At 34.5% G+C, this 57,671-nt stretch carries 57 protein-coding genes and 1 other RNA gene (2 of these 58 only partly in view); 30 read left to right on the forward strand and 28 right to left on the reverse strand.

All coding sequences use genetic code 11. From position 1 onward, the window contains the following. Positions 1–811 carry the 3' portion of an aldo/keto reductase gene (locus ACTF54_RS03555; protein ID WP_347195784.1) on the forward strand. It extends 137 nt beyond the left edge of the window, so 811 of the gene's 948 nt are visible here — the last part of the coding sequence; its start codon lies beyond the left edge, outside the window; its stop codon occupies positions 809–811. A gap of 157 nt (positions 812–968) precedes the next feature. Here the strand turns inward: ACTF54_RS03555 and rny are convergent, their stop codons facing one another. The 4 genes from rny to ACTF54_RS03575 all read right to left on the reverse strand — a co-directional run bounded on the left by rny (position 969) and on the right by ACTF54_RS03575 (position 3,372). Beyond that, positions 969–2,582 carry a ribonuclease Y gene (gene rny, locus ACTF54_RS03560; protein WP_347195783.1) on the reverse strand — a complete coding sequence of 538 codons (1,614 nt, stop codon included), beginning with the start codon at positions 2,580–2,582 and terminating at the stop codon, positions 969–971. A gap of 45 nt (positions 2,583–2,627) precedes the next feature. After that, a non-coding RNA gene (gene ssrS, locus ACTF54_RS03565) (6S RNA) lies at positions 2,628–2,739 on the reverse strand. 52 nt (positions 2,740–2,791) lie between these two features. Continuing rightward, on the reverse strand, positions 2,792–3,082 hold the full coding sequence (locus ACTF54_RS03570) for a cell division protein ZapA (protein WP_347195782.1): 291 nt from the start codon (positions 3,080–3,082) through the stop codon (positions 2,792–2,794). 2 nt (positions 3,083–3,084) lie between these two features. Further along, a complete protein-coding gene (locus tag ACTF54_RS03575) occupies positions 3,085–3,372 on the reverse strand; it encodes a hypothetical protein (RefSeq protein ID WP_347195781.1) in 288 nt (95 codons plus the stop codon). 118 nt (positions 3,373–3,490) lie between these two features. Between ACTF54_RS03575 and ACTF54_RS03580 the strand changes: the two genes are divergently transcribed. The 3 genes from ACTF54_RS03580 to ACTF54_RS03590 are packed head-to-tail and all read left to right on the forward strand — an operon-like array spanning position 3,491 to position 8,266. Then, on the forward strand, positions 3,491–5,200 hold the full coding sequence (locus ACTF54_RS03580) for a M23 family metallopeptidase (protein WP_438968775.1): 1,710 nt from the start codon (positions 3,491–3,493) through the stop codon (positions 5,198–5,200). A gap of 9 nt (positions 5,201–5,209) precedes the next feature. Beyond that, positions 5,210–7,702, forward strand: a complete 2,493-nt coding sequence (locus ACTF54_RS03585) for a TonB-dependent receptor (RefSeq protein WP_438968776.1) — start codon at positions 5,210–5,212, stop codon at positions 7,700–7,702. Then, the gene (locus tag ACTF54_RS03590) at positions 7,703–8,266 is read left to right on the forward strand and encodes a TPM domain-containing protein (protein WP_438968777.1); all 564 of its coding nucleotides are present in this window, start codon (positions 7,703–7,705) and stop codon (positions 8,264–8,266) included. A 55-nt stretch (positions 8,267–8,321) separates the two neighbouring features. On the opposite strand, the gene ACTF54_RS03595 is transcribed toward ACTF54_RS03590, so the two are convergent. Then, complete coding sequence (locus tag ACTF54_RS03595) at positions 8,322–9,476, reverse strand: cysteine desulfurase family protein (RefSeq protein ID WP_347195777.1); 1,155 nt, start codon at positions 9,474–9,476, stop codon at positions 8,322–8,324. Between the two features lie 72 nt (positions 9,477–9,548). Here ACTF54_RS03595 and ACTF54_RS03600 point away from each other — a divergent pair, with 72 nt between their 5' ends. Continuing rightward, positions 9,549–10,538, forward strand: a complete 990-nt coding sequence (locus ACTF54_RS03600; RefSeq protein WP_347202040.1) for a hypothetical protein — start codon at positions 9,549–9,551, stop codon at positions 10,536–10,538. On the opposite strand, the gene ACTF54_RS03605 is transcribed toward ACTF54_RS03600, so the two are convergent. Together ACTF54_RS03605 and ACTF54_RS03610 are read right to left on the reverse strand one after the other, a co-directional pair. Continuing rightward, positions 10,507–11,037: a Smr/MutS family protein gene (locus ACTF54_RS03605; RefSeq protein ID WP_347195775.1), complete on the reverse strand. Its 531-nt coding sequence runs from the start codon at positions 11,035–11,037 to the stop codon at positions 10,507–10,509. The two genes, ACTF54_RS03600 and ACTF54_RS03605, sit on opposite strands and share 32 nt — an antisense overlap. Positions 11,038–11,040: 3 nt before the next feature. Then, a complete protein-coding gene (locus ACTF54_RS03610; protein ID WP_347195774.1) occupies positions 11,041–11,247 on the reverse strand; it encodes a hypothetical protein in 207 nt (68 codons plus the stop codon). A gap of 104 nt (positions 11,248–11,351) precedes the next feature. On the opposite strand from ACTF54_RS03610, the gene ACTF54_RS03615 reads away from it, so the two are divergent. The 4 genes from ACTF54_RS03615 (at position 11,352) to ACTF54_RS03630 (ending at position 14,542) form a co-directional block, all read left to right on the forward strand. Next, positions 11,352–13,370, forward strand: coding sequence for a T9SS type A sorting domain-containing protein (locus ACTF54_RS03615; protein WP_438968778.1), 2,019 nt, complete (start codon positions 11,352–11,354; stop codon positions 13,368–13,370). Position 13,371: 1 nt separating this feature from the next. After that, a complete protein-coding gene (locus ACTF54_RS03620; RefSeq protein ID WP_347195772.1) occupies positions 13,372–13,668 on the forward strand; it encodes a DUF2752 domain-containing protein in 297 nt (98 codons plus the stop codon). Positions 13,669–13,728: 60 nt separating this feature from the next. Continuing rightward, positions 13,729–14,088, forward strand: coding sequence for a CCC motif membrane protein (locus ACTF54_RS03625; protein ID WP_347195771.1), 360 nt, complete (start codon positions 13,729–13,731; stop codon positions 14,086–14,088). 70 nt (positions 14,089–14,158) lie between these two features. Beyond that, positions 14,159–14,542: a CCC motif membrane protein gene (locus tag ACTF54_RS03630; RefSeq protein WP_438968779.1), complete on the forward strand. Its 384-nt coding sequence runs from the start codon at positions 14,159–14,161 to the stop codon at positions 14,540–14,542. 101 nt (positions 14,543–14,643) lie between these two features. Here ACTF54_RS03630 and ACTF54_RS03635 read toward each other — a convergent pair whose 3' ends face one another. Genes ACTF54_RS03635 through rocD form a run of 3 tightly spaced genes read right to left on the reverse strand, consistent with a single transcriptional unit; the run spans position 14,644 to position 16,641 of the window. Next, complete coding sequence (locus ACTF54_RS03635) at positions 14,644–15,024, reverse strand: DUF2752 domain-containing protein (protein ID WP_347203138.1); 381 nt, start codon at positions 15,022–15,024, stop codon at positions 14,644–14,646. Continuing rightward, complete coding sequence (locus tag ACTF54_RS03640; RefSeq protein WP_347195768.1) at positions 15,024–15,344, reverse strand: CD225/dispanin family protein; 321 nt, start codon at positions 15,342–15,344, stop codon at positions 15,024–15,026. Before ACTF54_RS03640 ends, ACTF54_RS03635 begins: the two co-directional genes overlap by 1 nt. Position 15,345: 1 nt before the next feature. Continuing rightward, positions 15,346–16,641: an ornithine--oxo-acid transaminase gene (rocD, locus tag ACTF54_RS03645; RefSeq protein WP_347195767.1), complete on the reverse strand. Its 1,296-nt coding sequence runs from the start codon at positions 16,639–16,641 to the stop codon at positions 15,346–15,348. A gap of 137 nt (positions 16,642–16,778) precedes the next feature. Here rocD and rlmD point away from each other — a divergent pair, with 137 nt between their 5' ends. The 4 genes from rlmD to ACTF54_RS03665 are packed head-to-tail and all read left to right on the forward strand — an operon-like array spanning position 16,779 to position 20,888. Beyond that, on the forward strand, positions 16,779–18,197 hold the full coding sequence (gene rlmD, locus ACTF54_RS03650; protein ID WP_438968780.1) for a 23S rRNA (uracil(1939)-C(5))-methyltransferase RlmD: 1,419 nt from the start codon (positions 16,779–16,781) through the stop codon (positions 18,195–18,197). A gap of 4 nt (positions 18,198–18,201) precedes the next feature. After that, on the forward strand, positions 18,202–19,689 hold the full coding sequence (locus ACTF54_RS03655; RefSeq protein ID WP_347203139.1) for a TlpA family protein disulfide reductase: 1,488 nt from the start codon (positions 18,202–18,204) through the stop codon (positions 19,687–19,689). A 10-nt stretch (positions 19,690–19,699) separates the two neighbouring features. Then, complete coding sequence (locus ACTF54_RS03660) at positions 19,700–20,212, forward strand: DUF6452 family protein (protein ID WP_438968781.1); 513 nt, start codon at positions 19,700–19,702, stop codon at positions 20,210–20,212. Then, positions 20,193–20,888, forward strand: coding sequence for a DUF6048 family protein (locus ACTF54_RS03665; protein ID WP_347195763.1), 696 nt, complete (start codon positions 20,193–20,195; stop codon positions 20,886–20,888). Before ACTF54_RS03660 ends, ACTF54_RS03665 begins: the two co-directional genes overlap by 20 nt. Positions 20,889–20,963: 75 nt before the next feature. On the opposite strand, the gene ACTF54_RS03670 is transcribed toward ACTF54_RS03665, so the two are convergent. From ACTF54_RS03670 to ruvX, 3 genes are all read right to left on the reverse strand, one after another. Next, on the reverse strand, positions 20,964–21,362 hold the full coding sequence (locus ACTF54_RS03670; protein WP_347195762.1) for a DUF5606 family protein: 399 nt from the start codon (positions 21,360–21,362) through the stop codon (positions 20,964–20,966). Between the two features lie 94 nt (positions 21,363–21,456). After that, positions 21,457–22,050 (reverse strand): peptide deformylase, encoded by a 594-nt coding sequence (def, locus tag ACTF54_RS03675; RefSeq protein WP_347195761.1) that lies wholly within the window; start codon positions 22,048–22,050, stop codon positions 21,457–21,459. A gap of 98 nt (positions 22,051–22,148) precedes the next feature. Continuing rightward, positions 22,149–22,562, reverse strand: a complete 414-nt coding sequence (gene ruvX, locus ACTF54_RS03680; protein ID WP_347195760.1) for a Holliday junction resolvase RuvX — start codon at positions 22,560–22,562, stop codon at positions 22,149–22,151. A gap of 103 nt (positions 22,563–22,665) precedes the next feature. On the opposite strand from ruvX, the gene ACTF54_RS03685 reads away from it, so the two are divergent. Both ACTF54_RS03685 and ACTF54_RS03690 read left to right on the forward strand, forming a co-directional pair. After that, entirely contained in the window at positions 22,666–23,481 is an 816-nt protein-coding gene (locus ACTF54_RS03685; RefSeq protein WP_347202202.1) for a 2,3,4,5-tetrahydropyridine-2,6-dicarboxylate N-succinyltransferase, read from the forward strand. After that, positions 23,481–24,545: a glycosyltransferase family 9 protein gene (locus ACTF54_RS03690; RefSeq protein WP_438968782.1), complete on the forward strand. Its 1,065-nt coding sequence runs from the start codon at positions 23,481–23,483 to the stop codon at positions 24,543–24,545. The genes ACTF54_RS03685 and ACTF54_RS03690 overlap by 1 nt, the downstream gene beginning before the upstream one ends. A gap of 37 nt (positions 24,546–24,582) precedes the next feature. Here the strand turns inward: ACTF54_RS03690 and ACTF54_RS03695 are convergent, their stop codons facing one another. Beyond that, the gene (locus ACTF54_RS03695; protein ID WP_347195946.1) at positions 24,583–25,407 is read right to left on the reverse strand and encodes a glycosyltransferase family 2 protein; all 825 of its coding nucleotides are present in this window, start codon (positions 25,405–25,407) and stop codon (positions 24,583–24,585) included. 299 nt (positions 25,408–25,706) lie between these two features. On the opposite strand from ACTF54_RS03695, the gene ACTF54_RS03700 reads away from it, so the two are divergent. Continuing rightward, a complete protein-coding gene (locus ACTF54_RS03700) occupies positions 25,707–26,471 on the forward strand; it encodes a glycosyltransferase family 2 protein (protein ID WP_347195947.1) in 765 nt (254 codons plus the stop codon). On the opposite strand, the gene ACTF54_RS03705 is transcribed toward ACTF54_RS03700, so the two are convergent. Then, positions 26,468–27,307, reverse strand: a complete 840-nt coding sequence (locus tag ACTF54_RS03705; RefSeq protein ID WP_347202201.1) for a glycosyltransferase family A protein — start codon at positions 27,305–27,307, stop codon at positions 26,468–26,470. The two genes, ACTF54_RS03700 and ACTF54_RS03705, sit on opposite strands and share 4 nt — an antisense overlap. Further along, complete coding sequence (locus tag ACTF54_RS03710; RefSeq protein ID WP_347195949.1) at positions 27,304–28,062, reverse strand: lipopolysaccharide kinase InaA family protein; 759 nt, start codon at positions 28,060–28,062, stop codon at positions 27,304–27,306. Before ACTF54_RS03710 ends, ACTF54_RS03705 begins: the two co-directional genes overlap by 4 nt. Positions 28,063–28,152: 90 nt before the next feature. Between ACTF54_RS03710 and ACTF54_RS03715 the strand changes: the two genes are divergently transcribed. Continuing rightward, positions 28,153–28,944, forward strand: a complete 792-nt coding sequence (locus tag ACTF54_RS03715) for a glycosyltransferase family 2 protein (RefSeq protein WP_347195950.1) — start codon at positions 28,153–28,155, stop codon at positions 28,942–28,944. Here the strand turns inward: ACTF54_RS03715 and ACTF54_RS03720 are convergent. Next, the gene (locus ACTF54_RS03720; protein ID WP_347195951.1) at positions 28,939–30,060 is read right to left on the reverse strand and encodes a glycosyltransferase family 4 protein; all 1,122 of its coding nucleotides are present in this window, start codon (positions 30,058–30,060) and stop codon (positions 28,939–28,941) included. The genes ACTF54_RS03715 and ACTF54_RS03720 overlap by 6 nt on opposite strands. Before the next feature lie 187 nt (positions 30,061–30,247). On the opposite strand from ACTF54_RS03720, the gene ACTF54_RS03725 reads away from it, so the two are divergent. The 7 genes from ACTF54_RS03725 to ACTF54_RS03755 all read left to right on the forward strand — a co-directional run bounded on the left by ACTF54_RS03725 (position 30,248) and on the right by ACTF54_RS03755 (position 36,336). Continuing rightward, entirely contained in the window at positions 30,248–30,895 is a 648-nt protein-coding gene (locus ACTF54_RS03725; RefSeq protein WP_438968783.1) for an L-threonylcarbamoyladenylate synthase, read from the forward strand. 2 nt (positions 30,896–30,897) lie between these two features. Further along, on the forward strand, positions 30,898–32,325 hold the full coding sequence (locus tag ACTF54_RS03730) for a CCA tRNA nucleotidyltransferase (protein ID WP_347195953.1): 1,428 nt from the start codon (positions 30,898–30,900) through the stop codon (positions 32,323–32,325). A gap of 69 nt (positions 32,326–32,394) precedes the next feature. Beyond that, a complete protein-coding gene (locus tag ACTF54_RS03735; RefSeq protein WP_438968784.1) occupies positions 32,395–32,817 on the forward strand; it encodes a hypothetical protein in 423 nt (140 codons plus the stop codon). A gap of 201 nt (positions 32,818–33,018) precedes the next feature. Then, the gene (locus tag ACTF54_RS03740) at positions 33,019–33,462 is read left to right on the forward strand and encodes a hypothetical protein (RefSeq protein ID WP_438968785.1); all 444 of its coding nucleotides are present in this window, start codon (positions 33,019–33,021) and stop codon (positions 33,460–33,462) included. A gap of 110 nt (positions 33,463–33,572) precedes the next feature. After that, complete coding sequence (pepT, locus tag ACTF54_RS03745; RefSeq protein ID WP_347195956.1) at positions 33,573–34,805, forward strand: peptidase T; 1,233 nt, start codon at positions 33,573–33,575, stop codon at positions 34,803–34,805. A 2-nt stretch (positions 34,806–34,807) separates the two neighbouring features. Further along, positions 34,808–35,779 carry an energy transducer TonB gene (locus ACTF54_RS03750; RefSeq protein WP_347195957.1) on the forward strand — a complete coding sequence of 324 codons (972 nt, stop codon included), beginning with the start codon at positions 34,808–34,810 and terminating at the stop codon, positions 35,777–35,779. A 65-nt stretch (positions 35,780–35,844) separates the two neighbouring features. Continuing rightward, positions 35,845–36,336 (forward strand): SRPBCC family protein, encoded by a 492-nt coding sequence (locus tag ACTF54_RS03755; protein WP_438968786.1) that lies wholly within the window; start codon positions 35,845–35,847, stop codon positions 36,334–36,336. Positions 36,337–36,400: 64 nt separating this feature from the next. Here ACTF54_RS03755 and yajC read toward each other — a convergent pair whose 3' ends face one another. The 4 genes from yajC to ACTF54_RS03775 all read right to left on the reverse strand — a co-directional run bounded on the left by yajC (position 36,401) and on the right by ACTF54_RS03775 (position 39,439). Then, complete coding sequence (gene yajC / locus ACTF54_RS03760; RefSeq protein ID WP_438968787.1) at positions 36,401–36,703, reverse strand: preprotein translocase subunit YajC; 303 nt, start codon at positions 36,701–36,703, stop codon at positions 36,401–36,403. Between the two features lie 15 nt (positions 36,704–36,718). After that, a complete protein-coding gene (locus tag ACTF54_RS03765; RefSeq protein WP_347195960.1) occupies positions 36,719–37,192 on the reverse strand; it encodes a DUF1573 domain-containing protein in 474 nt (157 codons plus the stop codon). A 78-nt stretch (positions 37,193–37,270) separates the two neighbouring features. Further along, positions 37,271–38,206, reverse strand: a complete 936-nt coding sequence (nusB, locus tag ACTF54_RS03770; protein WP_438968788.1) for a transcription antitermination factor NusB — start codon at positions 38,204–38,206, stop codon at positions 37,271–37,273. Positions 38,207–38,335: 129 nt separating this feature from the next. Continuing rightward, complete coding sequence (locus tag ACTF54_RS03775) at positions 38,336–39,439, reverse strand: Glu/Leu/Phe/Val family dehydrogenase (protein WP_347195962.1); 1,104 nt, start codon at positions 39,437–39,439, stop codon at positions 38,336–38,338. Positions 39,440–39,577: 138 nt separating this feature from the next. On the opposite strand from ACTF54_RS03775, the gene ACTF54_RS03780 reads away from it, so the two are divergent. From ACTF54_RS03780 to ACTF54_RS03790, 3 genes are all read left to right on the forward strand, one after another. Then, a complete protein-coding gene (locus tag ACTF54_RS03780) occupies positions 39,578–41,335 on the forward strand; it encodes an ABC transporter ATP-binding protein (protein ID WP_438968789.1) in 1,758 nt (585 codons plus the stop codon). 211 nt (positions 41,336–41,546) lie between these two features. Then, entirely contained in the window at positions 41,547–41,930 is a 384-nt protein-coding gene (locus ACTF54_RS03785; protein WP_438968790.1) for a PUR family DNA/RNA-binding protein, read from the forward strand. A gap of 81 nt (positions 41,931–42,011) precedes the next feature. Beyond that, positions 42,012–44,540, forward strand: coding sequence for a M14 family metallopeptidase (locus tag ACTF54_RS03790; RefSeq protein WP_438968791.1), 2,529 nt, complete (start codon positions 42,012–42,014; stop codon positions 44,538–44,540). 79 nt (positions 44,541–44,619) lie between these two features. On the opposite strand, the gene ACTF54_RS03795 is transcribed toward ACTF54_RS03790, so the two are convergent. Both ACTF54_RS03795 and ACTF54_RS03800 read right to left on the reverse strand, forming a co-directional pair. After that, on the reverse strand, positions 44,620–44,952 hold the full coding sequence (locus tag ACTF54_RS03795) for a tRNA-binding protein (protein WP_347195966.1): 333 nt from the start codon (positions 44,950–44,952) through the stop codon (positions 44,620–44,622). Further along, positions 44,952–45,251 carry a phosphoribosylpyrophosphate synthetase gene (locus ACTF54_RS03800; RefSeq protein WP_347195967.1) on the reverse strand — a complete coding sequence of 100 codons (300 nt, stop codon included), beginning with the start codon at positions 45,249–45,251 and terminating at the stop codon, positions 44,952–44,954. Before ACTF54_RS03800 ends, ACTF54_RS03795 begins: the two co-directional genes overlap by 1 nt. 205 nt (positions 45,252–45,456) lie before the next feature. On the opposite strand from ACTF54_RS03800, the gene ACTF54_RS03805 reads away from it, so the two are divergent. From ACTF54_RS03805 to ACTF54_RS03815, 3 genes are all read left to right on the forward strand, one after another. Beyond that, complete coding sequence (locus ACTF54_RS03805; protein WP_347195968.1) at positions 45,457–46,011, forward strand: thioredoxin family protein; 555 nt, start codon at positions 45,457–45,459, stop codon at positions 46,009–46,011. A gap of 68 nt (positions 46,012–46,079) precedes the next feature. Next, complete coding sequence (lgt, locus tag ACTF54_RS03810; protein WP_438968792.1) at positions 46,080–47,021, forward strand: prolipoprotein diacylglyceryl transferase; 942 nt, start codon at positions 46,080–46,082, stop codon at positions 47,019–47,021. After that, complete coding sequence (locus ACTF54_RS03815; RefSeq protein WP_438968793.1) at positions 47,014–47,484, forward strand: DUF192 domain-containing protein; 471 nt, start codon at positions 47,014–47,016, stop codon at positions 47,482–47,484. Before lgt ends, ACTF54_RS03815 begins: the two co-directional genes overlap by 8 nt. Positions 47,485–48,038: 554 nt before the next feature. On the opposite strand, the gene ACTF54_RS03820 is transcribed toward ACTF54_RS03815, so the two are convergent. From ACTF54_RS03820 to gyrB, 5 genes are all read right to left on the reverse strand, one after another. Continuing rightward, the gene (locus tag ACTF54_RS03820; protein WP_347195971.1) at positions 48,039–50,702 is read right to left on the reverse strand and encodes a gliding motility-associated C-terminal domain-containing protein; all 2,664 of its coding nucleotides are present in this window, start codon (positions 50,700–50,702) and stop codon (positions 48,039–48,041) included. 205 nt (positions 50,703–50,907) lie between these two features. Beyond that, positions 50,908–53,973 carry a protein translocase subunit SecDF gene (gene secDF / locus ACTF54_RS03825; RefSeq protein ID WP_347195972.1) on the reverse strand — a complete coding sequence of 1,022 codons (3,066 nt, stop codon included), beginning with the start codon at positions 53,971–53,973 and terminating at the stop codon, positions 50,908–50,910. A gap of 145 nt (positions 53,974–54,118) precedes the next feature. Then, on the reverse strand, positions 54,119–54,748 hold the full coding sequence (locus tag ACTF54_RS03830) for a hypothetical protein (RefSeq protein WP_438968794.1): 630 nt from the start codon (positions 54,746–54,748) through the stop codon (positions 54,119–54,121). 216 nt (positions 54,749–54,964) lie between these two features. Next, a complete protein-coding gene (gene mdh / locus ACTF54_RS03835) occupies positions 54,965–55,885 on the reverse strand; it encodes a malate dehydrogenase (RefSeq protein ID WP_347195974.1) in 921 nt (306 codons plus the stop codon). A gap of 291 nt (positions 55,886–56,176) precedes the next feature. Beyond that, positions 56,177–57,671: the 3' portion of a DNA topoisomerase (ATP-hydrolyzing) subunit B gene (gene gyrB / locus ACTF54_RS03840; RefSeq protein ID WP_347202160.1), read on the reverse strand. It continues 443 nt past the right edge of the window; the window shows 1,495 of its 1,938 coding nt (coding positions 444–1,938); the start codon falls outside the window, past its right edge — the gene reads right to left on this strand; the stop codon is at positions 56,177–56,179.

Genomic DNA, 57,671 nt, shown 5'->3' on the forward strand with positions numbered 1-57,671 from the left:
TGTTTATGGGAATGAAAAAGAAATAGGAGAAGCATTTAATGAAGTATTTTCAAAAGGTAAAATAAAACGTGAAGATGTATGGATTACTTCAAAACTTTGGAATAATGCGCATTTAAAAAATGATGTTGCCCCTGCATTAGATAAAACTCTAAATGACTTACAATTAGATTACCTTGATCTATATTTAGTACACTGGCCAGTAGCGTTTCAACCAGATGTTCAACACCCAGAAAAGCCAGAAGACTATTTATCGCCTAAAGAAGCACCTATTGAAGATACCTGGAAGGCAATGGTAGATCTTAAAAAAGCAGGAAAAACAAAACACATAGGTGTATCTAACTTTTCTACTAAAAAATTAGACGATTTGCTTTCTAAAACGGACGAAGTTCCAGAAATGAATCAAGTAGAATTACATCCATTATTGCAACAAAATGAACTTTTTGAATATTGCTCTAACAAAGGTATTCATTTGACCGGCTATTCTCCACTAGGAAGCGGTGACCGCAGTGAAGGAATGAAACAAGAGAATGAGCCTAATATGCTGGAAAATGAGACTATAAAATCTATAGCATCAAAGCATGATGCAAGCCCAGGACAAGTATTAATCAACTGGAGTGCACATCGTGGAACAGCTGTAATTCCTAAGTCTACAAATGAAGGACGTATCAAGGAAAATCTTGCGGCCGCTGCTGTAAATTTTGATGAAGAAGATTTAAAGCAGCTAGCAGCTATGGATCAACATTATCGTTACGTAACTGGTAAATTTTTTGAGGTACCAGAAAAAGGTTATGATAACATTTATGATGAGTAATATACTAGCTAATGGGTATAAATAATTTAAAAAAAACTCCAATTCACTTTGTTTGAACTGGAGGTTTTTTGATTTACAAATTTTGTGTTGTAAAGAGAATAAAAAAACTCGATAACTATTTAGCTATCGAGTTTTCGCATCAATTTTTAATAATTAATTACTTAGCAATATTTACCGCTCTAGTTTCTCGTATTACCGTTACTTTAACTTGACCTGGATAAGTCATATCCGTCTGAATTTTTTGAGAAATTTCAAATGATAGTTGTGCAGCACGGTCGTCATTGATTTGCTCGCTTTCTACCATTACTCTTAATTCACGTCCCGCTTGAATCGCATAGGCTTTCTCCACTCCTTTGAATCCGAATGCTATATCTTCCAGGTCTTTTAATCTTTGAATATAAGAATCTAGTACTTGTCTCCTTGCTCCTGGACGTGCACCACTTATGGCATCACACACCTGTATAATAGGGGAAAGTAATGAGGTCATTTCTATTTCATCATGATGAGCTCCTATTGCGTTGCAAACCTCTGGTTTTTCACCGTGCTTTTCAGCAAGCTTCATACCTAGGATTGCGTGAGGCGTTTCATCATCTTCTTCAGGAACTTTTCCTATATCATGAAGAAGTCCTGCTCTTTTAGCTAATTTTGAATTGAGACCAAGTTCTGCAGCCATGGTACCACATAGTTTTGCTACTTCTCTACTGTGTTGTAATAAATTCTGACCATAAGAAGAACGGTATTTCATGCGACCTACCATCTTGATTAATTCTGGATGCAATCCGTGAATCCCTAAATCAATTACTGTACGTTTTCCAACCTCAGCAATTTCTTGATCGATTTGTTTTCTCGTTTTTGCAACTACTTCTTCAATACGTGCTGGATGGATACGACCATCAGTAACTAATTTATGTAATGATAAACGTGCTACTTCTCTACGAACACTATCAAAACAAGATAGAATAATAGCATCTGGAGTATCATCAACAATAATTTCTACACCAGTTGCTGCTTCTATCGCTCTAATATTACGTCCTTCACGTCCTATAATACGACCTTTAACATCATCACTTTCTAGGTTAAAAACAGACACACAGTTTTCCACTGCTTCTTCAGTTCCTATACGTTGTATCGTATTTATAATGACCTTTCTAGCCTCTTGAGTCGCTGTAAGCTTTGCTTCTTCAATGGTCGTCTGTATGATTCCCATTGCCTCTGTTTTTGCTTTATCCTTTAACGTCTCTACCAGTTGCTTTTTTGCATCTTCTCCAGACATGCCACTTATAACCTCTAGTTGTTTAACTTGAGATTCATGTAGCTTCTCTACTTCTTCCATGCGCTTGTAAACAGATTCTCGTTTACCTTCTACATCTTTAAGTTTGCTCTCTAGAGATTGAGTTAATTTTTTATTCTTTGCAAGTTCATTAGAAACGGTGGATTCTTTTTCCTTGGTTCGTTTCTCTGCATCTTTCATTTTTTGTTCTCTAGACATGATTTCCTTCTCATGTTTAGATTTCAATTCCATGAATTTCTCTTTTCCTCTGAAGAGTTTTTCACTTGAGATTTTTTCTCCTTTTATTTCAGCGTCCTTTATTATAGAGTCAGCTTCTTTACGTTTTGCTTCTAGCTCTTTATTGATAGCGTCTGCCTCTTTTTTTGCAGCAGCAATAAGAGCAGATGCTTTGCCTTTTTCTACTATTGATTTTGCTATGAAGAAGCCTATTGCAAGGCCTACTATCAGCGCCACGATGGCGTAAATTATTATATCGGTCATTGATTTTTGGGTATAAAAAAACCTGCACAAGTTTGGGTTTTGTATGAACTCCTTAAATATAAGTTTAAGGTTAACTGGCTGATCAAGGATCCGGTTCTTAAGTCCGGCTTGCTTTTACAACCACGACTCACCTTTTTTAAAGAAATACGTGTTGAGTTCACCAAAAAATGAAACAAGTGCAGGTAGTAATTGTTTGTATTAAAAGAACGTTATGATAGCTGTTTATCCAGTAACAGGTTAAGAACTTTTAATTGTTCTTTTGCTTGTTCCACATCTACACTATCATCTATAACTATTTGCTCAGACTTTGCTGCAAATTGCAAAGCACACATCGCGAGAAGATCTTGTTTATCTCTTACCGCATAACTTTGTTCCAGCTGCTTAATCATGGCTTCTATACTTTTTGCTGCTTTACGCAAACCTTCTTCACGAGAAGGATCGATAGTTAGAGGATAAACTCTATCAGCTACTGATATTTTAATTTTTAGTTTATCCACCACTTTTAAGCCAATTGTGCAATACACTGATCGATTTCCCTAATCAGTGAATTTATTTTGAGCTTTGTTTTTGTTTTATATTCATCACTACCTAACATCGCATTAGCGGTTTTAAGCGCCACATTTCTATCTTCACTCTCCTTAAACGAATTAATAAGCGCGTTATTTGCTTTTTCAAGTTCATAAATGCGTTGATCCTTATCACCCATCTGAGCCTTTAATCTATTATTCTCAGATATTAAAGTCTTGATCTTTAGTTCAATTTCAGAAATCTGAGAAGATAATGTAGGCATACTCACTAATTAAATGCTATACTTACAAATTTAAGATTACCTGCAGACAAATCAAATATTTATGGAACAAAGTTTGAAAAGCTTTTATTAATCAAACTTCTCACTTTATATTTATCTCATGATTAGACACTTCTTCTGTTTTCTAGCACTATTTTTATTGATGTCTCGCTTTGGCGTAAGCCAAACTATTAAAAACCTTCCTCAAGATTATTTTGTAAATCCTCTGGATATAGATCTTAAATTAAGCGGCACTTTTGGCGAATTAAGATCTAATCATTTTCATAGCGGTCTAGATATCAAAACCAATCAGCGTACAGGCGCTACAGTCCATGCGGCGGCTTCTGGTTATGTAAGCCGTATAAAAATTGAGCGCTACGGATATGGAAAAGCTCTTTACATTACACATCCTAACGGTTATACGACTGTTTATGCGCATTTGAAAAAATTCTCACCTCGCATAGAAAGTTATTTGAAGAAAAAACAATATGAAAAAGAAAGTTATGCCATACAACTGTTTCCTAGTGATCTAGATTTGAGAGTTGATCAAAGTGAAGTGGTTGCTTACAGCGGTAATTCTGGTGGTAGCGGTGGACCGCATTTACATTTTGAAATAAGAGACAGCGCTGCAAGACCTATCAACCCAATGATGATGGGGATTGAAATACCAGACACTAAAAGACCACTGGTTAAACAAATAAAAGCATATCCTTTAAATGAGACGTCCACCATTGATGGAAAGAATGAAGCAAAACTTTTAAGGTTGATTCCTCTAAAGGGTGGAAAGTTTAAAGTAGCACCGTTTAGCGCCTATGGAGATATAGGAATAGGTGTGAATACTAGCGATCAACAAAACGGTGGTCCTAACCAAAATGGAACTTTTCATATGGAAACTTTCTTTAACGGAACTAAAAACTTTGAAATGACCTTTGATCGATATGCATTTGATGAGTCCAGACATATCAATCAAATGATAGATTATGAACACTTTAAAAATACCAAAAGTCGTATTTCTAGATTATATATTCCGAATGACAGCCCTTTAAGCCTTTATGAAGATCATATAAATAAAGGTGTTTTACAATTATATGAAGCTGGGACAACACACGCCTATCGCATTGTTATCGAAGACTATAAGCAAAATGATGTAGAAATTAATTTGAGTATTACAAATGAAGAAGCACCAGATTCAATTCCGTTTCCAAAAGACAATCATTTAACATTTGTGGATCACAACATGACTTATAATAAGCAAAGCGGTCCATACTCATTAATGATTCCTAAAGGCGCATTATATCAAAGTGCGTTTCTCGATATCGAGCAAAGTGCAGACACCTTAAAGGTACATAAGGATATCATACCTCTACATAAAAATATGATCATCAGTTATGATGCTAGCGCAAAGAAAGATGACAACCTAAAACAATATTACATAGGACGAGTAACTTCCTGGGGCGCCGTTTATCATGTCAATACTAGAAGAAAGGGAAACATTTTAAGTGCCGCAACTCGAACTTTGGGAACTTATGCTATTAGCAAAGATGACTTACCTCCTACTATTAAGCCGCTTAATTTTAAGAACAAACAGTGGATTACTAAAAATAAAACTATAAAATTAAAAGTGGCCGATAAAGACACTGGTATAGATGGCTACCGCGCAACCGTGAATGGGAAATTCATTTTACTAGAATACGATTATAAAACTGGGATACTCACACACGATTTTGACGATGGAATCGTTACAGATACAGAAAATGAGCTGAAAGTGATCGTGACCGATAATGTGGGAAATAGCACTACATTTGAAGCTACATTTTTTCGTAAAAGCTAAACCGACAATTTGAAGAATTTTTTACTAGTATTCGCACTTTTTGCAACAAGTTTAATTTATGCTCAAAAAGCAACCATTCAAGGAATTATTCTTGATGAAAATAATGAACCTATCGCAAATGTGAGCGTAAAAATCGTAGGTACAACAACAGGAACCGCAAGTGATGAAACTGGTTTTTACAGGTTAATTGTACCAGCAAATCAGAAAATCACTATAGTTTTTAGTTCTATTTCATTTAAATCTGCTACTCAAGATTTTGAACTGGATGGAAAAGCACCATTTGAGTTTAATCCTGTTCTAAAGACAGATATTGAGCAAATGGGAACGGTTACTATAGATAACACTAGAACTAAAGAGTTTGCAGGAGTAACTAATATAGACCCAACAGTAGTAAGAGCTATTCCAGGTGTACAACCTGGTGTGGAGAATCTACTAAAATCACTTCCCGGCGTTTCTTCAAATAATGAGTTGAGCACTCAATATGCTGTACGTGGTGGTAATTTTGACGAAAATCTAGTCTATATTAATGAGATAGAGGTTTACCGGCCTTTTCTTATACGCAGTGGACAACAAGAAGGTTTGAGTATTGTGAATTCTGATTTAACTCGTAGTGTGGATTTTAGCGCTGGTGGTTTTCAATCTAAATATGGAGATAAATTAAGTTCTGTTTTAGATATCGATTACCGTCGTCCTACAGAATTTGGCGCAGGAGTAGACGCAAGCTTTTTAGGTGTTAACGCATTTGTAGAAGGTACCGCTTTCGCGAAAGCGGCAACAGGAATTTTAGGCGTGCGATATAGAAACAATAGTCTATTTGTAAATTCTAGAGAAACAGAGGCTATTACGAGACCAGTTTTTATAGATGCCCAGACCTATTTAACCTATCAAGTCAGCTCAAAATTTGAATTAAGCTTTTTAGGAAATATAGCTATCAACAGCTATGAATTTGAACCCCTAAGGTCACAGACTAACTTTGGAACCGTAAATGACGCGCAAGCCCTAGTTATTGATTACGACGGTGGAGAAGATGATCAATATGAAACTTATTTTGGGGCTGTAAAAGCAAGCTATGACGTGAATGAGCATTTGAACTTAAGGTTCTTTTCAAGTATTTACCACACCAAAGAACAAGAGCATTTTGATATTTTAGGCCGCTATAGAATAGGTAGACCCAACACAAATATAGGTGGTGATGACCTAGGTGAAGTAGATTTTACACGTGCTATAGGAAGTGAACTTGATCATGGACGTAATGATCTGGACGCATTAATTGTAAGCCTGGAACATAAGGGAACTTTAGAAGTTAATAGTGATAAAAAAGAAAACGACCAGCTGGATTGGGGTGTGAAATTCAATTCTGAAGACATAAGAGATCGCTTGAGAGAATACACCGTTATAGACAGCGCTGGTTTTAATGTAAGACCGCCATCTGTTCCTGCAAATGATCAACCTTATTTTTCTTATACCGCTCCGCTTGAGTCATTTGAATCTGTAAGTGCAGACAATGATGTACAAGTCACAAGATTGCAAGCTTTTGCTCAATACAGTAGTCGCGGTTACCTAGGCGATCATGAAGTGTATTGGAACGCAGGTGTCCGTTCACATACCTGGAATGTAAGCGGTGCTGGAATTGAGAGCACAACGCAAACGGTCTTTTCACCACGTGGACAGGTAGCCATGAAACCTGACTGGAACAACACCAACATGCTTTTTAGATTTTCCACAGGCTTGTATTATCAACCACCGGTTTATCGAGAATTGAGAGATCAACAGGGAATGGTAATCCCTAATGTAAAAGCACAAAAATCTGTTCATTTTGTCTTGGGTAACGATTGGAGTTTTAACTGGAATACAAATGATGGGAGAAAAAGACCCTTCAAATTAACCACTGAAGCTTATTACAAGGATCTTACTGATGTGAATACTTACACGCTTGAAAATGTAAGAATACGTTATCGAGCAAATAACAATGCAACCGCTTATGCATATGGATTTGAGGCGCGTCTTGCTGGAGAGTTTGTGAAAGGAACAGAGAGCTGGATATCTTTAGGATATCTCAAAACAGAGGAAAACCTAGATGGTCGTGGCTTTATTGCCAGACCTACAGACCAACGATTGAAAGTAGCTTTTCTGTTTCAAGATTACGTCCCTAACATACCTAATTTGAAGGCTTACATCAACATGGTTTACAGCTCTGGACTTCCTGGTGGATCACCTAGTTTTGCAGATCCTTATGATTTTCAGTTTAGATTAAATGATTATTTTAGATCTGACCTAGGTGTGCAATTTGTATTAGTAGATGATAAGAAAAAAGCAAAGGAAGGTAGCTGGTTGGCAGATTTTGAAGAGCTTTCCATAGGAGCACAAATCTTCAATATTTTTGATCGTCAAAATCAAATATCTAACCTATGGGTAAGAGATGTCGCTTCTAGCGCACAATTTGCAGTGCCAGTGAGGTTAACGCCGCGTGTATTTAATTTGAGGTTGATTGCTAAGTTGTAGATGATTTTTAATGTAAAATTAAACTACAACATGCAGAATCAGATGAGACATTTTCTATTATATCTATTACTATCATCTTGCTTTGTGATTTCTTGTAAATCAAATAGTAATCATTCAAAAGAAATTGTCACAACAGCAAACACAACAGAAATTACAAATCGCTTTCCGTCACCTTTAGGTTTCGTTTCTGATTTCGAGCAAATTTTTAGTCTAGAGCAACGTCTTGAGCTTGAAAAAACTCTAAAAAACTATGAAAAGGAGAGTGAAAGAGAGCTTGCTATCGTTACCGTAAATTCAATTGAGACTTACCTTGACATGGCTTCTTACAGTATGGATTTAGCGAATGAATGGGGAATTGGAAAAGCTGATAAAGACAACGGACTATTAATACTAATAAGTTCGTCATTAAGAGAAGTACGCATTTCCACCGGATATGGAACAGAGAAAAAACTGACAGACAAAATTTGTAAAGAAATTATTGATCAAACCATAATACCTCAGTTTAAAAACGAGCGGTATTTTGAAGGTGTCCAATCTGGTTTATCAGAATTGATCAAAAATTAGATTAACAATATTTCAATAAAATTAAGCGCTGCTCTAGAATAACAAGTAATTTTTATTAATTTATACTCTGCATATATTCCTTCAACACACCAACCACGTAATTCAACTCTTCTTTTGTGTTATAAATAGAGAAGCTAAAACGCAAACTTGGTTTATTTAAGTCTTCTTCTGTAAGAACACTAGTTAAAACATGAGAGCCTTTTTGAGAACCGCTCTGACAGGCACTACCTCTAGAGCAAGCAATTCCTTTTAAATCCATGGTAAATAAAAGCATCGCAGCTTTATCTGCTGGACATGGTAAACACACGTTTAATAAAGTATACGTACTATTATCGTGATCACTGCAATTCCCATTAAACTTCACACCTGGTACATGTTCCTCAAGCTGATCTTTAAAATAATTCTTTAAATCAAGAACATAGGCACGATCTTCTATAAGATTCTCATAAGCCATTTTTAAAGCTAGATCCATACCTACAATATTGTGCACACTTTCTGTTCCGGCTCTTATTCCTCTCTCTTGAGAACCACCTAATATCAATGGTTTTAATCCAGTTCCTTTTCTAATGAATGCAAAACCTACGCCTTTAGGTCCATGAAATTTATGTGCAGATACTGCAGTAAAGTCTACAGGTAATTTTTGCAAATCCATTTCATAATGACCTATAGATTGCACACAATCGCTATGAAATAAAGCGCCGTATTTTTTACACAATTCTCCTACTCGATCTATGTCTAATTTATTACCTATCTCATTATTGATGTGCATTAAAGAAACAAGAGTTTTTTTATCACTGGTAGAAAGTAATTGTTCTAAATCGATATAATTAGGCGTACCGCAATCTCTCAATTTTACATGAGCAACCTCAGTACCGTATTTTTCTGCACAGTAATCAACGATGTAAATGACAGCATGATGTTCTATGGATGTTGTGATGATACGTTCTACGCCTAGATCACGAACACAACTATGAATGGCTAAATTATCTGCTTCTGTACCACCAGAAGTGAAAATAATCTCGGCAGCGGTAACATTTAATTGTGCTGCGATATTTTTACGAGCATTTTCTATCAAAGATTTTGCACTGCGACCATAACTATGAGTAGAACTAGGGTTACCATGCACTTCTTTCATTACCTCGGTCATTTTATCAATAACTTCTGGTCTCATTTGTGTAGTTGCGGCGCTATCTAAATAAACTTGTCTCATGTTACAAAAATAAATGATTTACAATAAAAATTACACTTTAACGCTTTAATATGATTGCCTACTTTTGTTATTATGAAAAAACTACTTTACCTTATTTTCCCTATAGTTTTTATAGGCTGTGATGATGGCGATATTATCACGAACGATTTTGATTTTGAAGATGCGGCGGTAGAACTATGTCCTACCACACCAATCATTGGACAACAAAATGATTATGTATTTTACAAAAATGAAGACGATAATTTTGAAACACTAGCTCTTCAAATTAGGACTTCTGATGATATTTTAAATGAAATAGCAGAGCACGGAAGTCTTGTAATAAGTTCAACTAGTTTTAATTCTTTTGAGTACCGTAAACTGGACGCAGCACCAGGCAACGATTACTACTGTAACGATATTCCTTCTAGCTCTCCAAGAGTCATCGAAGTATTTGAAGCTACTGGAGGAGAAATTAGAATAAATACTGTTATACGAACAGATGATGATGGAGATGGAGTACCTTCAAGTGAAGAAGGAGCCATATTTGTAGATGGTGTGATCGATAGAGATGCGACAAATCATCGAGATACAGATCTAGATGGTATTCCCGATTACTTAGACAGTGATGATGATGGAGATAACGTGCCCACAAAGGAAGAAGGAAGAACCTTAAGTAGTCAAGGAGTGATTGTAGGACCTAGTTTAACCACCAATACCGATGGAGATGATTTTCTTGATTACCTTGATAACGATGATGACGGCGATGGGGTTTTAACAATAAACGAAGATGTTAATGGAAACTTCAATCCACTCGACGACACGATAGATATCTCAACTATACTACCTAATTATTTGGTAAACAATCCTAGTCATACTGCTGTTGTCCCACCTATTGAAACGTATATAGAACACGAGATTCAAAGAACTTTACAGGTTTCTATAACCATAAATAATCTATTGTTAACTAATGGATCAGAAGAAATTGCTTTTGAAACCTATAATTTTGGTGATTATATTCTAAGTGCACAAAGGTTAACTTGTACACCTATATTTAATAATTCTGATGAATGTATATTTCAGTAGCACCTCTTCCATATTTCTGATAATCGGCATCATAAAACTTTAATTGCTCATAGCGTTGAAAGAGAAATTTCAATTCTTCTTTGAGCACACCTTGCCCTACTCCATGAATGAAAACCAATTTTGGAACTCTATTTTCAATGGCCCATTCAATTTTATATCTAGCCGTATCTAATTGAATATTGAGTTTATCGTAAGCATCCATACCACTCTCAGATTTGACTAACCGGTGAATATGTAAATCGATTTCAATTGCAGGAATAAACGCTGCTTTTTTTCTAGAAACTTGACGTGTTTTAGATTTCTTAATTTTAGGCTCTTCTTTGATAACCACACGAGAAACATTGAAAGATTCGTCTAATATTAACTCGCTAGAATTGTATGTAATTTCTATACCGTCGTCAGAAATGATGGTTATTTGTTCCGCTTTCGCGAAAGCTACCACACCACCAAATTCATCGTCTAGCACCAGTACTCGATCTCCTTTTTTAAACTGAGACATAACTTATTCTTCTTCCTCAGAAAGGTGGTCATCTTTATGCGCAACCCAATGATTACTTGCTCTATAGGCGCCAAACATAATCATTATAAGACCTAAAACCTTAAAATAGACATTAGTATCATCAAATATCAATGAATACAATAAGAAAATGGCACCTATAAATATTAAAAATCCGTTTAAAAGTTGCTTACTATTGTTCTTTATCGACATTTTGTATATTTAATCTAATTATATGTGCAAAGTAGATAACTTCCATAAAAGAATTGAATTTTAGCCTCTTAAAATTCTATTTTTGTGCTACCAAATGTGGTATTATGAAAAAAGGTTTACATCTATTTTTATTTGTTTTTGCCTGTCAAATGGCAATGGCACAACTTAATGTAATAGGAGATAACTTTATTTATTCTAAAGGAACGGATATTTTTGTAAAGCAAGAGATTAATTTACAAGCCGCGGACTCTAAAGTTTTCCTTAGAGAAGAAGCTCAATTAATGCAAGATGACAATGTGCAAAATACTGGGGCTGGATTTATCTCATTATTTCAAGAAGGAACATCTAACGAATTCACTTATAATTACTGGTCTGCACCAGTAAGCGACGCATCTACTGGAACAAATGGTAACGTAGGTTTCAAAAACACACAAATCAGCTATCCAACGGTAGACTTAAGTTTACCTACTCCACCTACTTCAACAGATTTAACTACAACAAATGGTAACGTAGTTATGTTGCCTGTAAACGAAAATAATGGCATCTCTGATGATGCTAATATAGGCGGTAGTGCTTTGCGAATAGCAGGAAGATGGCTGTACACTTTCGATAGTGGAGGAAACATTATCTCTGGAAACGCCTATTCTGGCTGGTCACGGTTTAATAGCACAACAGATGTTGCTAGAACAGGTTATGGTTTTACAATGAAAGGTGTAAGAGAAATCTCTGGTGGATCACTTAATTACAACGGTGGTCAACGTTATGATTTTAGAGGAAGAGCTAATAATGGAACTATACAAGTAGGAGTAGGTGATGATAATGGAACTCTTGCAGGTAATCCTTATCCTAGTGCATTAGACTTAAAAAGATTTCTAGAAGTAAACTCACCTACAACGGGAACACGTAGAATAGATCCGTGGGTAGAGTTTTGGGAATCTCAAGTGGAAACAGACCATAATTTAGTTTCATATCTAGGAGGTTATGCACGTTACGTGCCTCTAGGTTTTAGTCAAACAGCTGGTGTTTATGATAATAACGGAACGTATTTAGAACCTATTTTTAGAAGAACAGATAATGATGGAAACATTATAACAAGCTCTGCACAACTTGCTGGCGGTGGCACAGCAACTGGACCTCCTGGAGATCAAACCTCTTTTGGTGCAAATGACATCGATGGCAAACGAAGATATGCAGCGATAGGACAAGGATTCTTTATTTCCAGAACAAATACGACTGTTCCATTAACGTCATCTTCTTTTTATCAAGAAGCGACACCTAATCTTAGCACAGGAACACCGTCACCAGTAGTAGCAGGAGACTATGCTACATTCAACAACTCTATGCGAGTTTTTCAAAGAGAAAACACGACAAGTTCTATCTTTAAATCAGCAGTTAACCCTTCAGGTTCAGGAAGTGCAGTCACTAGACAAATCCCTAAAATGACTATCAATGTTGTACCTGGTGGACTGTATGCAAGACCTTTAAAATTGATCTTTAGCAACAATACAACCCAAGAATATGATTACGCATGGGAATCACCAGTTTCTGGAAGAGTACCAACAGATGCTTACATTAAAATTGGTGCAAATGGAGAATACGGTTTGTCTTCGCAAGCTTTTGACGAGAATATGACCATCCCATTAGGAGTTCAAGTAGCAACTACTTTTACCTCACCAATAGATGTTGAGTTTGAAATTGCTTCCATGATCAACTTTGACCCTGCAAATGTTTATCTTCATGATATTGAAACAGGCACCTATCACGATATAAAGTCAGGAAACAAAACACTACTTATAGCACCAGGACATTATAAAGACCGATTTGAAATAACTTTTAAGGATACTTCTGGAACATTGAGTAACGATTCTTTTGAACCAACTAATTTTGACGTGGTTCAAAATAATAGAAATAAAGAATTAACCGTACTCAATCCAGATTTACAAGATGTTGCAATTATTTCTTTATATGATCTTTCCGGAAGACAGATCTTTTCAACTAAACCAGAATCAACAAAAGATAGTTATAGTTTTGATACAGCAACTCTTTCTAACGCTATTTATATTGTAAAAATCACTACTTTTAGTGGAAATGAAAAATCTGTAAAAGTTAATATCTCTAATTAATATGACATTATTACTCATAGAGGATAGCTGGATGTTGCCGTGTATGAGTAAACAATTAACTGGAATGGACTGTCCTGGATGCGGAATCCAACGGTCCATTTCTTTTTTACTAGATGGTAAATTTATAGACTCTTTTTTAATGTATCCAGGACTGTATCCGGGATTATTTCTTTTCTTTTTCCTAATATTTGACTGGTTCAAAGACATCAAAAATGGTGAGCAAATTAAACTTTGGGCCACTATGATAACCATTGGAACAATTCTTAGCAGCTATTTGATTAAAATGGCTATTCACTAAAAAAATTGTAACATTGTTTCTAAAATTACAACTAACCTTTTAAACTAAATCAACTCTATTATGCAAAAATTAAACACTACTCTAGTCTATATTCTATCGATTGTTGGTATTATGTGTTGCTGGGTTTATGGCCTAGGTACAGTTGCTGCCATTATTGCTATAGTTATAGCGAGTAAAGAACTTAAAAAATACAATGCAAATCCAGAACAGTTTGTAAATGGACCAGCAATGAAAACTGCGAGAACAGTTTCTATTGTAGCATTATTTATTTCATTCATTGGACTAGCTCTTGTTATATATGCAGCTCTTAATGAATGTGCTTTTAACGAATGGATGTACACATGGTCTCTTGAAAATGGAGCGTCAGAAGAACAACTAGCTCCTATGTTAGAAGCTATGGAAGAAGCTGGTTGTAGGTAATATTTATTTACTATTCAATAAGGAAAAGCACGTGCTTTTCCTTATTTTTTTTAACAATTCATATAAAGTCATGCAAAAATTAAATACCACTTTAGTCTACATACTTTCCATAATAGGATTTATATGTTGCTGCTTTGGAATAGGATGGATCCCATCTTTAATAGGTCTTTTGGTCGCTAATTCTGAACTTAAAAAGGGAAAAAACAACACAGACCTATATGTTAATATCAATGCTATGAAAAGTGCAAAAGTTGTTGCTATTATAGCATTAGCTATATCATTGTTATTAGGACTATTTATTATTTACATTATCTATATGGTTTACAATTCGCCAGAATTTGCCTGTGAATTTTGGACCAAAATGGTAGAAGGTATGCAAGACAATCCTAGCGTAACTTCTGAACAACTTGAAATGTACATAGAATTGCGCGACAAAGCTTGTTCAAAGGCCTAAAGCTATCTGTTTTATTATTATTACTATTATATCAACATGTGAATTACTATTTTTTTGTATTGATAACACTACTTAAAAGTAATTTAGATATGATTTTAGATCTAGACATTGCGCCAAACGGTAAAAATCACAATAAAAGCAAAAACTCCTAGAACCACATATCTATTAATTATAATTCTTCTAAAACTAGTATCTCTTAAAGAAGGAATCCATTCAAAAACTCCTACTAATAAACCATAGGGCAATAAGAAGAAGAATAAAGAATTATAATCAAAAGCCTTTTCTAAATTTCCATTTAAGGCAGCATGAACAGCTCTTTGAGATCCACAACCTGGACAATCATATCCAGTTACGTACTTACTCGGACATTTGGGAAAAAAAGCAGATTCTTCTGGGTTATAATTTTTAAACACAAAAATTGCGGTACCCATTACTATCAGAGCACCGCAAATAAGAATAATTTTATAATAGATCTTAATCATTAAAATCCACCATCTGCAATAGCAGCAAGAACACCTGTGAACATGAAAATTATAACTAGGGCAAAGCCAGTTACGGCTGCCGCAATCACCCAATTCTTTGCAGTGTTACTAGCTTTTATAGCTCCTTGAAAATCACCTACTCTATGTTTACTCTCTACCTGAGAACTATAAATTATCGCAATAATTCCAAAGATCTGACAACATAAAATCGTAACAATTATCGATTCTGCCAGCCATGTTTTAGGCGGCGGATTATAATTATTAGGATTATTTCCTGAATTAAATTGCTGTGTATATTGAGGTTGATTTTGCTGCTCCATCTTATTCAAATTCTTTTAAAGTATTTATGATAATAGAAATACAATCATCTAATTGTTCTTTGTTCATTACAAGTGGTGGAGCAAATCTAATGATATTTCCATGTGTAGGTTTTGCAAGCAATCCATTATCTCGTAATCTTAAACAAATATTCCACGCCGTATCACTGTCCTCAGAATCATTTATAACTATAGCGTTCAATAACCCTTTACCTCTAACAAGGCTTACCGTATCAGTAGTCTCAATATATTTTTGAATCTCAGATCTAAAATAGTTTCCTAAAGAACGAGCATTTTGAATTAACTTTTCATCCTTAACTACTTCAAGAGCAGCCATTGCTACAGCTGCAGCAACAGGATTACCACCAAAGGTAGAGCCATGTTGACCTGGTTTAATGACATTCATTACTTCATTATCTGCAAGAACCGCACTCACTGGGTATGCACCACCAGAAAGAGCCTTTCCTAAAATAAGCATATCAGGACGCGCATAAGTAGCTTCTTGTCTTTCACAGTGTGCGTCACAAGTACAATTACCGCAAACAGCAAGTAATCCGCCAGTTCTTGCGATACCAGTTTGGATCTCATCTGCAATGAATAACGCATTATGCTTTTTACACAAATCACGAGACACTCTCATATAATCGTCATTAGGAGTGAAAACTCCTGCCTCACCTTGAATAGGCTCGATTAAGAAACCTGCAACATTTTCCTCTTGCAATGCTTTTTCAAGAGCTTCTGTATCATTATAAGGTATTTTGATAAAACCTGGAGTGTACGGTCCAAAGTTTTTCCGAGCACCTTCATCATTTGAAAAAGAAATAATGGTAGTCGTACGACCGTGAAAATTATTTTCGGCTACAATGATCTTTGCCTCATGCTCCTCTACTCCTTTTTTCTCATAGGCCCATTTACGTGCAATTTTAATAGCTGTTTCTACAGCTTCTGCACCAGTATTCATAGGGAGCACCTTATCAAAAGAAAAATATTCAGTCATATATTTTTCATATTGACCTAACTTATTATTATGAAATGCTCTTGAGGTAAGCGTTAAAGTTTGAGCTTGCTCATTCATCGCATTTACTATAGATGGATGACAGTGTCCTTGATTTACAGCACTATAAGCGCTCAAAAAGTCAAAATACTTTTTCCCATCTACATCCCAAACATAAACACCTTCTCCTTTTTCCAGTACTACAGGTAAGGGATGATAATTATGTGCTCCGTGCTTATCTTCTAAATCAATATAATGTTGTGCTTTGCTTTTAGTATCTACGCTCATTTCCGTGCTTTTATTCATTTGCCGCAATTTAATCAATTCAATTGCAGGATTAAAATATAAACCTTTAAGAATTTGCGAAAATCTATTTCACCTCATCACACAATAACACTAGTAATGTTCTCTAAAAAGGTGGATTTTAGTTAATTTTGAATCCTATGTCAAAAAGAAGAAGAAGAGCGCAAAAAACATTTCAAAATGTACCAGTAGTAGATGCTGGAGCGAGAGGTAAAAGTGTTGCAAAAACAGAAGAAGGAGAGGTTATCTTCTTAACAGATGCCGTTCCTGGTGATGTGGTAAACATTCAAACTTTTAAAAAAAAGAAGTCTTTTTATGAAGGTAAGGTTACTGAATTTATAGAATTAAGTGATCGCCGTGCACAGCCTGTTTGTAAGCATTTTAATACTTGTGGCGGCTGTAAATGGCAACATATGACTTATGAAAGTCAGTTGTATTTCAAACAAAAAGAAGTGGCAGAAAACCTGAAACGAATAGGTCACTTAGAGCTTCCAGAAATGACTCCTATTGCTGGGTCATCAAAGCAATATCACTACCGTAATAAGATGGAATTTAGCTTTTCTTCCAGCCGCTGGTTGACTTTGGAAGAAATACAAAGCGATATAGAAATTGAAGATAAAGATGCACTAGGTTTTCATATCCCAGGTATGTGGGATAAAATCTTGCACCTAGATGAATGCCATTTACATCCTCAAATAGGTGAAGATATTAGGTTGAGTGTGCACGCTTTCGCGAAAGCGGAAAACATTTCCTACTTCAATCCTAGAGAAAAATCTGGAACTTTGAGAACTTTAATGTTACGCATGTCTTCCACAGGAGAAAACATGGTGGTGATTCAATTCTATCAAGATAACGAGGCTCAAAGAGTGGCATTATTAAATCATTTAAAAGAATCTTTTCCACAAATTACATCTTTACAGTATATTATTAATGAGAAAGCAAATGACACAATTTATGATCAAGACGTAATTTGCTACCATGGTCGCGATCACATTTTTGAAGAAATGGAAGGTTTACAATTTAAAATCAATGCAAAATCTTTTTACCAGACCAATAGTAAACAAGCTTTTGAACTTTACAAAATAACTAGAGATTTTGCAAGATTAACTGGTGAAGAACTCGTTTACGACTTGTACACTGGAACTGGCACCATTGCTCAATTTGTAGCAAAAAAAGCAAAACATGTAGTAGGAATTGAAGCCATTCCTGTTGCTATAGAAGATGCAAAAACTAATGCCTTACACAATAGTATCGAGAACACGACATTTGTTGCAGGTGACATGAAAGATGTTTTTAATGAGGCTTTTATAAGTGAGCATGGACAACCAGATGTTGTTATCACAGATCCACCTAGAGATGGAATGCACAAAGATGTAGTCGCACAGTTGATACAATTAGGTGCTGAGCGCATCGTTTACGTAAGTTGTAACAGTGCAACACAAGCACGTGATCTTGCGTTACTAGATGAGAAATACACCATAATAAAAGTACAACCTGTAGATATGTTTCCACAAACGCATCATGTAGAGAATGTAGTTTTACTTGAATTGAGAAAATAAGAGCATGAAGAATACCGTATTAGTTGTATTGTTAGTTTTTCTAGCGATCTCTTGCGACAAAAGCGAGGTTTTAAAAAATAAAAAGATTGTAATTTCTGGAAACGTGCAACTTACAGACTCGCTCGAACTAGATAAAATAACTATTTACGGTTATGATATGACTCGTAAACAATCTTTTCAAGAAGATGCTATTGTTCAAGAAAATGGAAATTTCAGCTTTAACATTGATTTGAAAAGAGCAAATTCACTCACTTTTTACGGTAATAATAGTTTTCAGATTTTGGCGATCCCAGGTGATACCATTAACGTAAATTATACAGAGAGTAAGGATCTAGACGTATTTAACAATAGTATCAAATTTAATGGTAGGTTAGCTCGTACTCAAGAAAGGTTTCAGCAATATTTGAATAACAATCCTCTCAAAACAGATACATTTTATACAGAGAACAATGATCTGGATTATACAGATCTAGAAGCCTTTATAGGCAATAAACAAAATGATCTTAAAAAACATTACAAAGAGTTTCTAGATGATAAGACTTCTAATAAATTTTTAAAAAATTATATAGAGGCAGATAAAAAATATGCCATTGCTAATTTAAAAATGGACTATATCGCTTATTCTACTTATTATGGAAAAAAAGTTCCAGAAATGAATAGCGCTTATTATGAGTTCTTAAATAACATGCCTAAACTAGAAGAGGAAGACTTAGTAAATACTACTGCAGTCAACAACATGCTTGCAAATAATTATTCTTTTGCTTCTAGAGAGATTGAGAAGAGATCTCCTGAGGCGACACCGCAAGAAATTAATCAGGCGATTATAGATACGGCTATTAAAAAGGATAGTTATTTGAATCAACACACCGTATCGATGTTAATCATGGGTGATTTAAATGATCATTCTGTTGATTTGTATGAATCCAACTCTGATCAAATAATGGATTATTTCAAAGACAGCTCTCTTCTAACTTCTATTCAAGAAGAATATTTAAAAACAAAAGAACTTATTGATAAACCTCAACTTCCCGAAGAAACTGAACTCTTAACATTTAAAACGGATGATGCTTCAAAATTTATCGAAGAAATAATTGCCAATGCAACTGGTAAGGTGGTTTACATTGATAACTGGGCTACCTGGTGCGGCCCTTGCAAAGCAGAATTTAAAGAAGCTTCTCCAGCATTACATGAGAAATTTAAAAAAGATGTAGAATTTATCTATTTATGTCATGAAAGTAAAGAAAGTGCCTACTTACCATCCATCGCAGAATTTAAGATAAAAGGAAAACATTATTTCCTTACTAAAGAACAAGGAAACATAGTGCAACGCCAGATTAAATTAGAAGGTTTTCCAACCTACACGATTATTGATAAAGAAGGAAATCAAGTTTTATCTGATTACATTCACAGGCCTAGCTATGGTGCAACATCAGATATTCTCACCAAGCTAGTTGAAAATAAGGAGCTTGATACATCTACTTTTACTCAATAAAGATTTTAGAATGAAAAAAGTATTTAATCTTCTGTTTTTAACCCTATTGCTTTTCACTTCAAATAGTTGTGAAAAGGACGATTTATGCACACCTGATCAAGCAGTCACTCCTAGATTAGTAATAGAGTTTAAAGATGCTTTAAGTCCGCTAGAAAATAAGCCCGTAGAACGTTTACAAGTACAAGAAATAGGAAGCACTGAGTTTGCTCCTTTAAATAATGAAGGCGCAACTACATTAACTAGCGTTGAGAATATTTCCATTCCATTGCGTACTGATAGAAATAGAACAAGCTATAACTTTATATTGAATGAAAGCGGTGTTTTAAATTCTGATAATATAGATTTCACTTATAATCTTGGTGAAGAATATGTCAGTAGAGCTTGTGGTTTTAGAGTCATTTATGATGGAGTTATTGCAGTATTAACGCCAGAATCAACCGGAACTCAATGGGTTCAAAACGTTGCTGTTGTAGAACAAAGTATAACCAATAATACAGACATACATGTTCAAATACTACATTAGTATTCTATTCGTTTTGATTGGTTATTTTGGACACGCTCAAGGCAAAAACGAGAAACCAAAAGATAGCATAGTCCACAAACAATCTTATGGTTTAAGAGCCGGTATTGATCTCGCTAGCTTAATAAGAACAGGATTAGATGAAGAGTACAATGGCTTTCAAATCCTTGCAGACTACCGTCTTTCTAAGAGGTTATATATTGCTGGAGAAATAGGTAATGAATCATTAGATAGAACAAGTGAAAGTGTCGATTACGAAACCTCTGGATCGTTTCTAAAAGCTGGTGTCGATTATAATTTTTACGAGAACTGGTTGGACATGGATAACATGATCTACGGTGGCGCAAGAATAGGTTATGCTACCATGACGCAAACCTTAAATAGATACGATTATAATATTGACAATAACTATTTTCCTATTGATACAAATATCGTGGATAGGGAATTCTCGGGCTTAAACATGATATGGCTAGAAATTCAGTTAGGTATTAAGGTGGAAGTCTTGAATAATCTGTTTTTAACTGCAAACTTTCAATTAAAAAGAAGTATCACACAAAAAACGCCTGATAATTTTGACAATCTATTTGTACCAGGTTACGGTAGAACATTTGACACAGGCAGTATAGGTGTTGGTTACTCATATGGAATCATGTATCGCATTCCCTTTTTTAAGAAGTAAAACTTAAAAATTTTAGCATAAAAAAAAGCCTTTCTATTTTTTAGTAAGGCTTTTTTTATTTTTGGTTTGATTATGTTATTCTTCTTCTTGTAGGAAACCTAAAAGTCCATTTGATTCTAGAAGATTGTACCATTGAACAATTTTTTTAATATCACTAGCATAAACTCTTTCTTCATCATAATCGGGAAGAACTTCATTAAAATAGCTTTCAAGTGCTTTTTTATCTACTTTATGATTGATCGTTGGTCCATTGGACTCTTTCTCTGCTATTTTTTTAAACACCTCTTTTAATGGCATTTCCTTTGAATAGGTATAGATAGAAATATCTTTAAGAACACTTACGTTTTGATTGATTCCCACGATAGAGGTCTTTTTATCAATTAACGATTCTACTACAAAACCACTTTTAGCTTTGCTCTTTAACTGGTATAAACCTGGCTTACCAGTAATGGAAAGTATATTTTCTAAACTCATTGTATTTTTTTTTGCGGTGGCAAATATATGTAATTACACCTAACAAGATTTGTTCTCTGACAAATTCAACATTTCTTTATGAAAAACGCCTTCTCTAGCTCCTTCTTCCTTTCACTTCTGGAAAACGCATACGATAATCTACATTAGTTTTTCCTTTTGAGATGTTTGTTAGCTTTCCTTTTATCAGACGCTTCTTAAGACTAGATATTTTATCCGTAAACAACACACCTTCTATATGATCATATTCATGCTGGATAACGCGAGCAATAAGTCCGTGATAGGTATCCGTATGTTCTTTAAAATTCTCATCTAAATAACGTATCACAACTTCTTCTTGACGAAAAACATCTTCCCTAACATTAGGAATACTCAAACATCCTTCATTAAAAGCCCATTCCTCTCCATTCTCTTCAATGATTTGTGCATTGATAAATGCTTTCTTGAATCCATCCAACTCAGCAGACTCTTCTGCTGATAAATCTGGATCGTCTGAAAATGGTGTTGTATCCACTAGAAATACTCTAATAGGTAATCCTACCTGTGGTGCAGCTAGTCCTACACCGCTAGCATTATACATGGTTTCCCACATATTCTCAAGAATCTCCTTGAAATCTGGATGCTCTTCACTAATATCCTTTGCTTTCTTTTTTAAAACGGGATCGCCGTAAGCGACTATCGGTAAAATCATATTTTTAATTTCTAATGTTTATTCTATACATCAGTGCGTACTTTCTATTTTTAGACTTGCCTGAAATATTTTTGGTTAGACATAAAAACGTATTTATTTCAACGCTTCCTGTCCATATAACTTTGTAATATAATCGTTGCGGCTATTTCATCAACAAGTGATTTATTTTGCCGTTGCTTTTTCTTCAAACCACTCTTTAACATACTGGCATGAGCCATTTTAGAGGTAAATCGCTCGTCCTCACGCTCGATCTTTATATCTGGAAACAACGTTTCTAACTGCATGGTATATTTTCTTAACCATGGTCCCAACTCACTATCAGTATAATCCATTTGTTTAGGTTCACCTATAACAATTACCTCTACCTCTTCCTTACCTACATAATCTAGAAGAAAGTTGGTCAGGTCTCTTGTGGCAACTGTGGTGAGACCAGATGCAATAATTTGCATAGGGTCAGTTACTGCAATACCTGTTCTTTTCTTACCGTAATCAATTGCTAATAATCTTGCCATAACTAGTGCAAAAATAATCAAATGTAAAAGGATGCCCTAATATGCTGGCTTCAAAGTGTCAATTCAAAAGCACAGCTATTATATTTGTAAAAAATAAAATACCGTGGATCAATTAAGAAATGTAATAGAAAGTGCGTGGGAAGACCGTACACAATTAGAGAATAGAGTTACTAAAACTGCCATAAGAGAAGTAATTGACATGTTAGACCGCGGTACCTTGCGTGTTGCCGAACCTACAGAAAATGGATGGCAAGTGAACGAATGGGTTAAAAAAGCAGTAGTCCTTTATTTTCCTATTCAAAAGATGGAAACTATAGAATGTGGTCCTTTTGAATACCATGATAAAATACCGCTCAAGACCGGTTATCAAAGTAAAGGAATTCGTGTGGTACCAAATGCAGTAGCTAGACATGGCGCTTACATTTCTAAAGGTGTGATCATGATGCCTTCTTACGTGAACATTGGTGCTCATGTAGAAGAAGGAACTATGGTGGACACATGGGCAACAGTAGGAAGCTGTGCCCAGATAGGTAAAAATGTACATTTAAGTGGTGGCGTTGGGATAGGCGGTGTTTTAGAACCTTTACAAGCATCTCCAGTTATCATTGAAGATGGTGCTTTTATAGGCTCTAGATGTATCGTTGTAGAAGGTGTTCATGTAGAAAAAGAAGCTGTTCTAGGTGCAAACGTAGTGCTAACAATGAGTACTAAAATTATAGATGTTACTGGTGAAGAACCTGTAGAAATGAAAGGTCGTATTCCTGCAAGATCTGTGGTTATACCTGGAAGCTACACAAAAAAATTCCCTGCTGGAGAATATCAAGTCCCTTGCGCACTAATTATCGGTAAACGCAAAGAAAGCACTAATAAGAAGACGTCACTTAATGATGCATTAAGAGAATATAACGTCGCTGTATAGTGCGTATATTACTCATTCAATATCAAATGCTGGGTGATGTTCTAACGAGCACTATCATCGCAGATCAGCTTAAGATCACCTATCCTAATGCTCATCTCGATTATCTAATAGTAGCACATGCACAAGCTCTTGTTGAAAACCATCCAGCTATTGACGGACTGATAAAAGTCTCTAAGTCTGATTTTGAAAAAATAAATTTTATCATCTCGCTTTCGCGAAAGCTGAAACAAAATAAATACAACCTTCTCATAGATGCTTATGGAAAGAATAATAGTGCTTTGCTTTCTTTTTTATCTGGTGTAAAACGAAGAATAGGCTATAAGAAATGGTTTTCTGATATTGCTTACACAAATGCTATTAAAAATAAACCTGATACTAATATTTATAAGACGGGAGCTGCATTAGGTAGTAGAATGTTACTTACTGTACCGGTGACTAATGATGTACAATGGCATTTGACACCGAAAATTTATCTTACTGAAAATGAACATAAAGAAGGAAAAGACTGGCTTTTGAATTCAGGAATAGATCCTAAAAAGCCACTTACTATGATAAGTGTATTAGGAAGTAGTGAGATCAAAACTTTACCTTATACTGCCATGGCAAAAGTACTAGACGAATTTGTTTCACAAACAAAATCGCAGTTACTTTTTAATTATATACCTAATCAAAAAAAGGCTGCAGTAGCTATTTTTAACTCTTGTTCGCCAGCAACGCAAGAACTTATTTTCATTGATGCTTTTGCACCTAGTATTAGAGGTTTTCTCAAAGTACTTTATCATTGCGACAGCATTATAGGAAATGAAGGTGGCGCAATAAATATGGGGAAAGCACTAGACGTTCCTTCGTTCACTATTTTCAGTCCATGGATTAATAAGTCTTCTTGGAATGTCGGTGAAGATGGTAAAAAACATATTTCTGTCCACCTTAAAGATTATAAACCTGAATTGTACAAGTACACCGCACTTAAAAAAATGAAATCAAAATCAATAGAATTATACCAGCAATTTGATGCCGAGTTAGTTTTTGAAGATTTGAAGAAATTTATAGAGATAAATTATTGATTTTTTATTCAATTTATAAAATCAACTATTTGATCCCTTAATCTTTAACGATCCCAAAAGGCGTAAAATCCTTCTTCTCGCCTCTTGTTGCTTTTCTTATCGCCTTATTTTTATTGATGGACGCTTCATTTTTGTAACCACGAGCATGATCCAGATGTAGACAGATAGCACTATATCTTATTTGCTTAGACTTAAGCCCAAAGTTAAACAAACGCTCTCCTAGTTCTCTATCCTGGCCACCATATTGCATGCGCTCATCAAAACCGTTAACTGCCTTTAAATCTTCTAACCAGCCGCTTGAGTTATGACCGTTCCAGCTAGCGTTTGTAGGTGTTAAATTCTCCATGATTTTTGCAGTAACAAAACCAGAGGTTAATTTTTGGTTCTTATAAGAAGCAGGTAGTCCATTTTCTCTTAACCAGACTGCATCAAAACATCGTTGCGTCGCGATATCGTCTTCGGTAATTTTTTTAGATAGTTCTAATGGTAATTTATAATAACCGCCAGATAAAAAGTAACCAGGCTCACGGCGCTCATAATGGATTTGTAAAAAATCTTCTCGAGCTATACAATCACCGTCTGACATAACCACATACTCAGAATTACATGCTAACAATGCTTTATTCAAAATAGCACTTTTTTGAAAACCATCATCTTCATGCCATACGTGAATGATTTTCTTATCACTTTTCTTTATGTAATTTTTGATAAAGTCTTTAGTTTCATCGTTAGAACCATCGTCTGCAATAACAATTTCAAATTGTCTAAAAATTTGATGTTCGTAACTCCATAAGGTTTTTTCTAACCATGGTATAGAATTATATGTACTTATAACAACAGAAATTGATGGATCTTTAATCATAAAACGACACTTGTATATCAGATTTTTACAAATTTAATCATATAATACTAAAGTATTTTAAAAATTAAGGTTCACTGTTTTTTTCAAAAAATCTGCGCAAATAGTATTTTAGAAACCTTTTTAATCCTATTGAAATAGCAAATAATCAAAACCTAAGCGGCGTACAGTACTGTCATTCAAAGTTTAAAAAACTAATAATAAGACTTCAATAGAATTTTATTTACTACAGGATAGGTTTTTAATATAACAAAGCTATTTTTGCCACTGTTTGATTTTATTAATAAGATATATTTATCACAATGCCAAAATATCCAATAACAGCTATAATACCTGCTTATAATGAAGCCCACAATATTGTTGAGGTTCTCAAAAGCGTAGATTTTTGTGACGAGATAATTTTGGTAGACAGCAATAGTACTGATAATACAGTAGAACTAGCACAACCTTATTTTGATAAATTACTTACTCGGGATTATGTACACAGTGCATCTCAAAAAAACTGGGCTATTCCTCAAGCCACTAACGAATGGATTTTACTAGTAGACGCAGACGAAAGAGTTACTCCTGCTTTAAAAGAAGAAATCATAAAGCTTATTCCTAGTTTAGATACTCATGGCTATGTAGGTTACTGGATGGGTAGAAGAAACTTCTTCATGGGCAAGCAAGTTCGTTACAGTGGATGGAAAAACGACAAAGTAATACGCCTTTTCCGTAAGTCAAAATGCAAATATGTCGATAAGCACGTACATTCAGAAATCGAGGCCGATGGTAAAGTAGGATGGTTAAATAACAAATTACTACATTATAAATATGTAAGCATTGATCATCATGTTAGAAAATTACAACGTTACGCTAGTTTACAAGCTCGTGATTTTGATAAAAAAGTAGGGAAAATCACTCTTTTTCATGTAGTGATAAAACCATTATGGGGTTTTTTAAAGCACTATGTCGTACAGTTAGGTTTCCTAGATGGTTTTGTAGGGTTTACCATAGCCTATTTAAGAAGTTATGGAATCTTTATGCGATATGTAAAGCTATGGCTTTATAGACGTGGTATAGATTAAGAAAGTGAGGTCTCAATTTTATTTTTAGTCCAATCATAATGAGAACAAATTTGTTCCCACTGTACACGGTTAAAATCCTGACCTTTATTAATTTTCTTTAAAGCAACAAATTGTGTACCCATGATTGGTACCGGTATATCTGGTGCTGTAAAATTTTGACGTGACTTAGTACCGTTTAAAATGGCCATTGCTTTAAACCAAAGATCATCTGCTTTAGGAGCTAATTGGGTAAATAAATCAACATTTTGAACATCTTCATGTAAACTTCCTACTGGATAAAGAACACAAAAAGCGCCCACTGGCATGTTATGTGCACTTTGCAAAGGCGGTTCTACTACAAAAGGCCATTGCCCGTAAGATGTTATTTCCCCATTACTATAAGTCATTTTCCTACAACGATTCCCAATAACCTGATTAGGAAATCTAAGGTGTTCTTCAAAAATTATTTTTAAAGTATCTGGTTGATAAATAACATCATCGTCACAGGTTATAATAGCTTTATCAGGGAAAGCCTTAAGACTATGAATCAATTTTCTATGGGAAAAACCATACTTTGAATACCTTATTTCAAATAAATCGCCCTGCAATTTTGATAGCTGTTTAGGTATTTGATTTTTTAAATCTTCTTTAAGCCATAATACGATTTTCTCTGGTTGGTAATCTTGTTGCATCATACTACGTATAGTGATATGCAAAGTTCTTAATCTAGTAGGAATAGAAGTTAACGAAACAACAACCGGTATCTTTTTTAAAGCAGTTTTTCCCAATTGAGAAGTAGGAATAAGAAGCATTTTAAGACTTGTACTTATAGACTTAGGAATTTCAGATAATTTCATTTTTTAAAAATACCTTTTAATTTTTTCTTCATCAGCTTCTTTTTGTGAAATGCTTCTTGAAATTCTTGAGTATACTTCCACATGGTTTCTATGGTAGTAGTTGCGTCATTTGCAGTCAACCTAGCATACTCTGCACCCATGATATCGTACATCCACTTTTTAGGCGAGAGTCTCTCAAAGTTTTTTAACCGTTCTTCATAAGGAATATCATAAAACTTCATTCTATTTAAGTCTACCAGATAAAACTGATATTGATCACCTACCTTTTTAATTAAGGTATTTCCTGGAGAATGATCTAAAAAATAAACCCCAGCTTCATGCATTTTAAACATGAATTGTGTAAACTGTATCAAAATATTTTCTTGATCCTTTAAGTCATCATCATTTGTGATTTCTCGATAGGTAAAATCGTGATCTGTGTACGCGCTAACATAATAGCTTTCATGTAATCCTACTGCACTTAATTGCTCTAGATAAGCGACTGGAGATGGAGTTCCTATCTCGTTTCTCTCTAGATATAGAGCATTATAGTAAGATCGTGCTGCTTTAGATTTTCTGAAAAACCGATAAGCGATTTTATTAATAAAATTAGGCGTTCTGAAAGATTTTACAACAAGGTTTTGACCTTCATACGTGACGATTTTGATCTTATTGCGATCATCTCCTAATTGTTCTGTAGATTTATTAAATAAAAGGAGTATTTCTTGAAACCGCTTTCGCGAAAGCGTGCTACTTACAAATTTTTCTCTACCCATTATAATTTATATCTCTTCTAACTTGCAAAGAAACGAAAAAACAAGCAAATGCTTATAATTACTTATTATTGCAGTAAACAATAAACACCTATGTCTATAAATTGTTCACTTGTTACGCCTACTTACAACTGGCCCGAAGCATTAGAATTATTGCTTTTAAGCGTACAACGACAAAGTGTACTACCTAACGAAGTTATCATTGCTGATGATGGATCTACATCAAAAACACTTGAATTAATTCAAAAATATCAAAAAAACTTTCCCGTACCAATCATACATATCTGGCATAAAGATAATGGTAATCAAAAGCCGGCGATTATGAATAAAGCGATTGCAAAAGCTAGATACGAGTATATAGTGGAAATAGATGGAGATATCATCCTTCACAAAGATTTTATCAAAGATCATCTTTCAATGGCTCAATCAAATACTTATCTATTTGGTAGTCGTGTAAATATTCAAAAGACATATTTAGAGCAACTATTTAAAAATAAACAGATAGACTTTAATTATTTCTCCTCTGGAATTAAAAAAAGAAATCGAACATTACGGTTACCATTTTTAGCAAATAGAGCAAAATTAGAAACTAAAAGATCAAAGAAATTACGTGGTTGCAACATGTCTTTTTGGAAAACAGATTTTATTGCGGTAAATGGTTTTAATGAAGAATTGATAGGCTGGGGAATTGATGATAGTGAACTCATTCAACGTATGATCAATAATGGTGTTTTAGGAAAACGCATTAAACACAAAGGAATAGTTTACCACATCTATCATAAAGAACAAGATAAAAGCCAGGTGCACTTAAATCTAGAAATTGAAAAACAAATGGAGCGTTCTGGAAATACTTATGCTAGTAAAGGTGTGGATCAATATTTATGATTGTTTCTTTTTAAGTACACTATGATAAACGTCTAAAGTTTTTAGAGCACTTTTTTCAGCAGTAAAATATTCTTTAAAATGATCATATCCTGAAAGACCAAATGCTTTTCTTTTATTGCTATTTAAACACAAATAGTGCAATTTTTGAGCTAACATTTTAAAATCTCCTATCGGTACAATAAATCCTGTTACACCGTCGATAATAGCTTCTGGAACAATCCCTACATTTGTACTAACAACAGGTTTTTTAATACTCATAGCTTCTAGAAGTGATGAAGGTCCACCTTCTCGTTTTGAAGAGACCACGACTATATCCATATAAGCAAATGTTTCTATCGCATCTTTAATAAATCCGTGAAATGTTACATAATCGCCTATCTTTAATTCTGTAACTAAAGTTTTTATACCTACTGTAAAACCTGTTTTTTCTTTTCCTAATTGTTCTAATCTAAAATCTTTGAAACCTAAATCATAAACTAAATAGTGAATTGCTTTTAGAAGTGTAGGGATATCTTTAGCCTGATTATGATTTGCCACATGCCCTATATAAACTTTAGCATCGTCTTTTTGAATGCCCGAAAAATAATTTGATTGTTTCTCAACAGGTCTTTCTGTGTCTACCCCATCGGGAACCACAATTAATTTATCAATGTTTTTCTTGAACATAACACTAGCTTTCATAGCGTTAAGAGTTGTAGAAGAAACACAGATGATCTTTGAAATTAATCTAAAATTATACTTGAGCCTACTCAACATAGTCATACTACTACCCATGCCTTTTTTAGAAAACACTACTGGAATATTTAATTTTGATAGGAGATAGGTATAAATAAAAAGAGATAATGAATTACTATTATGCAAGTGGATTATGTCTGGCTTAAAAGCTAGAATTGTTTCTTTAAAGAACTTTCGGTTTACTGTAGATTTAAATTTTCGATCTCTAGCTTCAAAAGAAGTTACTTCAACTTTATCTCGATAAAAGCTAGAAAGAACACTGTTTTTAGCACAAAAAACAGCGTTATCTACACCTAGTGCAGACAGTTTAACTGTAATATCCATCAACTGTTGCTCATTGCCTCCATAGCCCGTTGCTCCATTAACATGTAATACTTTCAAAAATGATTGATTTTTAATTGATTGATTTTCAAAGTTAATAGTTATTCATTAAAGCAAGGTTATGATCTATAAAATGAATACTAATAACATAAAAATAAATAACAATGATCCACAGTATTCAATAAATCCGTTAGTGATGTATAAAATTAAGTAGGTATTAAAGCTGGAAACCTTAATTTTGCGTCCTATGGCATATAGTGATCGTAAAAAGAATAGAAGAGACCAGGTAAGAGGTCGTAAACCTAGTAAAGAAAAGCAAATCGAAGTAGAATTACCTCGTGAAGCGATTAATGTTGCAGTTGCCGAATTAAAAAAAGGAAACTCCATCATTTATCCCACAGATACTATCTATGGATTAGGTTGCGATGCTACTAACTTTGATGCAATTGAAAAGTTGTACGATATAAAAGGACGCGATAAATCGATGCCTCTTATCGTTTTAATAGATAGTTTTCAAATGTTAGATTCTATCATAGAAGACGTTCCAGATATGGCCTGGGAAGTTTTAAAAGTGAATAAAAAACCACTGACTATCATTTATGACAGGCCTAAAAATGTAGCAGAAAACGTTATCGCAGAAGATGGTACTCTAGCTGTTAGAGTTACTAACGATCCACTTTGTAGATCCATTATTAAGAAACTGCGTAAACCTATCGTATCTACTAGTGCAAATTTAAATAAGCATAAAACCCCAGTTCACTTTGCTGATATAGGTGAAGAATTAATTTCAAGGGTCGATCATGTAATGGATATTCCTTTAGTCCATAAAAACATAAAGCCTTCTTCAATCATGAAGATTTCAAGCAATGGTATCATAAAAATTATACGCGAGTAAAAATGGATCAAAAAACACATTATCCTGAAGCGATTCAAGAAAACGTTTTTAGAACCTTGAGTCAAGCTGCCGAAGAGTTAGAACTACCAGCATATGTTATCGGTGGATATGTAAGAGATTTTTTCTTACAACGTGGTCAAAAAAAAGATATTGATGTAGTTGCTGTAGGAAGTGGTATCTCGCTTGCGCGAAAAGTAGAAGAACTTCTTCCTCACAGCACTAAAGTATCTGTTTTTAAGAATTTTGGTACCGCAATGGTAAAAACAGACGATCTAGAATTAGAATTTGTGGGCGCTCGTAAAGAAAGTTATGATCGCAACAGCCGCAAACCGGTTGTAGAAGACGGTACTCTAGAAGACGATCAAAACCGTCGTGATTTTACTATTAATGCAATGGCTTTTTCATTAAATAAAAATAGCTTTGGCGCATTACTAGATCCTTTTAACGGGATGAAAGATTTAGAGAAAAAAATCATACGCACACCTCTTGATCCAGATATTACCTATAGTGATGATCCTTTGAGAATGTTGCGCGCCATCAGATTTGCTGCTCAATTAGGTTTTAGAATAGAAACATCATCTTTTCAAAGCATTAAGAAAAATGCACATCGATTAAAAATTATATCTAATGAACGTATTGTTACAGAGCTTCATAAGATAATGATGTGTGACGAGCCTTCTTTCGGTTTTCTACTTTTAGAAAAAACAGGATTACTTCAATTGATCATGCCAGAATTGATTGCTTTAAAAGGAATTGAAGAGGTGGAAGGTCAAAAACATAAAGACAACTTTTACCACACGCTAGAAGTAGTAGATAACATCTCTCGCAATACGGAAGATGTATGGTTGCGATGGGCCGCTTTATTACACGATATAGGAAAAGCACCTACAAAACGTTTTAGTAAAAAAGTAGGCTGGACATTTCATGGGCACGAGTTCAAAGGTTCTAAAATGGTTTATCATCTTTTCAAAAGATTAAAAATGCCTTTAAATGAAAAGATGAAATTCGTGCAATTAATGGTACGCATGTCTTCACGTCCTATTGCAGTCATTGATGAAACAGCAACAGACAGCGCAGTAAGAAGACTAGTCCATGATGCTGGAGAATATATAGAAGACTTGATGACACTTTGTGAAGCAGATATCACCACAAAAAACCCTCGTAGATTCAAACAGTATCATAATAATTTCCAACAAGTAAGAGATAAAATTGTTGAAGTAGAAGAACGCGATCATGTGCGCAATTTTCAGCCACCAGTTACAGGAGAAGAGATTATGAAAGCTTTTGATTTAAAGCCATGCCGTGAAATAGGACAGATCAAAATGGCCATTAAAGACTCTATATTAGACGGTGTGATTCCTAATGAACACGATGCCGCTTATGAGTTTATGATCAGCAAAGGAATCAGCATAGGGCTTACACCTAAATAATTTCAGACTGTTTTAACATAATCATTTTTAAAAAAAAAGTATATTTAATCACTTTAAAATGATGTGTTTATGAAAGTTTCTCAGTTTACTTTGTTATTTGTTTTTACGATGATAAGCGGCTTTGCGTTTGCGCAGCAGGAGCTACTTAAAACGCCCATTTCAACAGATCTTTCTTGTGAAATTAACTTTGTACCTACCACATCCATTGCAGATCTTGAGTTTTTTGCAAAGTGTTACGTCTATAAATCTCCAGAAGTTAATGTTCAATCAACCATAATGAATGATCAGATTAATTTTAAACAATTACCACTATTAGTGCCTCAGCACGAATTTCCTACCCAGCAAAATGTATATAGACAAACATTTTTTCTAGGAGCTTTTGACCAAGATTTTGCAAATGCCAAAACCAATAACGTTGCTTTTTTTGAGGCAAATCGCAATAGTGTGATGGGAACTGCTTTTTACAACTTCACTCCAGATCCTATTTTTTAGATAACACGATATAATGTTTACAAAAGTTACCTTTTGAATTTTTTTATAAAACTTTATAACGATATTATTATTCAGACCTATTTTGAAAAAAGACCTTAATAAAAAGTCAGACTAGTCTAGGATAAGTTGTTCTAATCACCACAAAGTAATGTGAGTAGGTTTTATTTGCACATTTCATTAACATGATTTATTTTTAGAAATATGAAAATCAAAACAACTCTTTTTCTATTATTTATATCAAGTTTGTTACTTGCACAAAATCCAGATGTTGATGAATTAGATGGTTATAATTTGTTTCTTCTACCAGCGCCACAAATTAATATCACCCTTAGTTTAAATAGTAGTAAAATTGTAAATCCTAACACAGGTTTCTCTGTCACGCCAGGAGCAAAAACTATAGATATGGTAGCTGCTTTCAACGAATCTCAACTATTACAGCCTAAACCTTACACACCTAATTCTAATACAGATTACAGAAGACTGCGATTTAAAAGTAACGATAGAAAATCTGGTTTTCAATTAAACGGCAACGATGATTTTGCACGTGAGTTTCGCTCTACAAATCCGGCTTTTTTTGAGGCTAACAGAAACACAGCTCTTCATAGATCCTACAATCCTCTTTCTTGCTATAACAACGGTTGGTAATTTTTTTTATTTATCAAAAATTAAATCTTAAACAAGTGTAAAGGTTTTTAGTGCTCTCGCTTTCGCGAAAGCGAAACCAACCACTATCTTTACAAAACAATTTACAATCTATGAAAAAGCAAGATATTCTTGAACGTTTTATAAGTTACATCACCATAGACACAGAGTCTGACCCTAATAGTGACACTACACCTAGTAGCGAAAAACAATGGGATCTAGCGCGTAAATTACATCAAGAGCTCCTAGAGATGGGAATGAGCGATGTTACGATAGATGAAAATGCTTATATCATGGCTACGTTGCCATCAAACCTCGACCATGAGGTACCAGTAATAGGTTTTATATCACATTTTGATAGCACGCCAGATTTTACTGGAAAAGATATAAAACCACAAATTATTGAAGATTATGATGGTGGTGACATTCTGTTAAAGGGATCTGATCTAGTTTTATCTCCAGATTATTTTGAGGATTTGAAACTTTACAAAGGACAAACCATCGTCACTACAGATGGTACTACCCTACTGGCGGCAGACGACAAAGCAGGCATAACAGAAATCATGACGGCGATGAAACACCTGATTGAAAATCCACAAATTAAACATGGTACTATAAAGGTAGGTTTTACTCCTGATGAAGAAATAGGACGTGGCGCACATAAGTTTAATGTAGAAAAATTTGGCGCAGACTGGGCTTATACTATGGATGGTAGCCAGATAGGTGAACTGGAATATGAGAATTTTAATGCGGCAGGCGCTGTAGTTACTTTTCATGGTAAAATTGTACATCCTGGATATGCAAAAGGAAAGATGATCAATTCTATGTACGTAGCACAAGAGTTTATAGACTCACTTCCTAGAATGGAAACTCCAGAACATACAGAAGGTTATCAAGGATTTTTTCACTTACACAACATGAATGGCGCGGTAGAAAAAACAGAACTTCATTATATCATCAGAGATCATGATAAAGGTCATTTTGAAGCTCGCAAAGACGTGATGCGCAGACTAGTGAACACCATTAATGAGCAGTACGATCGTAAAGCGGTAAGTATTGAAATTGAAGATCAATACTACAATATGCGTGAAAAAGTAGAGCCAGTTATGCATATTGTAGATGTGGCAGAGCAAGCAATGAAAGATCTAGGCATTATACCACTAATAAAACCTATACGCGGCGGTACTGATGGATCACAATTAAGCTATATGGGACTGCCATGTCCCAATATTTTTGCCGGTGGACATAATTTTCACGGACCTTATGAATACGTTCCTGTAGAAAGCATGATTAAAGCCACAGAAGTTATAATAAGAATAGCAGAGTTAGTAGCTATAAAAAAGTAATTATGATGAAGGAATTATTGACCTTGTCTTTTATTTTCTGCTTTACTTTAATCAGTGCTGCTCAAGACAAAATTTGGCTAGATAACGATAGGAAAGAAGTTATAGATTCTACTGCTGCCATTTTCTATAGAATCAAAGAAATTGATGACGATGCACCATTGATTAAAGAAGAGACTTTTTATAAGAGCAACGATCAATTATTTTCTAAAGGCTATTTAGAGCAAAGAACTTCTTACCGCACAGGAACATGGCAATGGTTTTATTCTAACGGTAATAAAATGAGGTACATCAACTACTCCAGCGGCCGCATAGTAGGTTTCTTATCGACCTATAATTCAAATGGACATCTTATGGAAAGTTATTCTTATAATAAATCGCGTCCAGGTGAAATGCCATTCAATTATAAGTTTAAAAAAGATAATGACGGGACTTTAAGAATAGCAAAAGGCAAAGGCCCCTTTAATGGAGCGTATGTAGGAAATGATAAAAATATAGACAGCCTAAGCGGTAATTATAAAGACCATAAAGCTACCGGATTATGGAAAGCTTATAAAAATGGCGTTTTAATTTATGAAGAAGTTTATCAAAATGGTGAAATACAATCTGGTAAACGATATGAAAATGGAACTAGTTATTCCTACAATGAATATTCTAAACCAGCCGAACCGGTTGTAGGCATCAAAAAATATATTCGCAAACTTTTTTACAATATAAATTACTACTATGAACAAATAGATTTAAAAAAGAACGATTATAGAACTACTTTTCAAATCCTTTTTGATGTGAACATAGATGGAAGTATAGATAACATTAGAATCATGAACGGAATGGGAAAAGGTCCTGATGAAATGGCGATTAAAGCTATCCAAAACATGAAGGCAAAGTGGAATCCAGCTCTGGAAAGAGGTGTGAAAATTAAGTCAACGGTCAGTATTCCATACGCGATGGAAAGTAGAGAATGTAATGACTGTTAATTACAGTTTTACACTAATCATGACATCTTAAAAAGAGAAGTATATAATCATTTTTAAATAGTTAAATGCCACAACTACATCTTAACACAACTGTAAATGCTCCAATTGAAATAGTTTTTGACCTGGCGCGCAGTATAGACCTGCATATTTTATCTCTAGAACATACTAATGAGAAAGCTGTTGCTGGAAGAACTACAGGATTAGTAGAAAATGGAGAAACGGTTACCTGGCGAGCAAAACATCTAGGAGTAACTCAAGAACTTACCAGTTTAATTACAGATGTAGAACCACATCACTATTTTGCAGACGAGCTTGTAAAAGGTGCTTTTAAACACTTTAAACATGAGCATTTCTTTGAAAAATTAGGAGATGACTCTACGCTCATGAAAGATATTTTTGATTACACCTCACCATTAGGGATTATAGGAAAATTAGCCGATTTTCTATTTCTCGAGAAATACATGACACAATTGTTAGAACAAAGAAATCATACTTTGAAACAAGTCGCTGAAGATGGCAGGTGGAAAAAGCTGCCAGGAATGAAGTCTACTTTTTGAAATAAGTACACAAAAAAACCCTTGATTTCTCAAGGGTTTTATAAATGAACATTGCTCGCTGTTCTTAATCTTCTTTATTAATTGCAGTCTCATTAAGTTTCTTTGAAAGTTCTGCACTTATTGCGTTTCTTTCAAAGACTATTTTACCAGCTCCTGTTTCAATCATCACAGTACCTTTATCGGCATTGATTTGATTTACTTTACCGTGAATACCACTTGTAGTAATCACTTTAGAACCAACCTTAAGAGAGTCTGCAAATTCTTTTTCTTCTTTACGCTTTTTTGATTGTGGTCTCATTATTAAAAAATAAAAGACTGCTATAATCAATACATACGGCGCAAAATTTATAATCGTATTAGTATCCATAGACAAAGTTATCCCTTATGCGTTAGGCGTCGTAGCCTTAGCCTTAGGAGTAACAAAACCTTTAATACGGATAGACTCAGTACCAGATTCTGTGTTAGCCTTTATTGTTACTGTTTTAGTCTGTGCGTTAGGTTTACCATTAGTATTAAATTTAACTAACATTGTCCCTTCTTCACCTGGAGCGATAGGCTCTTTAGACCATGTAGGTACTGTACAACCGCATGAACCTTTTGCATTTACAACAATAAGTGGCGCATTACCGGTGTTTTTAAAAGTGTAAGTGTGTTCTACAACTGTACCTTCTTCTACAGTACCGAAATCAAATTCAGTCTCATTAAAAGTCATTTCAGGAAAATCACCAGCAACTTCTTTATTTGCAGCAGCTGCAGTAAGGTTTGCTTGGTCGATAGTAGCAGATTCCGCTTTCTCGTTACAGCTAGTTAAAGCCATTGTAGCTGCAACAGCTACCATTAAAACTAATTTTTTCATTTTATTTTATTTTAAATTTCTTAAAAATGTGATACAAAAATACTTAAAAACATTATTTCAGACAATTCAATTAACAATTTAGATTAATCCTCTACCCATCTTATGCAGCTGGTCATTTTTTTCAAATTCTTTCAAGAGGTTATCTAGAATACCATTGATGAAATTTGCACTCTTAGGTGTACTATAATCTTTGGCTATTTCTAGATATTCATTAAGCGTCACTTTAACTGGAATATCAGAAAAATAAAGGAATTCTGCCTGTGCCATCATTATAAGGACTAGATCTATTTGGGCGATACGATCTTTATCCCAATTAGGAGTTCGTTCTTCAATACGTCCTGCGAGCTCATCTATATTAAGAATGGTTTTTCTAAACAGACTCATTGTAAACTTTGCATCGTCTTGATCCTTAAATAAATCTGGAAGTTTTACATCTCTAGTAGGTTTTACTTTTCTTAAAAACTGGATCATGGTAGAGTTTACAAGGGGATAATCATCTGTCCATGTAATGTTAATATCCTCCAGATAATCTAATAGCTCATCACTAGGCGCTATAATATCCTCATAGATATAAGTTAAGAATTTAAGATCTTTTTTCAAAGAAGGCTCTTCATCCATAGCATACACTACAAAAGTTTTACTTTCTTGGATTTTGAAGTATAAATTCTCTACGTATTTAGAATCTAGATGCCATGGATTTAAATCGCGTTGCTGTAAAGCATCTTTGATATCCTGGCTTTCTCTTAATTTTAATAGAATCCTGTTATCAATAAGTTGTCTAGAAGGATTGTGTTCTACACTTTTAGAAATTCTTTGTTGCTTCTTAGTATGCTTATCGACCGCAACTTCATGAATTTTAATCAATAACTGAGTCATGTAAAGAAACAAGGTATACGACTGTGTCATACTCGAGTTAATAAACTTCTCAAGATCGTTTAAATCATCTGGACGTTGACGTTGAAAAGAAAAAACTGCTTGCATAACTTTGATGCGTAACTGTCTTCTGGTAAGCATAAGAACGATTTATTTGTTGCTTAAACGTGGCTAGTTTTGTGGTTAGCTTTCGCGAAAGCGGAATTATAATAACTTGTAATCTAATTTTATAATCTAAAACATGTAAAAATACTGCTTTAATAAGCAGTATTACCCTTGATGTTCGTGTTTTCTAGAAGCAATACGAGCCTGAGCTATTTCTAATGCCGCTTTATGAGTAGTGACACCAGATTCTTTTGCACGATTAAGAATCTCTATAGTTGTTGTATAGATGTTCTCTGTTTTTCTCATGATCTCTGTACGATCATAACCTTCTAATTCTGCATAAACATTGATAATTCCTCCAGCATTGATTAAAAAATCAGGTGCATAAACAATACCTTTATTTTGTAAAAGCTTACCATGTTTAACCTCATCTGCCAGTTGATTATTTGCGGCACCTGCTATAATCTCTGCCCTGATTTTATTTATCGTTTGATCATTAATCGTTGCACCTAATGCACATGGAGCATAAATATCCATGTTCTCAGAATGTAAATCATTTCCACCATAAATTGTAGCACCATATTTATCACGTACTTCTTCTAGTCTGTCTTGATTAATATCTGAAATAACCACATCAGCTCCTTCTTGTGTTAAATACTCTACAAGAGTTTCTCCTACATTACCTATTCCTTCTACGTAGATTTTTTTGTCTTCAAGGACATCCGTGCCATATTTGAATTTTGCAGCAGCTTTCATACCCATAAACACACCGTAAGCGGTAATAGGAGAAGGGTTTCCTGCACCACCTTTATCTTGAGAGATTCCTGTTACATAAGGTGTTACCTCTCTTACGGTATCCATATCTTCAGTAGTCATTCCTACATCTTCTGCAGTGATATATCTACCGCTTAAAGAATGCACAAACTCACCAAATTTGCGCATCAATTCTGGTGTTTTTTGTGTTTTTGCATCACCTATTATCACCGCTTTTCCACCACCTAAATTTAATCCGGTGATAGCACTTTTAAACGTCATACCTCTAGACAGGCGCAATACGTCGTTAAGTGCAGCCCATTCATTTTCATACTGCCACATACGTGTACCACCTAATGCTGGACCTAATACTGTGTTATGAATACCTATTATGGCTTTCAATCCTGTATCTTTGTCATTGCAAAAAACGATTTGTTCATGATCATCAAAAGATACCTGACCGAATACAGGATCTTGACGAACTAATTGTTCTAATGAGTCAAATTCTTGAGACATAAAAGAGTGTTTAGTGGCTTTTTGATTTGTTATTAAAAAGCGTGCAAAAATAACTTCATTTTAGGGATTTGGCAATTTACCATGCTTAATTTACGCACTAAACATAATAATAGTTTCCAAAAGGAAATTTTATCTTAAATGAAAGAACTTAAAAAGCTCAATAAACTTTTTGCCAAATACAAATGGCAACTTATAGGAGGAATAATTGTAACTATAATATCTCGTGTTCTATCACTTATTTTACCAAAATATGTAGGTAAAATAATCAATCTTCTTAATGAATACAGCAGTGCAACTGAAGCGCAAAAGGAAACCATAGGTGACGATCTTACGATCTACATTTATTACATATTAGGATCTACCTTATTAGCAGCAGTACTTACATTTATAATGCGTCAACTAATCATTGTAGTATCAAGACACTTAGAATATGACCTTAAAAATGTGGTATACCAACAGTATCAACGTTTATCATTAGGATTCTATAAACAAAATCGAACAGGCGATTTAATGAATCGTATCAGTGAAGATGTTTCTAAAGTACGCATGTACATGGGTCCTGCAATCATGTATAGTATCAACATGTTGACTCTATTTGCAGTAGTGATACCTGCGATGATCAATACGGCACCATCATTAGCTGTTTATACCATTATACCATTGCCTATACTATCTGTAGCTATATATGTAATTAGTAGAGAGATCAATAAAAGATCTACACTTGTACAAGAATACTTGTCAAACTTAAACACAATTTCTCAAGAGTCCTTTAGTGGTATTTCTGTCATAAAAGCGTACAATCTTGCACCTTTAATGACAGAGCAGTTTACTCAAGTTGCAAATGATAGTAAAGATAAAAATATAGATTTAGCACGTATTCAAGCATTGTTTTTCCCATTGATGGTATTACTTATAGGCTTAAGTAATATTATGGTCATATATGTAGGTGGTCAACAAGTTATAGACGGAACGATTGAAGTAGGTACCATTCCAGAATTTTTGATTTATGTAAACATGCTTACCTGGCCAGTTGCTATTGTAGGATGGGTAACAAACATGATCCAGCAGGCAGAAGCCTCTCAAAAAAGAATTAACGAATTCCTAGATATTGATCCTACCATCAAAAATTTAAAGGAAACAACGACTCCTATTCAAGGTAGCATTTCATTTAATAACGTGAATTTTATTTATGAAGACACTAATATTCATGCTTTGAAAGATGTTTCTTTTGAAATAGAAGCTGGTAAAACATTAGCAATATTAGGTAAAACTGGAAGCGGTAAATCTACTATTCTAGAATTAATAGGTAGACTTTATGATATTGAAAACGGATCTCTTAAAGTAGATAACAGAGAAATAAGAGATTTAAATCTGGATAATTTGAGGTCTGCTATAGGTTATGTGCCGCAAGATGCATTTTTGTTTTCTGAAACCATAGGAAGCAATATAGCATTTGGTAAAAAAGATGCCACTCAAGAAGAAATAGAAAAAGCCGCAAAAAATGCCGTGGTTCATAAAAACATTGCAAATTTCACAAAGGGATATGAAACTGTTCTAGGAGAAAGAGGAATCACTTTAAGTGGTGGACAAAAGCAGCGCGTTTCTATTGCTAGAGCCATAATTAAAGAACCTCAAATCCTCCTGTTTGACGATTGTTTAAGCGCAGTGGATACAGAGACTGAAGAAAAGATTTTAAACAATCTTAAAAAAGTAACTAAGGACACGACTACTATCATCGTGAGTCATCGTGTAAGTAGTGCTAAAAATGCAGATCAAATCATCGTTCTCGATAATGGTAAGATCATTGAACGAGGCAACCACGAATCCCTTCTCAATAACAATGGCTATTATGCAGAACTTTTTGCAAATCAAATGCTCAAGGAAGAAGAAAAATAGGTTTTGAGTTTCATTCTATTTAGTTGAAAGCTAACATACTATTACCAGATCCTTAACTGATACCCATTTCTTAAAACTTCTAAGAACACCACTTAATTAACACACTATCTAATAAGCTATAAAACAACATCTTACTACATTAAATCATATTTACCTTTTCTTTATACCTTTTTTTTCTATTTTTGGTAATATCAAATCCTACTTAAAGAACATGAGCGATAGAGATTACCAAGAGCAAGAAGAGATATTTTCAAAAGTAGTGCGAGCAGGAAGACGTACTTATTTCTTTGACGTAAGAGCCACAAAGGCCGACGATTATTACCTAACGATTACAGAAAGTAAAAAATTCACAAATGATGATGGCAGCTTTCACTTCAAGAAGCACAAAATCTATTTGTATAAGGAAGATTTTCAAGAATTCGGTGATACATTAAAGGAGATTACAGACTTCATTATAGAAAAAAAAGGTGGAGAAGTTATCTCTGACCGTCATCAATCAGATTTTAAAAAGGATGAACCAACTCCTGCCTCAGATAACGCTGCAGAGCCTAATCATCCTGCTAGTTTTACAAACATCAATTTTGAAGACATATAATTGAGACCTTAAAATTTACCCAAAGCCTTTCTACTTGAAAGGCTTTTTTTATTTTTAGGTTTCCACACTGAAATACAAATTATGAAAAAAGTGATTTTACTTTTATTGGTTCTCGCTTTCGCGAAAGCGTTACCAGCACAAACTATAGTTGATCCAACCTTAGATTATTATTTACCTACAACAGTATCTTATAATTCAGATATTCCTACACCTCAAGAAATTATAGGATTTGTGCCTGGGAAATGGCATGTTACTCATGATAAATTAGTACAGTACATGATGGTTCTTGCAGATAAATCTGATCGATTTACTATTGAAAATCGTGGAACGACCTATGAAGAACGACCACTTTATTTACTGACAGTAACGAGTCCAGAAAACCACAAAAACATAGATCAAATAAGAAAAGATCATGTCGCTGCGACCGATAAAGATCAAGTAGATAACTCTAATGCGCCTATTGTCGTTTATCAAGGTTTTTCTATACATGGAAATGAACCTAGTGGTTCAAACGCTTCTCTCCTTCTCGCTTATCATCTTGCCGCTGCTCAAGGTCCAGAAATAGAAGCTTTATTAAAAAATACAGTAATTCTTTTAGACCCAAGTTTAAATCCTGATGGACTACAGCGTTTTGCAAGTTGGGTGAATCAAAACAAGAGTAAAAATATAAATCCAGATACTTACGATAGAGAATATAATGAAACCTGGCCTGGTGGAAGAACTAATCATTACTGGTTTGATATGAACCGAGATTGGTTGCCAGTACAATTACCAGAATCGCAAGCTCGCATAGAGACTTTTCATAAATGGTTGCCTAATATTCTTACCGATCATCATGAAATGGGAACTAATTCTACGTTCTTTTTTCAGCCAGGAATACCATCGAGAACACATCCTTTAACACCTGCGATGAATCAAAAACTAACCAAAAAAATAGGAAACTATCTCGCAGAAGGTTTTGATAAAATAGGTTCTCTTTACTATACAGAAGAAGACTACGACGATTTCTATTACGGAAAAGGATCTACTTTTCCAGATATTAATGGTTCTATAGGAATTCTTTTTGAACAAGCTAGTTCTAGAGGTCATGCACAAAACTCTGATAATGGCGTATTGACATTTCCTTTTACAGTTAGAAATCAATTCACCGCAGCTTTGAGCACATTAAAAGCAGCAACGAGCATGCGCAAAGAAATACTTGATTATCAAAATAAGTTTTATCAAGATGCTAAAAAAGAAGTAAGAGATGGCGCTATCATTTTTGGTGATCATATGGACGCTGGAAGAACAAGTGCCCTTGCTGACATTTTATTAAAACATAACATAGAGGTGCGTTCTCTTAAAAACGATATTTCTAAAAATGGCAAGAATTATAAAAAAGGATATGCTTACATCGTTCCAAAAAACCAAAAGAACTCAAGATTGATCAATGCGATGTTTGAAAAGCGCACGACTTTTCAAGACAGTTTGTTTTATGATATCAGTGCGTGGACATTTCCACTAGCTTTTGATATGGATTATGATGAAGATGCTAGTTTGAGTGACTCTGTGCCACTAAAATTAAATGAGAATTTGGGCTCTAATAAAATTAACTCTTATGATGTTTTTCAATTATCAGACTATGCTTATTTAATGCCATGGAATGAATATCTTACTCCTAAGGTATTACATAGTATTTTATCAAAAGACTTAAGAGCCAAAGTTGCGATGAAAAAATTCAGCATCAATGGAATAAACTATGATTATGGCACCATTCTTATTCCTGTGAAAGGTCAAAATATAGATAGTAAAGAATTAGGAGTATTATTAGGGAAATTACAGTCTGATAATAAGGTGAAATTTACACCTGTTGATACAGGCCTTACAGAAGGAATCGATCTTGGATCAAGACAATTTAGAGATATTCAACAACCAAAAATCGCTCTATTAGTAGGTGAAGGTATTAATCCATCTGACGTAGGAGAAATCTGGCATTTAATGGATCAACAGTATGATATTCCTGTTACTAAAATAGATCTACAGGATATTAATCGTAAAGATTTATCTCGATACAACACCATCATTGTTCCTGCAACCTATGGAAGCCCAGAAAACGAAGTGATGGATCAATTAAAAGAATGGACTCGAGCAGGTGGTACTTTAATAGGTTATCGCAGCGCATTAAGATGGATGAGTAGTTCTAAATTACTACCTCTTGAATTTAAAAGAACTGAGAACCCTACTAAGAACATCACTTTTGAACAGCGCAATGATTTTTATGGAGCGCAGAGAATAGGTGGTGCTATTTTTGAAACAAAGTTGGACCGCAGTCATCCTATTGCTTTTGGTTTTAAAGACGACCAATTACCTATGTTTAGGAACACAACACTTTTTGTAAAACCTAACAAAGACTCTTTTAAAAACCCTATAACGTATACAAATAGTCCGTTGATGAGTGGCTATATTTCTAGCATAAACTTAGAAACATTGAAAAATACCGTACCGTTTCAACATAACAATTATGGAAGAGGCGATGTCATAGGATTTACAGATAACACTCAATTTAGAGCCTTCTGGTATGGAACTAACAAGTTATTGATGAACGCTATTTTCTTTGCTAAAGAGATGTAAATGGTAAATAGTCAATGATAAAAAAAAGCTTTTGAAATATTCTTTCAAAAGCTTTTTTTTATGATGATATATGAAATTGCTAACCTACTCGGTCTCCATTTTTTGCGTTTGTATCTGGTTGAAGAAGAGTGACATCATTGTCTTCTCCAACAATGCCTAAAACAAGACATTCACTCATAAAATTAGCTATTTGCTTTTTAGGAAAATTCACCACTGCAATAACTTGCTTACCTACTAGTTCTTTTTTATCATAGCGTTTTGTGATTTGGGCACTAGTCTTTTTGATACCTATAGGTCCAAAATCGATCTGTAGTTGGTACGCAGGTTTTTTAGCTTCAGGAAAGTCTCCTACTGTAAGAACGGTTCCTACTCTCATTTCTACCTTTTCAAAGTCATCCCATGAAAGCTTCATCAGTTCATTTTAAGTTTTTGAATCATTTCTGGAGATATATAAACATCTGCACCATAACTATCTACTAACAATCCTTTTTCACCACTTTCACAGCTAATAGCATATAAAATAGTATTATCGCCAGGATTTGTCATTCCTTCAAATCTAAAAAACTGATCTACCGTTAGGTCACCTGCTTCCCATTTCTTTTTTAAATCTTTAGAGTGTACACCATCTTCTACTAGATCAAAATTAACAGAATATCCTTCACTTTGTAAATCTTCAATCGCAAGAGATAATGAGTCGTAACCTTTTTTCATAATTTTTTATTTTAAATTTAAAAAAGTCAAGCGATTTTAAAGAACGTTTAAAAAAACATTAGCATTAAAAACTATGACATTACAAAATTCTTCATGATAGTTTCATCTAGGTTACTCAAATAAGTGTAGTAAAGAGATTGTTGTGGTCTCGCTTTCGCGAAAGCGTAACAAAACCGCTACTTTTACTACTTATAAATAAAAAGTTATGTCCTTAACACCTTCTACGATGTTACCACTGGGAACAAAAGCTCCCGATTTCAACTTATTAGATACTGTAAGCGGCAACAGGATGAGCCTTGATCAGCTTAAAGGTCCTAAAGGAACTGTGGTAATGTTTATATGCAACCACTGTCCTTTTGTTGTTCACGTAAATGAAGAGTTAGTGCGAGTGGCAAATGATTATCGTGTTACAGGTTTTCATTTTATCGCTATATCGAGTAATGATGTAGTTCATTACCCACAAGATGGTCCAGAATTAATGAAACAACATGCAGATAATGAAGATTATCCATTCCCATATTTGTACGATGAAACACAAGAAGTAGCAAAAGCTTATGCAGCTGCATGCACGCCTGATCTATATTTATTTGACGCTAGTTTAAACCTAGTATATCGAGGTCAATTAGATGATTCAAGACCAGGAAACGGCATTCCACTAACAGGAAGATCTTTAAGAGAATCAATGGATGCTATACTGGGAAACAAAAAAGTTCCTGAGCCACAAAAGCCTAGTATAGGTTGCAATATTAAATGGAAGTAATTGAATGTAGAACTAATCGATATTTTAAGCGATAAAATGTAATTTAGCAACTTATCAAAATAGAACATATGTTTTCACTAAAAGTGATCTGGAATCCGTTAGAAGGTATTGATTTAGGCTTTTTTACTTTACATTTTTACAGTCTTACTTATGTAATTGCATTTGTCTTTGGTTTATACCTCATGAAAAAGATGTTTAAACGTGAAGGTATAAGTGCAGAAAAACTAGATCCACTTTTTATGTATACGGTTATAGGTATGCTAATAGGTATGCGTTTAGGACACTTTTTATTCTATGAACCATCTACTTTTTTAACTGATCCATGGAGAGTATTTCTACCGTTTGAACTTTCTCCATTCAAATTTACCGGTTTTGCTGGCATGGCTAGTCATGGCGCTGCCATAGGTGTTATTATCGCCATGTTTTTTTATAGTCGCAAACATTTAGAAGGTAGGTTTTTATGGATGCTGGATCGCATTGTTATACCTAGTGCTATAGGAGGAACATTTGTAAGATTGGGTAATTTAATGAATAGTGAAATTAACGGTAAAGAAAGCGGTGACTTTTTTGCTGGTTTTAAATTTGTAAGAGATTTAGGCGATGAAAAAGTTAGAGATGCTATAAGAGCAACTGGGGTAAGTGATACTGATAACGCCATAGAAGCGCTAGTTAATGATCCTCAATATGCAGATTTACTAGCTAATATTCCTTTCAAACATCCAGCACAATTATATGAAGCAATTTGTTACGTAGGTGTCTTCTTAATCTTAGTTTATTTTTACTGGAAGACAGATAAATACAAGAAACCTGGCTTTCTAGTAGGTATGTTTTTTGTGTTGCTATTTACCGTTAGGTTGTTGATAGAAAACATTAAAGAACCCCAAACAACTAAAGATGCTTTTGAATTGTTAAGCATTCAATTTAATACTGGACAATTATTAAGTGTGCCATTTATCATCTTAGGGTTGTATTTAATCTTTAGACCTGTCGAAAAGAATTCAAATGCCTAGATATTTGTTAATTGCACTTGCTTTTTACGGCCTATTAACTAGCTGTAAACCTAATCAAGAGAACGAGATGCGTTCACGAGATTGGTCTTTTAAGACAGAGGCTACTTTGCAATTGATCAATAAACATAATGACACTATAAAGTCTTTACAAGTAGAACTAGCAGATACCGATTATTCTGTTCAATTAGGTATGATGTATAGCGACGAGCTAACAGAAGACCAGGGAATGTTGTTTGTTTTTAATGAAGCAATACCCAGGTATTTTTATATGAAAAACACGGATGTTGCATTAGACATCATTTTTATTACCGCAAACAAGCTTGTGGATAGTTACTCTTTGAATGCTCAACCTAAAGATGAAACCTTATTAGAAAGTAAAGGTGCTGCTCAATATGTTCTTGAAGTAAAATCTGGTATGGTAGAGAAATGGGGCTTGAAGGAAGGTGATAGAATTGCTTGGTAATGAGATTTATTAAACAAATAATTGAATAAGTTCAAAAAAGGTAATTATAAAATTTGCCAGTTTAGGTTTTTATAAGTTAAATCAAGGTCTACAGACTTGTGCTATTTAAGGTTACCATTACACTCTTTCTAATTACATAACTAAAGTTTTAAAAATTTAAAAAACGTAAATCCTAACTGCTATTTTATGTTTTTCTTGATCTATTGTCTTTTCTAAAATTGAAGGTGCTTATTAAAAACATAAATGTCACAGGACCTTTTATCAGTTAAAGGTTGCGCCACTGTACAAGCATCCATTACATTTTTCTTCAAAAGGTACTTTTTGAATTCTACCAACTCTTTAATATTGATTTTATGTTTTACTTAACTGATCAATCTACTGCTCGTTTAAGAAGTTATAATAAGTACTAAAATTAATAAGGCCATCTTTTTCATAGCGATTGGGATTAATAATTTGGTCAAAAAGCATAAAAAAAATGCCTCTCGATCTGAGAGGCATTTTTAAAGAATTAATTTGTTTTGTTGACTTCGCTTTCGCGAAAGTGAGACAACAATTTAATAATTAATATACACCCAGCTAGCGATATCTGCAGTATCTGGATCATTAAACTTGATTACATAGAAATAAGTTCCTGTCGGTAAAAGACCATCTCCAGAGTTTAATCCTGAATTAGGAATACCTGCAAATTCTACATAATTACTAGCTTTTGTTTCATACACAACCGAACCTAATCTATTGAATACTTTTAATTCAAAGTTTGCAAATTGATCTATTCCAGGAATAGAGAAAGTATCGTTAATCATGTCTCCATTAGGAGAAAACCCTTCTGGTACTTCCACCTCACAAGTTTCAACAATAAAGTTAAAAGTAGAAGTGTTAAAACAACCTGTTGCATTGTCTACAATTCTAGCATACAACGTACCACCAGAAACAGTTGAAGTAGCAGATATAGCGCTAGAGCCCGTATCTGCATCTGCTTGATTGGTATGGTAAGAAATAGTAAAAGCGGCAGCAGACTGACCATTTAAGACTGCGGCATCATTTACTGTAAAATCAAAGGATGTTGCTCCATCAATAGGAGATTCATCACATTCCGTTACATCAGGAGCAGTTCCTATTGATGGAAGGTCATTAATAACCGTATCAAAAGAACCTACTGCAAAACAACTTGGGTCTTGAATATTTGATACTCTAACAAAAATCGTCTCCCCTATTGACTCAAAAGCATCAGCGTTCATGATAGGATTTGCATTTGAATCTGCATCAGATTGACTTAAAAAGTAGGCTACTGTATATTCTGTACTGGATTGGGTACCTAGGATACCTGCATCTTGAGATGTAAGGTCAAAAATCTCAATTCCATCAATATTTACTGGGTCAAAACACGCTTCTAAATTTGCTACCGTATTAAATTGCGAAGTAGAGTACTCTATATCTAATTCTACTGTATTGAAACAACCAGAGGCCCTTTCTTCTACTCGTACAAATACGGTTTCGTTAGCTGTAACATCATAAGCAGTAGGAGTAGCTATTGCATTTGTAGCAGCATCTGCATCTACTTGATTATTATAAAAAGTAATGGTGTAGGCATTAGAATCTAAACCATTCAGAATATCGTCATTTCTCTCAGTCAAATCTACAGTTGCTGCTCCAGAAGGCTGACATACAATAATGTTATCTGGTACAGTAATTGTAACCTCGGACGCAACATCTATGCATACAGTCTCTGTATAAGTGCAACCAAAACTATCTGTAAAGTCAAAGTCATAACAATTTTGACCAGCAGTAGTAGGAGCTACGGTAATTACGTTACCGTTAGTAGCTGTAATGTCTGAATTTGCTGCCCAAGCCTCAGTAACTTCATCTGGCTCATAACCTCCCGCAGTAGGTATGATAGCTGGGTTAAAATTAATTCCCCATTCAAATATATAACCATCATCTATTGGTAATGTATCCGTAATATTTAGGCACCAAAGTCCATTTAAAGTTGTACCGATGAAATTTGAAAATGGGTCTACAGTTAAATAATCGCCCGCGGGAATGGTTGCTACTCCTACAGATGCATCTTCTAGTGTTTGTGTGGCAGAAGCGGCCTCAGTAAAATTGTACACAAATCCTGTACCAGGACCTGATGTAGTATCATCAATTGGAATTCCTAAAAAAGTTCCTCCACCTGCAAAATTTCCTGGCGTAATTTCAACCTCCGTTCCATCTGGAGCGGTTAGAACCATTAACAGGTCTCCTAAGAAGGAATGCTCCATATTGATAAAGAAACTTACTAGATCTGAACTATTTTGAAAGGTTGCACCTGCCGGAAAACCGCTAACATCTATACATGTCTGATAGGATGTACCATCACCATCTGGAAGAAATGTTTGACCAGTAATAGGTGGAGCAACTTCTTCAAAAAACTCTGTTGTTTCAACCATTCCAGTGATTTCGGTAGTCTCTCCAAAACAAATAGAAGTATCTGCTGCAAAGGTACCTGTAAAATCTGGTGTTGTTGAAACTTGAATTAAAATATCACTAGCCTCTCCTATTGATCGATCTCTACATCCAGTTGGATCCATTGCAATATAATCAACTCTATAAATCCCTGGACTTGCATATGTTTCTGATGCTGTTGTTCCAGCAACTGTTGTACCATCGGCTAGTAAATAATTAAAAGTTGCACCTGCTGGATCAATACTAAAATTAGATGTACCAGTAAAGTTTACTGTTTCCCCTTGACAAATTCTTATAACGCCGTCTGCATCTGGTGCAGGATCTGCCTCAACTGAAGTGATTATGGTCTGACAGTTATCAATACAGACTATAGTTGCTTCCCAACCAGGACCAACATTTGATCCAGGAGATCTAAATCTAAAAGTTAAACAAGATGAAGTATTTGCAGCACTAGAAATTAAAACCCCAGGAGTATTTTGTTGGATAAACACGCCTAAAAGAGGTGCCGCGGTACTATCACCATCGTATACAAATAACAAACCACCGGTAGCTAAATCAAATGAATTAAAAGAAATTTGCATATCATCAGTAGCAAAAGGAGAACAGAATGTTATAACAGAATCTTCTCCACTAGTGTAATTCCCTGTAAGACCACCTGAATCGGTAAAGCTTCCTGAACAAGTTGTAAAATTACCATCTGTCATGGTAAACTGTGCAGAAGCAAAGGCTGTAAAAAAGACCATGCTTAAACAGCTAAGGATAAAATTTTTCATAAAAATATTATTTTGCTTTTTGGATAAAGTTTTAACTACTGCAAAATAAACAATTTCATTAACTCATTATTAAGATTTTACACTTTCTATCAACTGTTTATTAAAATAAGTGGCTTTTTTAGTTAAAAAGTAATTTTTAATCGTTTTGAAGCATAAAAAAACCGCTTGAGTGATCAAGCGGTCTCTGAATTTGTTAGAAAAGAAATTAAGCTTCCTTTTTTACTTTAGTCTCTTTAGGTGTCAAAATTCCTTTTGATTTATTCATACTGTCGTACATTACTGGTGTCGCAATAAATACAGATGAATATGTACCTACTACTACTCCTATTATCAATGCTAGCATGAACCCTTGAATAGATTCTCCACCAAAAATAAAGATGGATAATAACACGATTAATGTAGTTAATGAAGTATTTAACGTACGTGAAACTGTACTACTTATCGCAGCATTTACTGTTCTAGTGAATTCCCAGTTGGTACGCTCATTAATAAACTCACGTATTCTATCAAATACAACCACCGTATCATTTAAAGAATATCCAATAACTGTTAAGATTGCCGCAATAAACGCTTGATCTATTTCCATATTAAATGGTAAAAATTTATATAATAATGAAAATGCACCTAATACAATTATAACATCATGAAATACTGCAGCAACCGCTCCTAATGAAAATTGCCATTTACGGAAACGTATTAAGATGTATAGAAACACTACAATTAGAGATCCTAAAATAGCATAAAGCGACCCTGTGAGAATATCATCTGCAATGGTTGCACCTACTTGAAAAGAAGATCTAATTCCATATTGCTTGTCTTCATTACTTACATCTGCAAAAGCTACTTGATCCATTCCTTCTGGAAGGTATGGCTTCAACACTGTAAACAACTTATCCTCAATCTCTTGACTCACTTCACTATCATCTCTATCAATACCATATTTAGTACTAATTTTTAATTGATTATCAGCTCCATAGGTTTTTGCTTCAGCACTACCAAAGATATCATCAGAACTCAATTGCTTTGTTATATCAGTTGCGTTTACATCTTGAGCAAATCCAACAATAACGGTACGACCACCAGTAAAGTCAATTCCTAAATTCAATTTGTTTGTCGCAAGAGAAGCTAAACTTCCAACGATCAAAACTCCAGAAATGACATAAGCAACTTTTCTTTTGCTTAGGAAATCAATATTTACGTTTCTAAACCAATTTTTAGTAAGTCCAGTAGAGAAATCAATCGTCTTACCATTATTTACATAACCATCTACAAATAATCTAGTAATAAAGATTGCTGTAAACAAAGAAGTAAGAATACCTATCATTAAAGTAGTTGCAAAACCTTGAATAGGTCCTGTTCCAAAGATGTAAAGAATTACAGCAGTAAGAAATGTAGTAACGTTTGCATCAAGAATTGAACTTAAAGCATTATTAAAACCATCCTTAATACTATCTGCTTGAGACTTTCCTTTTGCTAGCTCCTCACGGATTCTCTCAAAAATAAGAACATTTGCATCTACAGAAATACCTATAGTTAAAACGATACCTGCAATACCTGGCAAAGTAAGAACCGCTTTTAAAGATGCTAATGCACCAAAAATAAATAAAAGGTTTACCAAAAGAGCAACGTCTGCATATAAACCAGCACGACCATAATAGAAAATCATCCAGATCAATACTAATAAAAGTGCGATACCAAACGACCATAAACCACTATCAATAGCTTCTTGACCTAATGATGGCCCGATCACATCACTTTGAATGATTTCAGCTTTTGCAGGTAATTTACCAGCTCTTAAAACAGTAGCAAGATCTTTTGCTTCATCAATTGAAAAGTTACCAGAAATTTGAGTTTGACCACCAGAAATAGCACCGTTAGTTACATTAGGTGCGCTGTAAACCGTATTATCTAAAACAACAGACACTTGACTTTGGTTTTGATAAGCCTCGCCTGTCATATCTTCCCATACTTTAGCTCCTTCTCCATTCATAGACATGCTCACTACTGGTAAACCAGTATTACCATATTGCTGGCTAGCGTCTGTAATTACACCTCCAGAAAGTGGTGCTTCATTTTGTGCGTTACCTCTTAAAGCATAAAGTTCCACTACTTCAAAACCTAATTGCTCATTCAGAACAGGTAAGCCCCATGCAAATTTTACGTTACGTTGATCAGACGTTAATTTACCTCTTGTTTGAGGATCGTTTAAATAGGAATCAATTAGATCTTTGTCACTTTCTTTAAAAGTTATTAAACCTCCTGAAGAAGGGATAGGTAATGCTCTTCCGAAAATAGGATTATTATCAAAGTTTTGAGCTTCAGATGCATCTGCTGTGGCATCATTTCCATCTTCCTGATTTAATAAATCACCAAGACCTGCTTCTGTAGAATCGTTAACGACCTCTGTTTCTGCAGCTACCTCATCAGTAATTTCTTCTGCTGTTGCAACTTCATTATCAGCAGCTAACTTTTGAGCCCAATAAGTATTTGCTTCACTTAAGTAGGAAGAAATTTCTTGAGACTTATATACATGCCAAAATTCTAATTGTGCGGCCTTAGTAAGAATATCCTTAATACGCTTTACATCAGTTTCACCTGGTAGTTCAATAAGGATACGACCAGAAGTTCCCAGTTGTTGCAAGTTAGGCTGTGTAGTACCAAATTTATCAATACGCTTTCTCAATACATCAAAAGCACTAGTCATGTAATCCTTAAGTTCTTCTCTCAGAATTGGTTCTACTTCTGCATTACTCATTTCAAATTCGATACCACGAGTTTGCATTTCTTGATTTGCAAAAATATCTGGAGAGGCAAGTTCTGCACCTTCTATGTTATTGAATTCTTCTATGAAATAATTAAAATAATCATCTTGACCATCTTTAATTCTTTCATCTGCTGCATCTAGTGCATTATTAAAATTAGGATCTGTAGAATCATCTGCCATTCCAGTTAAAAGGTCTCTTACAGAAACTTGAAGAATAACGTTGATACCACCTTTAAGGTCAAGACCTTTTTTAAGTTCCTGATTTTTGGCATCAGCATAGTTGGTAAAACCACCCCAGACATCCTTAGATGCAACAGAGTCTAAATATTTTTTTTGAGCAATGCTCTTTAATGAAGCTGCATTTTCTGCATCTTCAGCTACTATAGAGTTAGCATAAACAGCTGCATCATCCTCTACTTTATTAGTGATGAATGTGTAAGTAAGCTGGTAAATACTAGCTAGTGCAAAAATGACCGCGAAAAAACGGATCAATCCTTTATTTTGCATGATTTGTTTGTTTTAAAAGTTAAATATTAAAGTCGGCAAATATGAGATTTACCTTTTATATGGACAATACTTTTGTACATAAATAAATAGAAATAACAGCCTTATGATTAAGACGTTAGGAAATCGATTTGTTTGAAAATCAAAATTAGGAAACTGGTCCAGCACGTACTTCTGGAATTTGGAAAGAAATAGTATAAAATGTGAGGACTAACTGGCTATTAACCTTCTCTGCAACACTAAAAAGATCATTAGAAAGAAAATTTGTAAACCTAGGTAAATTGGATACATGAACCTGAGAACCACGATTAAAATCTTGCTTAAGCTCAAAATAGCTTTTGTTTTGTGAATCTAATCCTGAAACAGCATCGTCGCTTATCTCATAAATATCAATTTGATAGTCTACAAAATCGTTTTGAAAAGGATTACTACCAGTTTTCTTTTTGAATCTTAAAGATTGGGAAAAATCATTTACAATGTCGATATCAAAAAGCTGATTTTTCACATTGTGAATAGTAATCTTACTATAATAGGTAACCTTTAAAGATCCGTCCGTATTTTCAGTAACAATAATATGTTCTGCTCCTATATCTTCTAATTGCTTCTTTACTTCAACAATAGCATGTTCATAGTCTATAGAACTATTAGATTCAGAAAAAGTTAAAACAATTTCTTGATTAGGAACAACTATACTTTGTTGATCAATAACAAAATAAGAAACAACAACGATTAGGACGCCTATGTACCATTTAAAATTCACGTTCCAAATATAAACCATTAGCACTGTATTTCATTAAAACTTTGAAATTAAGCATTGAAGAAATATCTTATCCTAGATCAGAATATAATAAGGACTAGTTATTTTTAAGGCATTTCGCTTTCGCGAAAGCGATAACTACCTAAATCATCAATCCATTATAGAAAAAATTAGAACCGTAAGGATTTAAAAAAAGCCACTCCAAAGGAGTGGCTTTTTGATATAATCATATTGATTTTAAATCAATTCATTTGTTTTCTTAACACCTTCAGAGCTTTCTTTAAGAGCATCTTTCTCTGCATCACTGAGGTTAATCTCTACGATTCTCTCAATACCGTTTCTACCCAAAACTACTGGCACACCTATACAAAGATCAGATAGTCCATACTCACCATCTAATAGAACACTACATGGGAAAATTTTCTTTTGATCACAAGCAATAGCTTGAACAAGACCAGATACTGCAGCACCTGGTGCATACCATGCACTAGTACCTAAAAGACCAGTAAGTGTTGCTCCACCTACTTTAGTATCTTGAAGTACTTGATCTAATCTTTCTTCAGATAAAAATTCACTTGCTGGTACAGAATTGCGAGTTGCAAGACGTGTCAATGGCACCATACCTTTATCAGAGTGTCCACCTATTACCATTCCATCTACATCAGAAATAGGCGCTTCAAGAGCTTCAGCAAGACGATACTTGAAACGAGCGCTATCTAGAGCACCACCCATTCCTATGATACGATTTTTAGGAAGACCTGTTACTTTATGTGCCAGGTAAGTCATAGTATCCATTGGATTAGAAACCACAATTAAAATCACGTTTGGAGAATGCTTAACAAGACTCTCTGATACAGATTTTACAATCCCTGCATTGATACCTATTAATTCTTCACGAGTCATTCCTGGTTTACGAGGAATCCCTGATGTTATAACAGCGATATCGCTACCGGCAGTTTTTGAGTAATCATTTGTCGCGCCTGTTATTTTTGTATCAAAACCGTTTAAAGACGCGGTTTGCATCAAGTCCATCGCTTTACCTTCAGCAAAACCTTCTTTGATGTCTAATAATACTACTTCACTTGCAAAGTCTTTAATGGCGATATACTCTGCACAACTTGCGCCTACTGCGCCTGCTCCTACTACGGTAACTTTCATGTAATTGAGATTTAATTTTAGTATGATTTATAGTCCGATTAGACCGTTTTCAAAAATAAGCAAAAGACGTAGTATTTAACATAAATTATCCTTAAAACTAATCTGTTCAACTTCTAGAATTTATTCAAAGTAGTAGATATGTTTAAATAATGTAAGAAACATTATGCTTAAGAAGTTCTTTGGTAAGCGATTTATTTTAGTAAGAATACTTGAGATAGCGATATTAAAGAAATAGGAAATAAAAAAGCCTTTGATTACTCAAAGGCTTTTTAACTGGCATAATTGACTTAATTATGCATCAATATTTGCATAAATTGCATTTTTCTCAATAAACTCTCTACGTGGTGGTACTTCATCACCCATTAACATGGAGAATACACGATCTGCCTCTGCAGGGCTTTCTATGCTAATTTGTCTTAAAGTTCGAAACTCTGGATTCATAGTAGTGTCCCAGAGTTGATCTGCATTCATTTCACCTAGTCCTTTGTATCGCTGTATAGCTGCTCCACTACCAAAACTTTCTGCGATTGTATCACGTTCCTTGTCAGACCATGCATAACGTTTTTTTGCACCTTTCTTTACGAGGTAAAGCGGCGGCGTTGCGATATAAATGTATCCAGCTTCCACAAGCTCTTTCATGTACCTAAAGAAAAAAGTAAGAATCAAAGTAGCAATGTGTGAACCATCAATATCTGCATCACACATAATGACTATTTTATGATAACGCAGCTTTGAAAGGTTCAATGCTTTAGAATCTTCTTCAGTTCCTATAGTTACACCTAATGCCGTATATATATTGCGTATTTCTTCATTCTCAAAAACTTTGTGCTGCATCGCCTTTTCTACATTAAGAATTTTACCTCTTAATGGCAAAATAGCCTGAAACTCGCGATCACGACCTTGTTTTGCTGTTCCACCTGCAGAATCTCCCTCAACTAGAAACACTTCACAAAGTGTAGGATCTGTTTCAGAACAGTCCGAAAGTTTACCAGGTAATCCACCACCGCTCATCACGGTTTTACGTTGTACCATTTCGCGAGCTTTACGAGCCGCATGGCGCGCTGTAGCTGCAAGAATCACTTTTTGAACTATGGTTTTTGCATCATTAGGATGCTCCTCAAGATAGTCCTCTAACATTTGAGAAACTGCCTGAGAAACCGCACTAGTAACCTCACGATTCCCTAATTTAGTTTTAGTCTGTCCTTCAAATTGTGGCTCTTGAACTTTTACAGAGATAATTGCAGTAAGACCTTCACGGAAATCATCTCCAGAAACGTCAAATTTCAATTTATCTAACAATCCAGAACCATCTGCATACTTCTTTAATGTTGAAGTTAAGCCACGGCGGAAACCAGCAAGATGCGTTCCTCCTTCATGTGTATTGATGTTATTTACATAGGAATGTAGATTTTCAGAATAACTATCGTTATAAATCATCGCTACTTCTACAGGGATACCATTCTTCTCACCTTCCATGGAGATAACGTCCTCAATAATTGGGCTGCGAGTATCATCTAAGAAACGTATAAATTCCTTAAGACCTTCTTCAGACTGAAATACATCTGTGATGTTATTTCCTTCTTCATCTTGTCTTCTAGCATCGGTTAAAATGATTTTTATTCCTTTATTAAGGAAAGCAAGTTCACGTAATCGATTTGCCAGTGTTTCGTAATTGTACTCTATTGTTTGTTGAAAAATAGAACGGTCAGGAGTAAAAGTTACATCTGTACCTCTTTTATCCGTATCACCTATAGCTCTTACAGGATACATGGCTTTACCACGCTCA

The organism is Nonlabens sp., from assembly GCF_965657255.1.
Lineage (GTDB): Bacteria > Bacteroidota > Bacteroidia > Flavobacteriales > Flavobacteriaceae > Nonlabens.

Bases quoted from the DNA above. Each gene is read 5' to 3' on its own strand.
- def (WP_347195761.1), bottom strand. From the start codon at position 22,050: ATGATTTTACCGATAGTCGCTTACGGCGATCCCGTTTTAAAAAAGAAA.
- ACTF54_RS03705 (WP_347202201.1), bottom strand. From the start codon at position 27,307: ATGAAATTATCTGAAATTCCTAAGTCTATAAGTACAAGTCTTAAAATG.
- rlmD (WP_438968780.1), top strand. From the start codon at position 16,779: ATGTCAAAAAGAAGAAGAAGAGCGCAAAAAACATTTCAAAATGTACCA.
- ACTF54_RS03795 (WP_347195966.1), bottom strand. From the start codon at position 44,952: ATGAAGCTTTCATGGGATGACTTTGAAAAGGTAGAAATGAGAGTAGGA.
- ACTF54_RS03630 (WP_438968779.1), top strand. From the start codon at position 14,159: ATGCAAAAATTAAATACCACTTTAGTCTACATACTTTCCATAATAGGA.
- ACTF54_RS03710 (WP_347195949.1), bottom strand. From the start codon at position 28,062: ATGGGTAGAGAAAAATTTGTAAGTAGCACGCTTTCGCGAAAGCGGTTT.
- ACTF54_RS03790 (WP_438968791.1), top strand. From the start codon at position 42,012: ATGAAAAAAGTGATTTTACTTTTATTGGTTCTCGCTTTCGCGAAAGCG.
- ACTF54_RS03725 (WP_438968783.1), top strand. From the start codon at position 30,248: ATGGCATATAGTGATCGTAAAAAGAATAGAAGAGACCAGGTAAGAGGT.
- secDF (WP_347195972.1), bottom strand. From the start codon at position 53,973: ATGCAAAATAAAGGATTGATCCGTTTTTTCGCGGTCATTTTTGCACTA.
- ACTF54_RS03805 (WP_347195968.1), top strand. From the start codon at position 45,457: ATGTCCTTAACACCTTCTACGATGTTACCACTGGGAACAAAAGCTCCC.
- mdh (WP_347195974.1), bottom strand. From the start codon at position 55,885: ATGAAAGTTACCGTAGTAGGAGCAGGCGCAGTAGGCGCAAGTTGTGCA.
- ACTF54_RS03655 (WP_347203139.1), top strand. From the start codon at position 18,202: ATGAAGAATACCGTATTAGTTGTATTGTTAGTTTTTCTAGCGATCTCT.
- ACTF54_RS03735 (WP_438968784.1), top strand. From the start codon at position 32,395: ATGAAAGTTTCTCAGTTTACTTTGTTATTTGTTTTTACGATGATAAGC.
- ACTF54_RS03640 (WP_347195768.1), bottom strand. From the start codon at position 15,344: ATGGAGCAGCAAAATCAACCTCAATATACACAGCAATTTAATTCAGGA.
- ACTF54_RS03590 (WP_438968777.1), top strand. From the start codon at position 7,703: ATGATTTTTAATGTAAAATTAAACTACAACATGCAGAATCAGATGAGA.
- ACTF54_RS03750 (WP_347195957.1), top strand. From the start codon at position 34,808: ATGATGAAGGAATTATTGACCTTGTCTTTTATTTTCTGCTTTACTTTA.
- ACTF54_RS03780 (WP_438968789.1), top strand. From the start codon at position 39,578: ATGAAAGAACTTAAAAAGCTCAATAAACTTTTTGCCAAATACAAATGG.
- ACTF54_RS03610 (WP_347195774.1), bottom strand. From the start codon at position 11,247: ATGTCGATAAAGAACAATAGTAAGCAACTTTTAAACGGATTTTTAATA.
- ACTF54_RS03830 (WP_438968794.1), bottom strand. From the start codon at position 54,748: ATGGTTTATATTTGGAACGTGAATTTTAAATGGTACATAGGCGTCCTA.
- ACTF54_RS03785 (WP_438968790.1), top strand. From the start codon at position 41,547: ATGAGCGATAGAGATTACCAAGAGCAAGAAGAGATATTTTCAAAAGTA.
- ACTF54_RS03815 (WP_438968793.1), top strand. From the start codon at position 47,014: ATGCCTAGATATTTGTTAATTGCACTTGCTTTTTACGGCCTATTAACT.
- ACTF54_RS03820 (WP_347195971.1), bottom strand. From the start codon at position 50,702: ATGAAAAATTTTATCCTTAGCTGTTTAAGCATGGTCTTTTTTACAGCC.
- ACTF54_RS03755 (WP_438968786.1), top strand. From the start codon at position 35,845: ATGCCACAACTACATCTTAACACAACTGTAAATGCTCCAATTGAAATA.
- rocD (WP_347195767.1), bottom strand. From the start codon at position 16,641: ATGAATAAAAGCACGGAAATGAGCGTAGATACTAAAAGCAAAGCACAA.
- ACTF54_RS03670 (WP_347195762.1), bottom strand. From the start codon at position 21,362: ATGAGTTTAGAAAATATACTTTCCATTACTGGTAAGCCAGGTTTATAC.
- ACTF54_RS03740 (WP_438968785.1), top strand. From the start codon at position 33,019: ATGAAAATCAAAACAACTCTTTTTCTATTATTTATATCAAGTTTGTTA.
- ACTF54_RS03730 (WP_347195953.1), top strand. From the start codon at position 30,898: ATGGATCAAAAAACACATTATCCTGAAGCGATTCAAGAAAACGTTTTT.
- ACTF54_RS03625 (WP_347195771.1), top strand. From the start codon at position 13,729: ATGCAAAAATTAAACACTACTCTAGTCTATATTCTATCGATTGTTGGT.
- ACTF54_RS03605 (WP_347195775.1), bottom strand. From the start codon at position 11,037: ATGTCTCAGTTTAAAAAAGGAGATCGAGTACTGGTGCTAGACGATGAA.
- ACTF54_RS03620 (WP_347195772.1), top strand. From the start codon at position 13,372: ATGACATTATTACTCATAGAGGATAGCTGGATGTTGCCGTGTATGAGT.
- nusB (WP_438968788.1), bottom strand. From the start codon at position 38,206: ATGCTTACCAGAAGACAGTTACGCATCAAAGTTATGCAAGCAGTTTTT.
- ACTF54_RS03660 (WP_438968781.1), top strand. From the start codon at position 19,700: ATGAAAAAAGTATTTAATCTTCTGTTTTTAACCCTATTGCTTTTCACT.
- lgt (WP_438968792.1), top strand. From the start codon at position 46,080: ATGTTTTCACTAAAAGTGATCTGGAATCCGTTAGAAGGTATTGATTTA.
- ACTF54_RS03615 (WP_438968778.1), top strand. From the start codon at position 11,352: ATGAAAAAAGGTTTACATCTATTTTTATTTGTTTTTGCCTGTCAAATG.
- ACTF54_RS03600 (WP_347202040.1), top strand. From the start codon at position 9,549: ATGAAAAAACTACTTTACCTTATTTTCCCTATAGTTTTTATAGGCTGT.
- ACTF54_RS03575 (WP_347195781.1), bottom strand. From the start codon at position 3,372: ATGCCTACATTATCTTCTCAGATTTCTGAAATTGAACTAAAGATCAAG.
- ACTF54_RS03595 (WP_347195777.1), bottom strand. From the start codon at position 9,476: ATGAGACAAGTTTATTTAGATAGCGCCGCAACTACACAAATGAGACCA.
- ACTF54_RS03775 (WP_347195962.1), bottom strand. From the start codon at position 39,439: ATGTCTCAAGAATTTGACTCATTAGAACAATTAGTTCGTCAAGATCCT.
- rny (WP_347195783.1), bottom strand. From the start codon at position 2,582: ATGACCGATATAATAATTTACGCCATCGTGGCGCTGATAGTAGGCCTT.
- ACTF54_RS03765 (WP_347195960.1), bottom strand. From the start codon at position 37,192: ATGAAAAAATTAGTTTTAATGGTAGCTGTTGCAGCTACAATGGCTTTA.
- ACTF54_RS03635 (WP_347203138.1), bottom strand. From the start codon at position 15,024: ATGATTAAGATCTATTATAAAATTATTCTTATTTGCGGTGCTCTGATA.
- ACTF54_RS03580 (WP_438968775.1), top strand. From the start codon at position 3,491: ATGATTAGACACTTCTTCTGTTTTCTAGCACTATTTTTATTGATGTCT.
- ACTF54_RS03695 (WP_347195946.1), bottom strand. From the start codon at position 25,407: ATGATTAAAGATCCATCAATTTCTGTTGTTATAAGTACATATAATTCT.
- ACTF54_RS03700 (WP_347195947.1), top strand. From the start codon at position 25,707: ATGCCAAAATATCCAATAACAGCTATAATACCTGCTTATAATGAAGCC.
- ACTF54_RS03715 (WP_347195950.1), top strand. From the start codon at position 28,153: ATGTCTATAAATTGTTCACTTGTTACGCCTACTTACAACTGGCCCGAA.
- pepT (WP_347195956.1), top strand. From the start codon at position 33,573: ATGAAAAAGCAAGATATTCTTGAACGTTTTATAAGTTACATCACCATA.
- ACTF54_RS03665 (WP_347195763.1), top strand. From the start codon at position 20,193: ATGTTCAAATACTACATTAGTATTCTATTCGTTTTGATTGGTTATTTT.
- ACTF54_RS03800 (WP_347195967.1), bottom strand. From the start codon at position 45,251: ATGAAAAAAGGTTACGACTCATTATCTCTTGCGATTGAAGATTTACAA.
- ruvX (WP_347195760.1), bottom strand. From the start codon at position 22,562: ATGGCAAGATTATTAGCAATTGATTACGGTAAGAAAAGAACAGGTATT.
- yajC (WP_438968787.1), bottom strand. From the start codon at position 36,703: ATGGATACTAATACGATTATAAATTTTGCGCCGTATGTATTGATTATA.